The organism is Bacteroides sp. BFG-606 (assembly GCF_024788145.1).
Lineage (GTDB): Bacteria > Bacteroidota > Bacteroidia > Bacteroidales > Bacteroidaceae > Bacteroides > Bacteroides vicugnae.
The window spans coordinates 1,442,743-1,500,413 of record NZ_JANUIL010000001.1 but is presented as its reverse complement, the minus strand read 5'-3'; the positions used below and the strand labels follow the sequence as shown (position 1 = coordinate 1,500,413).

The 57,671-nt window shown below is 43.3% G+C and carries 36 protein-coding genes and 2 pseudogenes (1 of these 38 running past the window's edge); 22 read left to right on the top strand and 16 right to left on the bottom strand.

Translation table 11 applies throughout. The annotated features are described in order from the left end of the window. Nucleotides 1–867: 867 nt before the first annotated feature. The 11 genes and pseudogenes from NXV01_RS05380 to NXV01_RS05330 all read right to left on the bottom strand — a co-directional run. Nucleotides 868–1,452: pseudogene (locus NXV01_RS05380) on the bottom strand (Fic family protein); the annotation flags it as partial. 131 nt (nucleotides 1,453–1,583) lie between these two features. Next, a complete protein-coding gene (locus tag NXV01_RS05375; RefSeq protein WP_259021861.1) occupies nucleotides 1,584–3,836 on the bottom strand; it encodes a glycoside hydrolase family 3 C-terminal domain-containing protein in 2,253 nt (750 codons plus the stop codon). Between the two features lie 276 nt (nucleotides 3,837–4,112). After that, nucleotides 4,113–6,620, bottom strand: a complete 2,508-nt coding sequence (locus tag NXV01_RS05370) for a family 20 glycosylhydrolase (RefSeq protein WP_259021860.1) — start codon at nucleotides 6,618–6,620, stop codon at nucleotides 4,113–4,115. A gap of 17 nt (nucleotides 6,621–6,637) precedes the next feature. Further along, complete coding sequence (locus tag NXV01_RS05365; protein WP_167511791.1) at nucleotides 6,638–7,540, bottom strand: glycerophosphodiester phosphodiesterase family protein; 903 nt, start codon at nucleotides 7,538–7,540, stop codon at nucleotides 6,638–6,640. A 61-nt stretch (nucleotides 7,541–7,601) separates the two neighbouring features. Beyond that, nucleotides 7,602–9,752: a fimbrillin family protein gene (locus tag NXV01_RS05360; RefSeq protein ID WP_259021859.1), complete on the bottom strand. Its 2,151-nt coding sequence runs from the start codon at nucleotides 9,750–9,752 to the stop codon at nucleotides 7,602–7,604. 20 nt (nucleotides 9,753–9,772) lie between these two features. Then, complete coding sequence (locus tag NXV01_RS05355) at nucleotides 9,773–10,666, bottom strand: fimbrillin family protein (RefSeq protein WP_195649819.1); 894 nt, start codon at nucleotides 10,664–10,666, stop codon at nucleotides 9,773–9,775. A 19-nt stretch (nucleotides 10,667–10,685) separates the two neighbouring features. Then, on the bottom strand, nucleotides 10,686–12,137 hold the full coding sequence (locus NXV01_RS05350; protein WP_259021858.1) for a right-handed parallel beta-helix repeat-containing protein: 1,452 nt from the start codon (nucleotides 12,135–12,137) through the stop codon (nucleotides 10,686–10,688). A 55-nt stretch (nucleotides 12,138–12,192) separates the two neighbouring features. Continuing rightward, nucleotides 12,193–13,968, bottom strand: coding sequence for a RagB/SusD family nutrient uptake outer membrane protein (locus tag NXV01_RS05345; RefSeq protein WP_259021857.1), 1,776 nt, complete (start codon nucleotides 13,966–13,968; stop codon nucleotides 12,193–12,195). 13 nt (nucleotides 13,969–13,981) lie between these two features. Then, nucleotides 13,982–16,978 carry a SusC/RagA family TonB-linked outer membrane protein gene (locus NXV01_RS05340; protein WP_195649822.1) on the bottom strand — a complete coding sequence of 999 codons (2,997 nt, stop codon included), beginning with the start codon at nucleotides 16,976–16,978 and terminating at the stop codon, nucleotides 13,982–13,984. 31 nt (nucleotides 16,979–17,009) lie between these two features. Next, nucleotides 17,010–18,179, bottom strand: coding sequence for a glycerophosphodiester phosphodiesterase family protein (locus NXV01_RS05335; protein ID WP_258978958.1), 1,170 nt, complete (start codon nucleotides 18,177–18,179; stop codon nucleotides 17,010–17,012). Nucleotides 18,180–18,397: 218 nt separating this feature from the next. Further along, nucleotides 18,398–20,048: pseudogene (locus NXV01_RS05330) on the bottom strand (DUF6377 domain-containing protein). 255 nt (nucleotides 20,049–20,303) lie between these two features. Between NXV01_RS05330 and NXV01_RS05325 the strand changes: the two are divergent. The 6 genes from NXV01_RS05325 (at nucleotide 20,304) to NXV01_RS05300 (ending at nucleotide 24,311) form a co-directional block, all read left to right on the top strand. After that, entirely contained in the window at nucleotides 20,304–20,918 is a 615-nt protein-coding gene (locus NXV01_RS05325) for a TetR/AcrR family transcriptional regulator (RefSeq protein ID WP_217721734.1), read from the top strand. Between the two features lie 158 nt (nucleotides 20,919–21,076). Next, entirely contained in the window at nucleotides 21,077–21,568 is a 492-nt protein-coding gene (locus NXV01_RS05320) for a hypothetical protein (protein WP_148365434.1), read from the top strand. Between the two features lie 88 nt (nucleotides 21,569–21,656). Next, nucleotides 21,657–22,127, top strand: coding sequence for a hypothetical protein (locus tag NXV01_RS05315; RefSeq protein WP_217721735.1), 471 nt, complete (start codon nucleotides 21,657–21,659; stop codon nucleotides 22,125–22,127). A gap of 24 nt (nucleotides 22,128–22,151) precedes the next feature. After that, nucleotides 22,152–22,856, top strand: a complete 705-nt coding sequence (locus NXV01_RS05310) for a hypothetical protein (RefSeq protein ID WP_148365433.1) — start codon at nucleotides 22,152–22,154, stop codon at nucleotides 22,854–22,856. Between the two features lie 66 nt (nucleotides 22,857–22,922). Then, entirely contained in the window at nucleotides 22,923–23,489 is a 567-nt protein-coding gene (locus NXV01_RS05305) for a hypothetical protein (protein WP_217721736.1), read from the top strand. Nucleotides 23,490–23,522: 33 nt separating this feature from the next. Next, entirely contained in the window at nucleotides 23,523–24,311 is a 789-nt protein-coding gene (locus tag NXV01_RS05300) for an aspartate dehydrogenase domain-containing protein (RefSeq protein ID WP_217721737.1), read from the top strand. Here NXV01_RS05300 and NXV01_RS05295 read toward each other — a convergent pair. Continuing rightward, on the bottom strand, nucleotides 24,294–25,178 hold the full coding sequence (locus NXV01_RS05295; RefSeq protein WP_234131822.1) for a D-isomer specific 2-hydroxyacid dehydrogenase family protein: 885 nt from the start codon (nucleotides 25,176–25,178) through the stop codon (nucleotides 24,294–24,296). The genes NXV01_RS05300 and NXV01_RS05295 overlap by 18 nt on opposite strands. A 321-nt stretch (nucleotides 25,179–25,499) precedes the next feature. Further along, complete coding sequence (locus tag NXV01_RS05290) at nucleotides 25,500–29,435, bottom strand: hybrid sensor histidine kinase/response regulator transcription factor (protein ID WP_259021856.1); 3,936 nt, start codon at nucleotides 29,433–29,435, stop codon at nucleotides 25,500–25,502. A gap of 447 nt (nucleotides 29,436–29,882) precedes the next feature. Here NXV01_RS05290 and NXV01_RS05285 point away from each other — a divergent pair, with 447 nt between their 5' ends. From NXV01_RS05285 to NXV01_RS05245, 9 genes are all read left to right on the top strand, one after another. Beyond that, on the top strand, nucleotides 29,883–33,074 hold the full coding sequence (locus tag NXV01_RS05285) for a TonB-dependent receptor (RefSeq protein ID WP_259021855.1): 3,192 nt from the start codon (nucleotides 29,883–29,885) through the stop codon (nucleotides 33,072–33,074). A gap of 11 nt (nucleotides 33,075–33,085) precedes the next feature. Further along, the gene (locus tag NXV01_RS05280) at nucleotides 33,086–34,864 is read left to right on the top strand and encodes a RagB/SusD family nutrient uptake outer membrane protein (RefSeq protein ID WP_148365421.1); all 1,779 of its coding nucleotides are present in this window, start codon (nucleotides 33,086–33,088) and stop codon (nucleotides 34,862–34,864) included. Nucleotides 34,865–34,890: 26 nt separating this feature from the next. After that, a complete protein-coding gene (locus NXV01_RS05275) occupies nucleotides 34,891–37,695 on the top strand; it encodes a SusC/RagA family TonB-linked outer membrane protein (protein WP_259021854.1) in 2,805 nt (934 codons plus the stop codon). A gap of 21 nt (nucleotides 37,696–37,716) precedes the next feature. Further along, the gene (locus NXV01_RS05270; RefSeq protein ID WP_259021853.1) at nucleotides 37,717–39,399 is read left to right on the top strand and encodes a RagB/SusD family nutrient uptake outer membrane protein; all 1,683 of its coding nucleotides are present in this window, start codon (nucleotides 37,717–37,719) and stop codon (nucleotides 39,397–39,399) included. A 58-nt stretch (nucleotides 39,400–39,457) separates the two neighbouring features. Next, the gene (locus NXV01_RS05265) at nucleotides 39,458–40,939 is read left to right on the top strand and encodes a BACON domain-containing protein (RefSeq protein ID WP_259021852.1); all 1,482 of its coding nucleotides are present in this window, start codon (nucleotides 39,458–39,460) and stop codon (nucleotides 40,937–40,939) included. A 41-nt stretch (nucleotides 40,940–40,980) separates the two neighbouring features. Next, entirely contained in the window at nucleotides 40,981–42,444 is a 1,464-nt protein-coding gene (locus NXV01_RS05260) for a BACON domain-containing protein (RefSeq protein WP_148365414.1), read from the top strand. A gap of 35 nt (nucleotides 42,445–42,479) precedes the next feature. Continuing rightward, on the top strand, nucleotides 42,480–43,832 hold the full coding sequence (locus tag NXV01_RS05255; RefSeq protein WP_167511789.1) for a glycosyl hydrolase family 18 protein: 1,353 nt from the start codon (nucleotides 42,480–42,482) through the stop codon (nucleotides 43,830–43,832). A 28-nt stretch (nucleotides 43,833–43,860) separates the two neighbouring features. Then, nucleotides 43,861–45,405 carry an arylsulfatase gene (locus tag NXV01_RS05250; RefSeq protein ID WP_259021850.1) on the top strand — a complete coding sequence of 515 codons (1,545 nt, stop codon included), beginning with the start codon at nucleotides 43,861–43,863 and terminating at the stop codon, nucleotides 45,403–45,405. An 85-nt stretch (nucleotides 45,406–45,490) separates the two neighbouring features. Continuing rightward, nucleotides 45,491–46,606, top strand: coding sequence for a glycoside hydrolase family 18 protein (locus NXV01_RS05245; RefSeq protein ID WP_148365408.1), 1,116 nt, complete (start codon nucleotides 45,491–45,493; stop codon nucleotides 46,604–46,606). 58 nt (nucleotides 46,607–46,664) lie between these two features. Here the strand turns inward: NXV01_RS05245 and NXV01_RS05240 are convergent, their stop codons facing one another. The 3 genes from NXV01_RS05240 to NXV01_RS05230 form a co-directional block, all read right to left on the bottom strand. Further along, nucleotides 46,665–47,276 (bottom strand): HU family DNA-binding protein, encoded by a 612-nt coding sequence (locus tag NXV01_RS05240; protein WP_148365407.1) that lies wholly within the window; start codon nucleotides 47,274–47,276, stop codon nucleotides 46,665–46,667. Between the two features lie 275 nt (nucleotides 47,277–47,551). Beyond that, nucleotides 47,552–48,646 carry an SGNH/GDSL hydrolase family protein gene (locus NXV01_RS05235; RefSeq protein WP_217721745.1) on the bottom strand — a complete coding sequence of 365 codons (1,095 nt, stop codon included), beginning with the start codon at nucleotides 48,644–48,646 and terminating at the stop codon, nucleotides 47,552–47,554. 58 nt (nucleotides 48,647–48,704) lie between these two features. Beyond that, nucleotides 48,705–49,925, bottom strand: a complete 1,221-nt coding sequence (locus NXV01_RS05230; RefSeq protein ID WP_148367867.1) for a pitrilysin family protein — start codon at nucleotides 49,923–49,925, stop codon at nucleotides 48,705–48,707. 105 nt (nucleotides 49,926–50,030) lie between these two features. On the opposite strand from NXV01_RS05230, the gene NXV01_RS05225 reads away from it, so the two are divergent. The 7 genes from NXV01_RS05225 to NXV01_RS05195 all read left to right on the top strand — a co-directional run. Beyond that, nucleotides 50,031–50,564: a TIGR00730 family Rossman fold protein gene (locus NXV01_RS05225; RefSeq protein ID WP_148367866.1), complete on the top strand. Its 534-nt coding sequence runs from the start codon at nucleotides 50,031–50,033 to the stop codon at nucleotides 50,562–50,564. Between the two features lie 6 nt (nucleotides 50,565–50,570). Beyond that, on the top strand, nucleotides 50,571–51,176 hold the full coding sequence (locus NXV01_RS05220) for an SIS domain-containing protein (RefSeq protein ID WP_117610937.1): 606 nt from the start codon (nucleotides 50,571–50,573) through the stop codon (nucleotides 51,174–51,176). Then, on the top strand, nucleotides 51,164–52,084 hold the full coding sequence (locus NXV01_RS05215; protein ID WP_195649694.1) for a carbohydrate kinase: 921 nt from the start codon (nucleotides 51,164–51,166) through the stop codon (nucleotides 52,082–52,084). The genes NXV01_RS05220 and NXV01_RS05215 overlap by 13 nt, the downstream gene beginning before the upstream one ends. A gap of 152 nt (nucleotides 52,085–52,236) precedes the next feature. Beyond that, nucleotides 52,237–53,841 (top strand): DUF6377 domain-containing protein, encoded by a 1,605-nt coding sequence (locus tag NXV01_RS05210; protein WP_195649693.1) that lies wholly within the window; start codon nucleotides 52,237–52,239, stop codon nucleotides 53,839–53,841. Between the two features lie 268 nt (nucleotides 53,842–54,109). Continuing rightward, complete coding sequence (locus tag NXV01_RS05205; protein ID WP_148367863.1) at nucleotides 54,110–55,273, top strand: glycoside hydrolase family 76 protein; 1,164 nt, start codon at nucleotides 54,110–54,112, stop codon at nucleotides 55,271–55,273. A 34-nt stretch (nucleotides 55,274–55,307) separates the two neighbouring features. Continuing rightward, complete coding sequence (locus tag NXV01_RS05200) at nucleotides 55,308–56,777, top strand: glycoside hydrolase family 125 protein (RefSeq protein WP_148367862.1); 1,470 nt, start codon at nucleotides 55,308–55,310, stop codon at nucleotides 56,775–56,777. Nucleotides 56,778–56,940: 163 nt separating this feature from the next. Continuing rightward, on the top strand, nucleotides 56,941–57,671 hold the 5' portion of the coding sequence (locus NXV01_RS05195; protein ID WP_148367861.1) for a tyrosine-protein phosphatase. It continues 331 nt past the right edge of the window; the window shows 731 of its 1,062 coding nt (coding positions 1–731); the start codon lies at nucleotides 56,941–56,943; the stop codon falls past the right edge of the window.

Sequence of the window (57,671 nt, the reverse complement as noted above, 5' to 3'; positions counted from 1 at the left end):
ATTAATGGGACGGGCATAAAAAAGCCCGCCACACTGATACGGCAGGTTCTCCGCCGTGGTTTAAAATGGAATGCACTACAAAGATAGAATATAAAATCAGAAAAGAGAAAAGAAAATCAGTATAAATTGAAGTTTACAGCAATAAGCTTAAGGCAGAACTTCCTAAAGCCTACTTGTTACTATAAGATTCATATGGAAGGTTCACCGGTTTCACCTTTAGCTGAATAGTTCTAAATCAAATGTTTATGGTGAAAGAGGTACATAAAAAAATAAAGAACCATCCTTCACCTCCTTCACAAAGATAAAATGCAGAGAAATAAATAGCAATATAGCATCGTGGAAATGCTTATATCGTATAGATTAAGTGTCTATACATCCAATTTGTTGGGTATATATAGCCAATGTATTGGGCATATATAGCCAGCATGTTGGATATATATATCCTGCGTCTTGGGTATATATGTCCAACAACTCAAGTATTAATAGCCTAGATACAAAGTATTAATGGCCTATAACTCAAGTGTTAATACTTGATGGAGCGTTTGCTATGAGCTTATTAATTTTAGCTTATAGCATATTCGTTTTTGCTTATAGCATATTTACTTTAGCTTATAGCATATAAAAAGAACGGTGAAGAGTGTGAAGGATGAATATTTCTATATTTTGCGTTTCCTTTCACCATAAATATCTGGTCTATAACTATTCAGCTAACGGTGAAACTGGTGAAACTTTATTTAAAACTATTAGAGAATTACATAAGTTCGATATTAATAAATGCAACAGTCGTTACTGTAACGGTGATTTCGTTAATGAAAAACAACACAATATACAATGGGTGGAAGTCTTATCAAAAGAAGCCCTACAAGATTAAAACATAAAACTAAATCCTTTATTGTGAGAAGCTTTATATTTTTGTATTTCCAAAGACAGTGTTTTTTTCAACTGCACTGCCATGAAATCCCAAAAAGGCTGGTTGGTTTCATCATCTTGCGCCTGTTGTAAAGAAAGGATATAATCTGCCCTATCCTCCTTAAAAATCTTAGCGGGGAAAAGATGATAGCAGAATTGAATATAGTTCATCAATAAACGAGCTGCTCTCCTGTTACCATCCACCCAAGGATGAATAGTCACAAAATTGAGGTGAGCATTAAAACTTAATTCGTATTGTTCACGGAACGTTTCCACATTCTTTTGCCGTTCCTGCAACAAGAAACAAAGTTCTTCTACTTTAACAGGTACTTTTTGATAACCCATATAAGAACGCCCACCTACACCAGCCGTAACGTCACACAAACGGAACTCACCTCTGGAAGAATCGAAAGAGCCGCCTATTGTATTATGCCTTCCCCCTGTTGTCCGCATCAAAGTAGCGTTTAACTTCTGCAAGAAAGCAGGAGTTATAACAGTATTGCGTTCCGCTTCCTTTTTAGCAAGCTCGTATGCTTTCTTACTATTTTTTTGCAAGCGTAGGGAAAATGAGGCAATAAAAAAACGCTAAGTCGATTTGTTGCAATCACTTAGCGTTTTCCGAGTACCCAGACTCTCTGTCATCTCCTTAAAAAAATCTCTAACCAAACATCTACCTATTTCAACTCAAATGGTACAGTACCTTTAATATCCCTGGATGAACTACCGATCATTGCCTCAAACTTGCCCGATTCGGCCACCCATTCGTGTTTAGCATCATCGAAGAAGCTCAATGCTTTCTTATCAATCGTCAGCGTTACCGCTTTCTCTTCGCCCGGAGCCAGTTTCACTTTCCGGAAACCTTTCAACTCTTTGATCGGACGAGGAAGAGAGGATTTCTTATCACTGATATAAAGCTGAACAACTTCCTGACCTTCACGAGTGCCTGTATTCTTCACATTAACTGTGAAAGAGATGGTATCATCTGCTGTCATTGTTTTCTTGTCAGCCGAGGGTTTTCCATAAGCGAAAGTAGTGTAGCTCAATCCGTGTCCGAACGGGAACAACGGTTTGATCTTTTCTTTATCCGCCCAGCGATAACCTACAAAAATATCCTCCCGATAGATTTCATTAATCGTATCTCCTCTATGTTTAGACTGTGCCAGTTCTTCCTTATTACCCGGATATTCGCCCAATTTATGCGCCCCTACATCTTCCAGTTTTGCCGGGAAGGTGAAAGGAAGTTTTCCCGAAGGATTGGCGTCTCCTACCAACACGGAAGCGAGAGCTGTTCCGGCTTCCGAACCCAGGAACCAGCCTTGTACAATGGCCGGCACTTCATTTACCCAAGGCATGGCCACAGCATTGCCGGAGATATTGACCACAATCAGGTTTTTATTCACCTTTGCCAGTTCACTTATCACTCTATCTTGTGCGTATGGTAAACCTAAAGAAGCACGGTCCGAATCTTCACAATCCTGATGATTACTCTTGTTCAAGCCACCGAAGAAGATAACATAATCAGCATCTTTAGCCACTTGCAAAGCCTCTGCAAGCAGCTCATCTTCCGAACGGTTGTCTTTCAAGTCCTGGCCGGTTTTCACACCGTTATACTCTCCTGTCGGATCGCCTACATACCCACGGGCATATACCACTTCCGCTTGTGAGCCCACACGACTTTTCAGTCCATCCAACGGAGAAATCTCATATTTCACTTTCAAAGAAGAACTACCACCGCCCACAGTCATCATCTTAATGGCATTTTCACCGATAACGGCTATTTTCTTAGCTTTATTCAAATCGATAGGCAGTACGTTACCATTATTTTGCAACAATACAATACCTTCTTCACCAATCTTGCGTCCGGCTTGCCCGTGCTCAGGAGAGCCTAAAGAGCCAAATGGTTTGTGCGGGTCCATTGAAGTACGGAAAATCAGACGAAGGACATTACTAACCTTTTCGTCCAGTTCCTTTGTCCCTACTTTACCCTCTTTTATCAATTTCAGGTAAGGGAAAGCAAGGAAATAATTATCATAGGCATTTCTCGTTCCGGCAGACAGTCCGTTCGTCCATGAACCAAACTCGAGGTCCATGCCATTGTGAATCGCCTGCTCGGTATTGTGCACACCTCCCCAGTCGGACACTACAACACCGTCAAAGCCCCATTCATCGCGAAGAATATCTTTAAGCAGACGCTTGTTGTGACAGGCGTGCTCTCCCTGATAGAGATTATAGGAGCCCATAATCGACCATGTGCCACCTTCCTGAACAGCTGCTTTAAAAGCAGGCAGGTATATCTCATAAAGGGCACGATCACTTAACTGTACATCGGTGGTATGACGGTTGAATTCCTGATTGTTCAATGCATAATGCTTCACGCAAGCAGCCACTCCATTCTCTTGCACACCTTTGATGTAAGGAACCACCATTGTGGCAGAGAGGTACGGATCTTCTCCCATATATTCGAAGTTACGTCCGTTCAAGGGTGTACGGTAGATATTCACACCGGGGCCCAACAGAATGTCTTTTTTGCGATAACGCGCCTCTTCACCGATACTTTTCCCGTAAAGATGAGACATTTCGGGATTCCATGTAGCAGCAAGGCACGTCAGTGCCGGATAAGCAATACAGGAATCGTTTGTCCATCCTGCCTGATCCCATTCATCCCATAAGACTTCCGGACGGATACCGTGAGGACCATCAGTAGCCCATACTTCGGGAATTCCGAGGCGGGGAACGCCTGCCGAACTAAATTTAGACTGTGCATGAATCATCTTCACCTTTTCTTCAAGGGTCATCCGGTTCAATGCATCTTTCACTCGCTCTTCGATAGGCTTACCTGTGTCCAAGTACACCGGCTTCTGCGCAAAAGCAGGCAGTGCAGCCATCACAGACAGGCCAAGTAACATTGCTTTGAATTTCATGTTCATTTATGATATAAGAAATAAGTTCATTCTTTTATTTATATAGACTCTCAAATGGGGGATATTTCCTAGTTGCGGATGAGTTTATTAATATTTATTATATTTATATCACCAATCATAAGCCGACCAACACTCAGTTATCCATTCACATTGTTCATTTCATTCTTTTATTTCGAACTTCTCTTTCTTGATGAGCCAAGCCTTTCTGAATAAAATCCATAGCAGCCTTAGATACACAAACAAAAAACTTGTGTATCTAAGGCTGCTATACTATTCCACTAATTACTGTAAATAACAGCTGGTCACACTTTGCTTATCCCTATAAAACAGTTTTGCTTTTACAACAGCAGACTGGCACGTTACAGGAGTCTCCCATAGTGTCGAATCAATCGTCGGTTCAGTTCCATCCGTCGTATAACATATCTGTGCTCCTTCGATAGGAGTATTCGCATACAGAAGTCCATCTCTCACGAAGAGTCCGGGATGCGGTAAACGGAAGTTTACCCCCATCCGGCTCCAATAAGGCATTTCCTTTACACTGATTTTCTCATAAAATAGTGCCAGATCCCGGTCAAAAGCCTGTTGCTCTGCTGCTCCGGAAAGAGTTTCCCAGTCCGGATGTGCATTCCAACCACGCTCTACCAGTCCCATCACTTTAGGGAACATATAATATTCTACCCATTGAAATCCTCGAATTGTTTCGGCAAACAGTTGGGCTTGTACGCCTTTTATCTGTTTCCTGCCGGATGCGGTCAAAGCCGTTTTTCCTTTTCCTGCGGAACTGATCTCAACCGGATTTCCCGCCATATCCGTACGGGAAGAACGATAGACATCGAATGGAAGCATGGAAAAGGCTTTGGATTCATCCACATATCCGCCCCAGAAATGTCCCGGTTCATCGGGATGAGCATCATAAGCCAAATCCAGATAGAAATTATTCACATTGCAGAGAATAACCGGATAACCGTTGTTGGCTATCTGATAAGGAATTTCATCCTCTTTCCATTCGGGAACAGTCTTCCATGAATTGATACCGGATGCGTGTTGAGCCAAATAAGTATGAGTATCTTTCTTATGCCCTAAAGCTACTTCTTGCCAGCCATTAAAGGATAAATTATGCTGTTGCAAACAATCAACCACCCGGGTAATGAAATATTCGGCCAAATCATGTGCCTTTTCCATTCCCTGTTCTTCCATGAGCGTTCTGCATAAGGGTGATCCCATCCATGCCCCTTTAGCCACCTCATCACCGCCTAAATGAATGGTAGTCAGTGGCGCATCCGCTTCCTTATACATGCTCACAATTTCCTGAATCACCTTCTCCATAAAACGGAAAATGGAAGGTAAGGCTACATTCATAACATTATCCGTATAGGCCTGTGCGGAAACATATCGGGAAGTATCCTGCAAGTCACTCAAAAGATATTCCTTCGCTTTCTCCGGGTCTGTATCGATGTATTTCCGATAACGCGCATTCATTGCTACAATTGCCGCACGCGCATGGCCGGGAGATTCTATTTCCGGAATGACCTGCACATGTCTTTCGGTTGCATATCGCAATAAATCAATGAATTCCTCCCGGGTATAATAACCATTTCCCGATGTAGCGGCACACGGATCATATCCACCATCATAAGCCGGATACAACCAATCTTTTTCATCGGTAGTATGTCCCCGTCGTGATCCGATGGCAGTCAGTTCTTCCAACCCCGGAATTTCCAGCCGCCAACCTTCATCATCCGAGAAATGGAACTGAAGCACATTCAGTTTGTAAGAAGATAGAATATCAATCAGTTTCTTCAAGTGATCCACCGTTGTATAATTCCGGGCAATATCCAACATCTGTCCCCGATATAATAAATCCGGATAATCCTTTATAGACATTGCTTCCAACCGAAACGGACTCTCCTGTCCTTTCAGCAACCCCAACAGGGTCTGCGTTCCGTTAAAAATACCATGCGGAGTAGTAGCGCTAATCCTGATCTGCTGACCGTCGATACTCAATTCATAATATTCCTCATTAACTGCTTTCTTCTTGTCAGAAAGGTAATCCAGAGTAATGGTTACCGGAGCTTCCGGCACTACTTCCAAACCATACCATCCGGAAAGTTTCTCTTTTAGCAGTTTTCCCTCATTGGCAAAATCCTCATGGAAAGTCAAAGCTAGTTGTTTTTCTAACAAGATATTACCTCCGGTAGTAATCACCTTTTTTATGGAAGGTATTATATCCGTCAAGCGAAACTCCGGAGTAATAGCATTGTTCAAACGAAGGTTTGTTTCGTACGTTTTCCGGGCAATCGTTCTTTGCCATTCCGTCATAGGTAATGGTATGTTATTCAATGTTACAGGAAGTGGCTTACCTTTCGATGCTCCCGACTGGCTCACCCAGTAGCTTCCTTCGGGCGCATGCGAATTCTTTGGCACTTCCCCATCACACTGGAAAATCACTTTCAATGAATCTCCCGGAGCTAATGAGATAAAGCCCTCTCCCGGATACATTTTAAAAAGGGTTGCATTCACCTGCTCCACTCTAACCGGTGACGAAGCATCTTGGCGGATAGTACGGGGAAACTGCGAATAATAAATCTCCCATTCTTTCCCTACAGGAGTATCTGATATATTCTTCAGCAGAAATGAATTTTCATAATATTTGCCATTCTCATCGCAGTTTCCCATTTCCCAAGTTAAAGAAACCGGAGCTATCGAATCATTCGTTGATTTACAACCGCCTGCAAAGAATAGGATGTACAGCCACCCTACTGTCCATAAAGAAAATTTTATATCATTCATAAATGTAGTCTTAGTGATTAGTCATGCCACCCTTTACTTCTCAAATAATTGAGCATAAAAGCCGGACTGTCTGTTTGAAGGATTCGTGCTCCCAACTTGTTTATCAGATACCCATAACTAGCATCCGGGTCTTTCTTTGCAGCCTCATCATCATGCCCGCCTGCCAGAGAAGCCCACAAAGTATTATACCAGATCAGACTTTTCCCTGCCAGCCTGCGCTCCATTTTGGCAGGTACCGGACTAGAAGCATTTCTGTAACAAAGCTCAAACGCAACCGGATGCAACTGTTCCATATAATCTTCAACAACCTTCATTGATTTTTCCTCATCAATCGTTACGACAGGCATATAAATCACCTTATCCAGATAAGAACCGAACTCCCGCTTCACCGTCTCCACCGGTTGAGCACCTTTCATTATAACTAAATCAGCAGTATCGGTTTTCTTCAATATAATATATACATCATCAAAAATGCTGTAGGCCTTATCCAGATTAACCATAATCTTACCTTTGGCTGCCAACAATGCTTCTTCCAAAGTAGGAACAGTATGTTCCGTTAACTGGCCATCCTTATCCTTCAATCGGAGTTGCTTTATTTCAGCCAACGTTTTATCTTTTACTTTTCCTGTACCATTGGTAGTGCGATCTACCGTATCGTCATGCATGAGAACCAGCTCGCCGTCTTTCGTCTTACGGATATCTATCTCTACAATATCCACCTTCATCTGAATAGCACTATCGATAGCCGCCAAAGAGTTTTCGGGAGCAATACTCCAATTTCCGCGATGCGCCACCACTAAAACCTTATCCAAGTGCGGATTCAATACATCTTTGCGAATGAGCTCCGCCCGTTGTGCAGCCAGGAAACCTGACTGCAAACAGAACAGCAACAAAAGCACTATAAACTTGCTTTTCTTCATATCTTTCATTTGTTATTTAATCTTCTTACTTAATTCAATATCTACTATATTTTGGTCACAGTTACAATCCTGCATCATAAGCACCAGCCTGCATCTTGTTGACATTACGGGTTGCTCCACGCTGGTCCACTCCAAAGCCGGCTTCACCAACCCAGTCTACAAATTGCTGCCCCACAGTTGCATCAAAGGATTTCACTGCATTTATCACAGCCTGCCTGGTTGCAAATTCATCAATAACACTGGTCACAGTCCATTGATAAACGCCATCCGTTAAAGTAGCAATAGGAAGAGTTTGAGATGAATAATCCGTATCCGTAGCAACTGCTCCCCAACCGGCATCTGCCGCCTGATATACATTGTATCCACCGGAAGTGATATTACCTACATAAATAGTTCTATTTCCGGCTCCTTTGGCAAATAAAGAGTTGACCACAAGAGAAGCATTTTTCCCTGCACGGAAAACACCATTCGGATTTCCTGAATTGCCGACAATCGTAGTATTAGCAAGCATAAAGTAAGCATCTCCATTGACAGTAACACTATTATTACTTGTGCCTGTCGTACCAAGTACAGTCGTATTATTCATACAAACATACCCGTTTCCGGCATGTATAGCGGTTCCCCAAGCTGCTGGTGCATAATTCTCATGCAACAAACAATTATTCATGAATAATGAAGGAGCATTATTATTACCTACCAAAATGGCTCCTCCTCGATTAGCACCTCTATTATTCACAAGTTCTACATGCTCCAAGAAAACATTTCCTTTGGCTATTTTAATAGCTGGACCAGCATCTGAAGCACTTTCACGATTAAAGTTTTTCACGACACAATTTTTCAGTTGCAGAATAGCATTGCCCGATTGACCTGCCGCTACATAGAATCCATTCACATTTCCTTTATCACCTTGCTTATATTGTCCATCAAAAACACAATCTTTGAAAGTTATATTTATTTGATTTCCAAGGCAAAACATTCCGTCATTTGTAGCAGATGCATTACTACCCGTATTTCTGACGAAAGCAGTCGTATATTTAGCAACGTCACGTTTCGTTAAATCCGTTCCCGTACTTAAAGGATTATATCCGCCTTCAATCGTTATTTCCACTTGCTTACTATAACCGCTATATTCTATCTTCACTCCGGAGTTTTCTTTCGCAATCTCATAAGAGCCCGCAGCTACATAAATCTTTTTACCATCCAGTTTGGCTGCATTAGCATTGGAAATTTCACTGTTACTATTCGTTTGCAACAAGTTGCGTAACGCATCTACTCCCATTGCATTATCCCAATCCATACCGGTTGCATTTCCGGCAGGTTGCTCTTTCACATAGTAAGCCGCCAGTTGCAGTTCTTCCGCATCTCCGCCCGGCAAAGTACCGCTATCCCACGGAGAAACAATCGGTTCACTGATAGTTATGATCGAGCCTTCCACTTTTAATGTGAATTCATAACACTTTCCGGGTTTCAGTTCCGGTATACCGGGCAACACCATATCTTCGCCCAAATAGTTTAAGGAGACAAAGGTAGCAGTTGTCCCGGCTTTTCCGGGAGCCACAATGGCAGTATACATACAACCATCCTGTCCTGCCTTACCACCTTCGGGAACTGTAATGAAAGGGGATATTAAAGAAGTACCCGATACCACTTCCCCGTTTGTATATCCCTGATAGGAACCAATCTTTACTCCCTGAACCTTAGCTTGTCCGCCTACATCTGCAAGCGTCATAATCACTTTTGCCATTTTCCGGTTCATACCCAGACGGAGAATACGGGAACCATCGTCCGTTGCATTCTCTACGGTACACGTCATATAATCAGCCATAGCCAGGTTTTCCAAACGTTGCTGGTTTGTGGGAAGCGTAAAATTAGCCGTACTGGCTCCGTTCACTACCGGATAAAAAGCCGAATAAGTTACCGGTTCCTCCCCCCATCTTAAATAATAATTATCGGTCGGCACCCATTTTCCTTCCGAAAGTACATAATTCAGATATCCATCCTCACAACTTAACTGAATTTCATCACCCTCATTAAATTGTTTCTGCAGATCTCCCGTTGCATCGGGATTACTACGTGTAAAGACGGTATTAATTACAGCTTCAATCTGAATAGCACCGGAATCTTCACTGTACACAGCTATATCCTTATCTGTATCACAAGCCGCCATACCCATCAACAAATAGGCAGCCAATATCAGTTTTGTAATCTTCATAGTTTATATCTCCTCCTTCTTTAGTTCCGGTCGATAAGTTGTCCGGTTGCCCAATTTCTGGCCATCTTACTAGCCAATCGGACAGTTGTGTTTACATTCAGAGTCAAAGTATGTTCCACTCCTTTTTCCAATTCAATGGCTTCCTTTGCAGTCCAGATATACAGTTTCCCGTCATAGCTGAAGTTCACAGAGAAGCCCTCTGCTATTTTTTGTGGAGGCAGAATACATTCGCAAGATTCCGTCCCTTTATAGGGAGCCACAGTAGCCACCACGGCATCTGGCGCAGGAACAACCATCGGAACCGTTGCCGACAAATCACAAATGCCATTAACAACAGCCCCATTGATAGACATATCCCCTAACTTATTCATCGCAGCATCTGTCGTTCCATTGACTGTGATTTTTATAATCAGCTTGCTCATGGCATGACTCAAAGAGATTTTCAGCTTTCCATCCGCAGTTAAATCCTGCTCCGGATCGACTGTTGCTTTCATCAACAAAAAATCGGAGGACTTCACATTCTCCTCAGTAGCCTGATTGGTAAGAGCATTGACTGCCAAAGAGGCATCTGGAGCGGCTTCACTCATATAAGGCGCATACGCTATCATCGTCACCGGCGTTCTTTCCGCATCCCAAAGCATCTGCTGACCGTCGGACGTACTCCAGGCACTTCCGGAACCAACCATTTGCTTATGATAGTTATAAGCAGCATTCTCGCTATTCCGGATCATCAATCCGAAACGTTCCAGATTCGTTGCGTCATACCCTGCACGCGACAAAGGTTCATTTACTTCTGTAATGATACGGATTACATGGTCTTCGGGGAAACTACCCGTTGACAGTAATTCATCCTCATTATTTGAGCATCCGGCTAGTCCGACGCCCAAAGCTATTATATAAAATATCTTCTTCATGTTACAGTCGTTTTAGAGTTTAATTGGCCAGAACAGCATCATAAGCACCGGCCTGCATCTTATTGGCATTACGAGTCACTCCCCGCTGGTCTATTCCGAAAGCATCTTCACCGATCCATTCCACAAACACTTCTCCCAAATTAGTAATAGGCGAAGCCACCGGGTTAAAGCTTTTCGCAACTTCTATCACCGCCTGCCTGGTAGCATATCCTTTTACCGAACCAATCTGATTAAGATCCCACACATACACTCCCTCCTCATTCAGCGCACCGTTCACCTGATTAGGATAAGCCGTATCGGACGCACTCATCGTTATCCCCGTCACACGCTGATACACATTATATCCTTTCGAGAAAGCCTCAAAATTACTACCATTCAGATTAAAACTCGGAGCCGAAGGATTTTCAGAAATCAACAGATTATTAATAAACTTCGTATCACCGCCAACTCCCGTCTCACAGCGCACAGCCCCATGACTGTCATTCGCATTTCCAATGATTGTGTTATTAGTCAGCAATATACTACCTCCTCCGTTCAAAGCGGCACCCGTCCCCATATTCTCTATCAGCGTGGTATTGTTTATACAAATATGTCCTTCCGACATCTGAATACCATTTCCCCACGAACCGTTATGAGAATTACCTTTCAGCAGACAGCCATTCATAAATACCACTGCCGTCTTGCTACTACAACGAACAGCTCCTCCACGACCTGCAGCCGTATTGTCCAACAAGCTTACCTTATTCAATCGTACCTGTCCCGACAATACAAAAACAGCCGGGCCACCCTGCTTGGCAGAAGTCGTTACTCCCGACTTACAATCTCTAATCACGCAATCGGTCAACTCAATAGAAGTATCGCCGGCACCGCCGCTCACGTAAATGCCACTACCACATTCGGTAGTACTCGCATCCGCTTCAGACACATACCCATATTGAAAAGTAACCCCTTCAATAGCTATATGCCCTTTCTTGACAAGCAACAAACCACAATCACCGGCATCCGCCTGCTTATTTCCGTTCACATCACCACTGATGACTGTCACATACGCATCTATATCACGTGCCGAAACATCCGTTCCTTCACTAAACTGGCTATACCCGCCCTTAATCGCTTTGACATCCTTGCGGACGATTACACCAAGCCCACTCTCTTCGGACATTATATATTTTCCCTGACTCATATAAATCGTACTCTTGGAGAGATCGATTGAACCGCTCAACAACTTACGGAAGCCAGCCGCATCCAGTGCCTGTTCCCAAGAACTGCCATCCATCTCACCTTCACCGAATTGAGTCACAAAGTAACTCTCCAATCCTTTCTGCATAATCACTTCTTCGTCCAGATCGTCATCGTAATCCGTCATCATAGGCGGGTCTATCATCTCATAATCTTCCTGGCATCCCTGTGCCAACAGAATCATGAAAGCCAGCATACATAGCTTCGATATTATGAATAATCTATTTTTCATTTTCTTTCTTTTTTAACTTGTACATTAGATAAGAATAATCGCAAATTCACCGATTTCACCGGGAAATATCCGGATAACCGGGATTCTGTTTCAGATATTCATTCTGTTCCAGTTGCGTCTGCGACAAGGGGAACAACTCATAATGATCGTCTGCATCTCGTGGTTTATCCCACCATGCTTCCTGATACCTGTCAAAGCGGATCAGATCTGTACGCCGACGACTTTCCGCCAGAAATTCCCGTCCCCACTCATCCAACATTTCTTTCAGATCGAGCACAACGTTACCTTCCGGCTGATAAGCGATATTCGCTGTAAAGTTTTCATAGTTGCGTTTACGTACGCTGTTCAGCAACTTGCCAGCCTCACCCGCCTGTCCGAGACGGAGAAGACATTCAGCCTGCGAATAAATAATCTCGGCCAAACGAATCTCCGTGTAGTCAGACTCGATATAATAACCTCCGGTAAACGGATAGAAAGGATACTTCACACAGTAAAGCCCGGAGTTGAAGTCACCATTGCCCAACTTGGATTCCTTATAAGCCGGATTGGAGATATAGCCTGATTCTGCATTTCCCTCAAATCGTCCGACCTGGTCACGCAAATAAATCACATATTGATTATCCGGGTTCTTGGCATATCCTCCACTGACAGCGGAGTTGGCAATCTTACCTTCAAGAAAGAACATACCTTCACGTGTGTTATTACCCGTGTTTATATATTGCTTATATCGTATATCTCCCTGATATTTAACAAATTTGCGGGTAACCATTCCCAAGCTATAGTCAAACAATTCGCGTGGTTGCTGGTTGTCATAGCTCGGTGAAAGTGCATATTTCGGATTCCGTTCACCATTTCCTTCTATCTTCAGGTAATACGCACTGCCATAAGGCAAACCACGGCCGTAAACCGTTCTTCTGTCATTTTGCAGATGCCAGCTGGTCAGTCCATAAGAACCGGGGAAACCAAAGATTACCTCATTACACATTTCATTATTCCAATCGAAAGGTGCATACCAATTATCAGCAATTGCATAATATCCGAACTCTCCCCCAGTGATACGTTTACACATATCGATACATTCCTGCCATTTGGCCTGGCCGATCCATACTTCTGCATTCAGATAGAGACGTACCAATAAAGATGCCGCAGCAGCTTTGGTAAACTGTCCCTGCTGGCTGCCATTGCCGGATTGTCCACTCTTGGAGGGTAAAGCTGTCAGACAGTAGTCTTTCAATTCACTTTCGATGAAATCGAACATCACCTGCGGAGAAACTTGTTTCCGGTTTTCCGGTAGTTCGTTCACTGCCTGATCCGACGTGGTCGTTAAAATGCAGTTGCGATGTGTATTCAACAGACGGAGATAACCCCAGGCACGCATACAACGCAGCTGTGCTTTAAAACTTTCAAATTCACTGTCGCTTAAACCAAAATTAGACGGGTTCAACTGTGCCAAGTCATCCAATACCATATTGCATTGACCAATGCCTACATAAAAGTTGTCCCATTCACTCAACCAGTCCCCCTGATTGATATCATCATATTGATGACGATGATACATTTCCCACAGTCCTCCATCGTACCACCAAGTACCACGAGTAGGAGTAATCAGTTGGTCTGCCGGTAGTTCTTCATTCTCATGACGTATCCAGATGCAGCAGTACATGTGTTCAAAAGGACGGAAGACAGCGTTGATAACATCCTGTTTCGTGTTATAATAGTTCTTGGACATCACCTGGTCATACACCGTTTCCGACAGATCAGTACAAGACGGTAGGCCTAACACTGTACCTGCCATCATACTCAATCCTATAATATATTTTGTTATTCTCATAATTGTTTTTCTTTTAAAAACTTACTTGTAAACCTAAAATAAACTGGAAAGCAGATGGATAATAGTTGTATCCTCCTCCGAAAGTACCCGGTGTCAGTCCATTCACTTCGTATGTAGAAGGATCTACACCCGTAAATTTCGTAAACGTATAAAGATTGTTAGCTGTACCGAACAGGCGTATCTTTTCGATGTACTTCTTATTCAGGTTCATCGTATATCCTAAAGTAATGTTGTCTATCTTCAGGTAATCACCCGGTTCGATGAAATAGTCGGTAATCACATTCTTACCTGTTGTGATATGGGCATTCTTCGAATAAGCGGTGGTCAACTGATTGGTACTCATACTCTGTAATCCGAAATAGAAATCGTGCACGTTAAAGATGTCAAATCCGGCAGCACCACGGAGAGCAACAGTCAAATCAAAGTTCTTGTAAGTGAAGTTGTGCGTCATAGAACCGGTGAATTTCGGCAAACCGTTTCCGGTTACTGCTTTGTCTTCTTCCGTACCTTGGGATACAGGGATTACATTTCCCTTCTTGTCATAAATCAACCAGTCACCCTTTTTATCCACTCCCGCATAACGGTATGTGAAGTAGTTACCGATACGCTCTCCCTCTTCAATCCGCTGCAAATATCCCGGATTATTGGGGTTTGCCATGCTACAGGTGGAGTAATATTTCTGTCCCTTGTACACATCATTGGAGAAGCTGACAAACTTGTTATTATTAGTAGCGCCCACTAATGTGAAACTATAAGTGAAGTCTTTTGTCCGGACAGCATTGACTGTTATATCAAGCTCGAAACCGGTATTGCGCAATGTACCTACATTGGCATAGATTGTAGAGAACAAATTAGGTGGAACCGATACGGAATAGCTACCGAGTAAGTCGCTTTGCTTACGGTGAAAATAGTTAAATGAACCGGTCACCTTGTGTTTGAGGAGCGAGAAGTCCAAACCGATGTTCTGGTTGTGTCCCTTCTCCCAACGAAGTTCCGAATTGACATTCTTACTCGGCCCCCATACATGGAAGTTGTTACCGCCATACTGATACCAGCCATAAGCCTTATAAGTAGCCAAAGACTGGTAGTTACCAATTTCCTGATTACCGGTTACACCATAGTCATAACGCACTTTCAAGTCATCAATCCATGAAAATCCTTTCATAAATTTTTCATCCGAGATACGCCAACCGACAGATACAGCCGGGAAATTACCCCATTTATGATTCTCACCGAAGCGGGAAGAGCCCTCGTGACGTAAAGAGAAAGTAAACAGATAGCGCTCTTTCCAGTCATAATTAACACGTCCGAAGAAACTGATTAGTTTATGGTCATTCTTATAAGAACTCATCATGGTCTTTCCCTCTTTGGCTGCTTCCAGACCGGAGCCCAGATTATTATACGTCAAGCCGTCGGAAGAGAAATCCCAGTTTTCGGCTCCCATACCCGAACTTACACCGTAATTATAACTATAACCCACCATTGCACGGATTTGGTGATCCTTCATACGTGTAGAGAAGTTGGTCACCCATTCCAGATTGTTATTGGTGTTTTTATCAAAGTCTCGGCTCGCTTTTCCGGCAACGCCCGAATTCACATTAGGACCGTAAGTAGATGGTATGAACCATCCGTTGAACTTATCCACCTGATACTGTGAAACAGTAACCTGCGATTTCAAGACCATATTCGGGTTTGCAGGATTAAACAATGGCAGCAAATTAACGGCAGCAGTAGCATTCCATTCCAACAATTTAATCTCCGTACCATTTTCTTCCTCATTCAATTGCTCAACAATATTCGAACTATCTCCTCCGGACGGAAAACGATAGTACCCATTAGCTGATTCGGGATCATAAACCGGCATCGTCGGATTATTCTTAATAACGCTGCCATACACACTGGCTGACTTGTTCCGGTCGATGACACGGGGAGTCATATTGGCTGCGAACGTAAACAAGCCATCTTTCGTTGTATGGCTGATGGTGGCACGTGCACCATATTCCCGACGGTCGGAACGCAGGTCGATTCCCTGCGCTTTACGATAATCGGCTGTTACGCGATAATTGGTCCTCGCATTACCTCCGGAGAAGGTTAACGTGTGCATGTGTGTCACTCCCAAACGGGTAACGGCATCAAACCAGTCTGTACTGGCTCCCATATCAGAAAGTGGATTAGACACCGTACGATAAGCACGATATTCCTCCGCATTCATAATGTCCAGCTCTTTCTTTGCTTTATTGAAAGTGACGGCAGCACTGTAAGTAGTATGCACTTCCCCGTCACGGGTTCCCTTTTTCAGATTAACAAGAATAACACCGTTGCTACCCCGTGTACCATAAATAGCAGAAGCGGCACCATCTTTCAATACATCGATAGATTCAATATCCGCAGGATTAATATTCGTCATATCACCTCCCGGCACTCCATCTACAACAATCAACGGACCCAGCCCGGCATTACGTGATGATATACCACGAATCTGAATACTTCCCGTACTATTCGGATCGGCCAAAGCCGTATTGGAAACAGAGACACTGGATACCTTTCCCTGCAACAACATGGAAGCATCGAGACTGGATATTTGATTCAGGTCTTTCGCACCGACATGCGAAATAGCCGAAGTCATTTCTTTCCGTTTCATCGTACCATAACCCACCACTACCACTTCATTCAAAGCAGTGGATTCTTCTTTCAACACAATTTTTAGTAATTGCCGGTCCTTGATAGCCACTTCTTGTGTTTCATAACCGATATAAGAGATTTTTAAATGTCCGTTCTGCGGAGCACTCACCTGGAATTTACCGTCCATATTGGTGATGCTACCTTGCTTTGTCTCTACAACCACCACCGAAGCTCCGATGACAGGTTCCCCCTTTTCATCGATCACCGTACCGGATATTTTACGTTCCTGCTGCACTTCCCAAGAAGCTCCTCTTGCCTGGATGCCGGAAAACAGCATCAGCACTATACCTAACAGACAGGTACACGTTCTACAATAAATATTTCTCATAAATAGATGATTTTTATATTAGATGATAAAGTTAACGAAGCCCTCTTGCCTGTAATGCCGGAATCAACAAGTCCGGTAAATCCGTCTGTATCATACATACCATCGGATAGATTTGCAAGAGTTCATCCAGATAAGTCTCGTTCAACGTCCATTCGGACACACTACTGCCACTGGCAGGAAGCATATTCACCGTAGCAAGCATTCCATCATTGATTGAACTTCCCAAAGGAGTGCTTTTCCCATTCGTCAGGTAGCTGTATTGCACGAAGTAGTTGCCCGGTAATCCTATCATCGGTTTATGACTTCCTGTCCATGTATACACATGTGCCTTGGGAGTAATACCCAATACTTCTTCCGCCTTCTGCGCACTGTTACAATAGAAAAATACAGATTCCATCATATCCAGTTTCATCACGATATCCACCACTTGTTGCGAAGTTGCTGTACGCGGAGAGTAGTCGAGATTGTAATAGATTCTACCGCGTCCTGCTTTCAGAAACTCTTCCAGAGTAGGCATCTTTTCATCAGTCACCCGACCGTTCCGGTCTTTCAAGTTGTACTTCTGTATTTCCGCATAGGTCATTTTCGTGATGTCCCCCGTGCCATTCGTTGTAGCATTGATCGTCTGGTCATGGCAAACCACTACTACTCCGTCACTTGTCACATGAGTATCACACTCGATCACTTCAGCTCCAGAATCAATGGCATCCTCTACGGAAGAGACTGAATTTTCGGGAACTGTCCTGTCGGACGTATGTGCCCGGTGTGTCATGACCCATACTTTTTTGTTATCCGGCTCTCTGAATTGCTTCATCGCCTCCGTCAACGCCAATAGATTATAGATGCGGATTCTCTTCTGCACCTCATACTGACCTGCCGTAACGTGTAGCGTGTAGTCACCACTCTGAGTATAGGCATAAGTGATAGGGGTGGCAGCTTTCCCCTCCTTGACCGTCCCGTCACCAAAATCGACAGTAATATCGGTATTTCCATCAATGTTGTTGAATTTGACCTCTACCACCTCTTTCAGCATGGCACGAGTACTTACTTGCAGGTAAGGATTCTTTTTCACAGGATCATCGTCAGAGCAAGCGTTGCAAACTATCCCCAATAGAATAGCCCAACAGCAGATCCAGCTTATAGGCCGGCGTTTTGTTCTTCCTTTTTCCGGAACAAAAAAATGCAGTAATTCATTTTTCATTTGTATTTCTATAAAGGTTAATAAAAAAAGAACTCCCGAAAGCGGAATCAGTTCGTTCCGTTCGGTTATGACAAAAATAGAGGGAAATGCCCCGATAAAAAATAGCAAAGGGAATATAAGTGGAAATGCATAATCCACTCAAAGAAATAACTATCTGATAATAAACATATTAATACTTAACAAGCTCACATTAAAAGGTAGATTCGGCACAGATTTTATTAACGGATTTTTGCCACCAAATCTTCAAAATCATCTCGTGAAACACGTGCTTTGGTCTTCACTCTTGAACGATAATTATAGATCGTATTTACCGAGTAATGCAGAAGCTCTGCAATCTGCGAACTGTCTTTTATTCCCAAACGTATCAAAGCAAAAATACGCAATTCGGTATTCAGTAATTCATCCGGCTTCAAGACAATCTGTTCTTCGGGCAACAATAATTCGTTGAGCGATTCCACAAAGTTAGGGAAGAGATGCAGGAAAGCAGAATCAAAGTTCGCATACAATTCTTGCACTTCAACGGTTACAATATCATTGCTAAGATGTGTCATTTTCAACAATTCTGCCACTTGCCCACGTTGCAGTTTCTTGTTTACCAGCTTTCTGTATGCTTGCAAACGGTCTACATATACAGAACACAATTTAAAGAAACGGGCGATATAGGCTTCTTTAATGAGATTGGACTCTGAAAGTTCCAGATTGGTGGAACGAAGATGGCGGTTCACTTCTTCGAGTTCTTCATTCAAAGAGAATAACCGTTCGTTTACTTCCTGCAATCCTTTTTTGGCGATGGAAAGGGCTTTCATCTGACGGTAAATATAGATTAACGCTACCACCAACAGTAGTGCCAACAAGGCTACACACGTAATATAAATCAGCAGTTCCCGATTCTGTTGCTTGATAATATCCTGATAATTCCCATTAATCATGGAAAGCGGAGTGATATTCATCCAACTCCGCAACCTCGTTTTATAAAATTGTGATATCTCCCATGAGAAATTGATATAGTCATAGGCACGTTTCAAATCTCCTTTGCCATGCAGTTCTTGTGCCAGTACCATCAAAGAAGATTGTTCTTTAATGGCGGAACGTACATCTGATATAGCTGAAAGTACTAAATAATATAAGTGTTCGTCTTTCTTGCCCATGCTCTCAAAAAGACGGAAACGTTGATAAGCCACCAATGCATATTGGGGAGTGCCAAAAGAAGCTTCTGCGAGTCGGCGGTCACTGAATTCCATAGCCTCATCATATTTTCCGGCCTCTCTTAGCTGTGTCTCACGCAGCCACAGGTAAGTAGCCGAAGACGAATCTAAAGTAACCTCCATAGAGTCCCGATATACATGACTCAACTTTACATAGCGGGAAGCAAACATTTTATATCGTGGTTGTGCGGCTCCCGCTTTCAGAATATACATGTTCATAACATGTATAATAATGGCCCAAAAGAGATGTTGGAAGGGTCTGGCGATCAATGGAATTTAATATATCTGCCGCTTCCATATACATTCCGATGGAAGATAACAAATAAGATAACTCCAATTGAATTTTAAGTTCTCTCTCTTTATCATTCAACTGTCTTGCAAGCAGCAAGTTTTCATTCAGATAATGGAGTGCAGAATCAGAACTGTATGCTTTATATTCAAGATAGATATCGTTATTCAAATGATAGCGTTCAATAGAAAGAGGAGCTGTCTTTCGGGCTTCTCTTTTCAACTCATGGAGTTTGTTTTCTTTAATCTGCACATAAGTATCGGCTTCCTTAATCGTTTTATCAAGTACGTTTAACAGTGAGTCCAAGCGTTCATCAGCAAAAGCTGAATGACAAGAAAAGAAGAGCAAAAGGCAAAATAGACAGTTCTTTTTCATGGGGCGGATAGACTTTAATGAGTATGAGATAACAGAGATTAACCAGACAAATGTAGAGAAATTCTTCGTATTTCAGCTATAAACAGCACATAAATTAGGAAAAGGAATGAAAGGTGATTTACTAAAAAATAACTTTTCGCTCATTCATTAACGGCATTTCCTGATTTATTTTTGTTAATCTATTGCCCGCTTTTATGCAAGCTATCCGATAAAATAGTATTTTCGGGGGTAAAAAATATAAAAGACTGCCGTGATATGAAAATTACCCGCGATGATTTATTGACAGCTGCGTTCAAACTGTTTATGTCCGTGAACTATGAAAAAGCTAGTTTTGCGGAACTTGGAAAGATGCTCGGAATGTCGAAAGCCGGCATATTCAAATACTACAAGAACAAACAGGAACTATTCATTGCCGTAGTGGACAGGTTTTGGTTCAGCACGCAAAATCCACGAAACAAATTCACCGAAACAAATGGTACGTTTGCCGAATTTATAGACGAATACGTGAAAGGTGTACAACGGACGATGGATATGCTGGGCAAGCTGATAGGTGCAGATAAGGTGGCACCAGAAAAGTTTTCATATCACGCCCAATATTTTCATTTTCTGTTCCAAGTAATCCAATATGATCCTGACGCCAAAGAAAAGCTCCATAATCTCGTAGCCAGCGATTATGCTTACTGGCGTGCCGCCATCCAAAGCGCCGTACAAACAGGAGAACTGAAAAAAGATGTAGACGTTGAAGAAGCGGTAGTCATGTTCCGGCAGGTTTACATGGGACTGTCCTTTGAGATGGCATTCCTGGGCGGATTGGATACCCAGCTACTCTCCAAACATTTACATGCTATTTACTCCTTATTAAAAAGCTAGACTGTATTATTCAATACATACCATATCCCTTCCACGTAGACTATCTATGCAAAAAAAGATAAAAAAGAAACGACCGTTTACTTTTTTCGGAATTGTTTTATAACTTTGGCACTATCATTCAAAGAATGGTAGTTATAATGTAATAAAACAAGCACTATATGGAAGTAGACAAACTGCGGAAAAGAAAGGGATTTTTCAAAACACTGGTAACGATTTTACTGGGAACGAGAAAAGAATACAAGGTGGAAGATTTAGGCATCTTTTCCGGCAAAGTTTGTGATTGGTGGCAGAATGACCATTACAACTGGTTTACCACCCTTCAACTGCCATCTTATTCAGCGGAAACGGTCATTGCAATGGCTGGCAATGCTTCAGCGCCGTCACCACAACAATTATTAGAATTACGGGCATTACTGAAAAATTGGGCATCCATAACTGCCCGATTAGACAGTATATTGCCTAATGAAAGCCGCCTGGTACATAAAGAAGAAATATATGCTTCCTGGCAAGATCATTTTTATCCGGAAGCGATAAATCCATCCGACAAGGACAATGAAGGTTGGGAAATTACATTCGTCAGAGAAGATATGGATGATTGTTTCAGCTTTATCTGGAAAAATAACACCGTGCGGAATCTAACTTTCAATTAAATCAAAAAAGCATATAAAGTAAATTATTACAAACAAAGAAAACAGTCAAACGCTGTTCCTCTATCAGTTATTAACACGTTAAATTACAATGATTATGAAAAAGATTTTATTTATTCTGACCGTCATAGCCGGTCTTTTGATGAGCAGTAATGCCGAAGCACGCAGAATCAGGATTCCTGTAAGTAACGACATCCCGAAAGTAGCTACCCTCCCCGACAGTTCTTATTATAAGACGGACGAAGGCACTCATCTGGATTTAGGATATATCGAGAAAGACGGCAAACGTACGCTCGTACTCTTTTCCGAATCAAAACCCGATACGTACTATGACATCTCCGACGAATATGCCGAAGCAATCCGGCAGGACCTGAATGTAAAGGAACTTAGCAGCCTCATCCCCGAACCTACATTCTGGGACAAATGGGGTGGCAGCCTTCTTTTCTACGGTTTTGCTGCATTGATAGTCATAGGCCTGCTATCCTACCTGAAAGACTTTATCCTGGGACTTCTGGGCATAGTGAAAAAAGAGAAGGATAACAACGAGGAAGAAGAAAAATAGTACGGACACCTAAAAATAAAACTCATGAACATTTATTCGCTTATTCCGATTGTCTGCATTATCCTGTCTTTGGGATATTGGTTTTATACAAAAAGCAAAATCTCCCAGCAGGTTCAGACAGTAGACAGCACCGATTTCAAAGCAGAATTTGCAAATGCGACACTATACAAGAACCAATTTCTGACATCCGAACTCCCCTTTCTGAAAAAAGCGATGGAGCAAAACCCTATCGACGCTTTCAACTATGCCAACACCGAGCACAATATGGTAGATGCCCTCAAAGACGGGGTGAAAGATAAACTGAAAGGAATGGCCACTTTGGGAACCGTACGTTTCACCACCGTGGCAACTCCCAAATATCTGGTATTAAGCGGTGATAAGCTGCACCTGTTCGACACGGACACCGATGGTGAAATAGACAAGCATCTGATATTCGAACCCACGCAACTCAAAAACTCAAGACTCGCCGTATATCCTTTGGAGGGACAGATAAAAGCACAAGCCCAGGCACGCGGCAAAAATGTAAAAGCCTATAAGCTCTCTTTGCAGACAGACGGAAAAGCGATTGAACTCATCCTTTATTCCTGCCTGATTTTCACAGACATTCCCGAAACTCCGGTAGACGCGAAAGAAACGGTAAAGGCCATTGTCATTGCCAATGATTTTCTAAAACGCTTGGGCGACTGTTATCCGAATCTGAAAGTGGCATTACCCATCGAAGAGTCCTGATGTAAAGAGCCTTGATATAAATATAAAGCAGCACTTATACATGAATCATCCTGTTCCGGAATAACGATGAAAGCAAAATTAAAATACCCGATATTTTGGTCCAGTCCGAACGACAACAGGGTCTATGTCTTTTGGAAAGAGAAAGAGAACAAGACAACGAAACTCGATATGCTAAAAGAAGCCAACGGGTGGAAAGGTGATATGATTATTGATGCCACCGGAACAAAATACATCGTCAAATGCTCCTACATGACCAAATGGAAAGGTATACATGGATTCACAGGCGGATTCACAGGCATGATATACTACGAACAGGAATACGAAGACAATCCCGAATCTCTCTCCTTGCAGCAGCTGCAAGACCGGATAGCGGAAAGATACCCCAAAACCCGATGGTTCAGAGAGGAAGGTTGGGGCAGCAGAGATGATTTCAGGCGGACAGTCTACGCCTGCAAGACCTTTGAGGAACTTGCAGGATTATTCAGACATCCGCCCGAAACCCTGCGCACACGGATTATAAAATGGTTGCATCCTACCCGGAAAGAGCTGAAAATGAGAATCGGAACTGTTTTGTTCCTTATCCTGTACCTGCTAGTATGTTATCTGATATTCGAATACAATATTAGCAACTAAAGCTCTTACCAATAAAAGTATTATCTTTGTTGCATGAAAAGATTAGTCATTGTAGGATGTGGACGACTTGCAGAAATCGTTGCGGATGCAGTTGTCAAAGGTTTATTACCAGATTATTATCTGGTAGGTGTCTATTCGCGTACGGCATCAAAAGCAGCGCACATCGCAAATAAAATGCAGCAACATGGAAAGCCTTGCATTGCTTGCGCCACATTGGAAGAGTTATTGGCATTAAAGCCTGATTATCTGGTAGAATCGGCCTCTCCTGCCGCCATGCGGGAATTGGCTTTGCCGGCATTGAGAAACGGAACGTCTGTCGTTACTTTGTCTATCGGTGCTTTGGCAGATGAGGCATTCTATCGGGAAGTGACAGAAACCGCCAGGGCAAATGGTACACGGGTCTATATCGCATCCGGAGCTACCGGTGGATTCGATGTTTTAAGAACTGCCTCCCTGATGGGAAATACGACGGCTCGCTTCTTCAATGAAAAAGGTCCGAATGGACTCAAAGGAACTCCCGTTTATGATGATTCTTTGCAAACGGAGCAGCGTACCGTCTTCTCCGGAAGTGCTGCGGAAGCTATTCGCCTCTTTCCAACGAAAGTGAATGTTACAGTTGCCGCCTCACGGGCTTCTGTCGGTCCGGAGAATATGCAGGTATCTATACAGTCTACTCCCGGATTTGTAGGAGATACGCAAAGAGTAGAAATCAAAAATGACCAGGTGCATGCCGTGGTAGACATTTATAGTGCTACATCGGATATTGCAGGGTGGTCAGTAGTGAGCACCCTGATTAATATCGCTTCACCCATTGTATTCTGACAGATTGGCCAGTACTTTTGCGCTCAGGCGGTCAAACGCCTGACGCGTGCGGCCAGTAGACACCTGCATACAACGTACATGCGGATGATTGAGAAGTTGCTCATCCCCCAATGCGCCTATCGTGTCACAAAAGCAAAGGTTGTCACCTTCCAGCCATTCAGTAAAAGCAGTCTCATCCCATGCCGGTGATAAACCGGTATTGAATAAAATCTTCCGGTTACCCATCTGCTTAAATTCCTCTTCATGCAGTAAAACCGTATTTTTATTAAGACAGCAGCAAATGACTTCACTCTCTGAAAGGAGTTCCCTCAATGGCAGAAAACGATATCCTTTGGCAGTAGCCGCTTCTTTCTCACTGCGGGCATAATATGAAATATCAGCACCAAAAAACTTCAAGGCGTCCGCTATCATGCCGCCAGACTTACCCAATCCGATTATTCCGACTTTCAATCCGGTGATCTCACGAGGCAATTCTTCCCACGGTTCCTGTCCAAAGCCGTGCAAACAGCGCACCAACTCACTGACTACATATTCCACCACTCCCTCGTCACCATAATCCCGGATACCTGTTACCGTGATACCTCGTTCATTGGCATAACGAATATCGACATTGGCACTTTCGGGAGAATAGAGTGAACAACACATTCCAATGTATTTCACATTCGGACAACATTCGAGTACATATCGGTTGATACGGGAGGTATAACTCAAAAGCACCGCATCAGCACCTCCGATACGGACAATTATTTCATCATCATTCGCAGGTATATCAGGATACATCACCACCTGATCTGCAAATGAATACAACGCTTTTTCGGCCGCCGGAACCAAGCTGACCGGTTCTATAGCTACAAGTTTCTGAAACATCATTTTTTATTTTAGAAGTATTATACAAACATATATGGTTCGGATTAGCAACCCAACATGGCGCTAAGATACAAATTTCCGGTCACAATATCATTTAAAGATGAATGATTACAGTGCGTTTTAGACACGCGAGCGCAAGTTAAACAGATCCATTCATAAACTGTTCACCGTCTGACTCCTTTGAGGCGTCACAATGATGCCATTAACGATATAATCCTTTTTTACTTTTCAAACACAAAGAAAAAAATTATATTTGCTGAGATTTAAAACAAAATAGAAACCAGACAGAGTTTGAATTACACTTCCACTGAGGCAAACGAACTACTGTCCCTTTCTTTCCCGGATAATCTTTTGCTTATATTCTGTTGGAGTTTCTTGGGTATATTGTTTAAACACAGTACTAAAATAACGTGAGTTACTAAATCCCACCTTCTCCGCAACTTCTGTGATACTCATATCATTGTTAATAAGGAACGATATCGCTTTTTCCATTCGGAGCTTATTGATATAATCATTACTTCCCATACCGGTAAGAGTCTTCAATTTATTATAAAGTGAGGTTCTTCCCATACCGATTGTCTGGCACAAGAATGGAGTATTCAAGTCCGGATTATCCAGATTCTCCATAACAATCTTGTTCAGCCGGAGTAAGAAAGTTTCGTCAGCCTGGCTGAAAGTCGTCTCTTCCGGTGTCGGGACAGGCCCCAGACTCATATATTTTTTCTTGGAATACTCCCTGCTTTTCAATCGGTTACGGACAAGTGCCATAAGCATATCTATCTCAAAAGGTTTCGTTATATAGCCATCCGCCCCATTCTTATAACCGTTCAGCAAACTTTGTTTGTCATCTCTCGCAGTAAGTAAAATAATCGCAATATGGCTCACCGTTATATCCTCTTTAATGGATTTACATAATTCATAACCATTCATACGAGGCATCATTACGTCACTGATAATAATATCCGGATTATGATTCCCGGCCAGTTGAAGAGCCTCTTTACCATCCGAAGCAACGTAAATATGTTTAAAATAGCTCTTCAATGATTTAGCCAGGAAATGAACCATATCCTGATTATCATCTACCACCAGTGCAACATAGGGCGTAGTATCAAAGTTTTCAGCATCAGAAGAAATAAAGCTGCTATCATTAAGCATCAATTCATTCAGATAATTCTGAGGCAGACGGACTATTTCTTTCTCATTCTGCTTCAAAGGCAGTTCGAAGAAGAAGGTAGCTCCGTGTTCGAGGTTATTTCGTGCACCAATTGAGCCCCCATGCAGTTCTACCAGGATTTTGGAATAAGAAAGCCCGATACCGGTTCCGGTTTGTTCCCCCGTCCCTTGGTAGAAGCGGGTAAAGAGCTTGCCCATATCTACATTCTGCAATCCGCAACCTTGATCAACTATCGAGATTCGCACTCTTTCAGTATCCGGAAGCAACTCTGTGACAATCGTAACCTTACTATCCGACGGACTATGCTTCAATGCATTAATCATCAGATTATTGAAAACAATCTCACACTTACTTTTATCATAATATACCTTTTCAATACGGGCATCTAACTCATAACAGATAGATACGCCCTTCCCGTTTGCCTCACTGTCGAAATCTTGCGAAATATCTTTTATCCACTCGTTAAGGAGATAAGGCTGTATCTGCAATTTGCTTTCACTGACCTCCATCTTACGTACTTCAAGTACCATATTGATAAGGTCTTTCATACGCTGCGACTGACGATAGATTGCTTTTAAAGGCAGATAATAAGTATTTGAAGACGAAAGCGATTTCAATATCTGGTTTAGCGGAGCATGAATCAGCGTCAGCGGTGTACGCAGCTCATGACTAATATTAATCAGGAAATGCACTTTCTCTTCATACATCTGTTTTTCATGTTCCTTCATTGCCCATTTCAGCTTTTCCTTCTTCCGTTTTAATATGATCCAGAATACCATGAAGGTTCCTCCTAGCACAAGAAGTATACAGCACCAGATGAACCACCACGTCCGATACCACGGCGACAGGACAGTTAATGCCAACACCTGATAGCCAAAAGTCCAGCTACCGTCTTTGTTTGTGCACGATGCAAGAATATCATAATTCCCCGAAGGAAGCGAATGCAATGTCAGTTCAGGATTATATGATTCGATATACTCCTCCTTCAGTCCCAGTATCTGGTAACGATAGAGCTTTTTCCGGAAAATATCTTTCTCCCTCGACATTATACCGATTTTTATATTGCTATTCCAAGGCACGGAAATACCTGCCGGATTACCGCTTAACTTATCATTAGCGGATTCTCCATTCACAGCAATATCAGATAATTGCAGTTGGGGCAGTTCGGATGTAGTAAAAGGCAATTCGCAGTTGATACGCAACAATCCTTTTACCCCTCCCATATAGATGTCCCCTTGTTCACTGGACAAACGGGAAGTAGAAAGATACTCGTTAGACAACGCTCCATCCGATTCTCCCCAAAGAATGAACTTCTTTTCTTTTGTAAGCCAGACAAAAAGCATATTATTAGCTCCTATCCACAATCTGCCCTGACTATCATAAGCTAACAGGGAAACAGTTGTAAACAAGACGGTAGAGATGCGTTTCTGTGTCTTGGAAACAACATCATAATAGCTTAATCCATAGTTATTCCCTATCCAGAAATTGCCATGTTCATCTTGAGCGACAGAATGAATAACGGTATCTCCCCTGCTTTTAAACAGTTTACTCAACTTATTGGTTGAATGATCCAATTCATAAATATACCTGAGATCATTCAGATAAGTCTTATCGCTCTTTTGGGCTACCGGTACCATAGCACCGATAGAGCCATCCTCTCTTTCCCTATCGATGATATCAAACCGCTTTTCCTTCAGATGATATTGATAAATCTGGTCTCTGAGCAGCAACACTGTGTTAGGAGAATTCTGGTAGAGATTGATTATCTTCGCCCGGTTGTTAAGCCTCTCTGTCGTTTCTCTGTCAACAATCGTAAAAGGGCTTTTCTCGCCGGTTTCCGGATCAAAGACAAACACTCCCTGAGCCCACACAGATATTAATAGTTTTCCCGAAGAAAAGCCGCAAATGGAAGTTATTTTGTTCTTCCATGTAGAAGAGTAATAAGTGAATTTCTCCGTATAAGGATTGAAAGAGTTGATACCTCCGCCATCTGTCCCAATCCATATCCGGTCGGGATTCTGCTGATAAAGAGAAAGTATTGACTTATTGCTCAATCCATTAGCATTGCCGGGAATCACATTGGTATATGTTTTCATATATACTTCCCGGATACTAATCAGACCATTCCGGACACTGCCGGCCCAGATATTATTATCTTTATCCTTATAAAGGCTAAGGATAGAGTTGGCAGGAAGTGAATAGTTTTCTTCGCCCGGAATATACTCCAATATTGTAAATTCACCGGTTTCCAAATCCAGCACATTAATACCACCGCCATCTGTTCCAATCCACAGTTTCCCTTCCCGTTCAACCATGCTTAAAATAATATCATTGTTTAATGAAGAATTACGGGTGGTGTAAGAAGCCAGTAATTCACCACTATGGCTGAAGCAATTCAAGCCTTTATTAAACGAAGCGACCCATAGCCGGTTCCGTGAATCGATAATCATACTGACAATTTCGGATTCGCTCTTAAACGGAGCACGTTTACATTCTCCCGTGGTTAAGTCCAACAGGCGTAAGCCCTGCCAACGGTTACAGCAAAGCAAAGTGTGCGAATCCCAAAATTCCAGCCCCATAATACTGTAACTGGGGGTTGTGCTGAATTGCTGTACCAATCGGAGTGAAGAGTCTTTATAATTATAATGATACACCTTATTATAAGAACCAAAAAACATACCTTCAGCGGAACGGCAGAAAGAAAAAGCAATGATCCTTTTCCCTTTTTCGTCTGTGGGGACTATAAAATTATCACTTTGACGTTGATAACAGGCAATCCCCCTTTCTGTCAACACCCAGATATTATGCTGTTTATCTTCTACAATATTATAAATCAGGTTATCAGGAAGAGAATAAGGATTGTCAGGATCGTGCACATAACTTTTCAACTCATATCCGTCAAACCTTCCTAAACCCGCCTGTGTTCCTATCCAAACGAAACCTTGCTTATCTACCAATGTACAATAAACCGTAGAAGATAAGCCGTCTCCCAAAGCTATTTGCTTATAATAATAATGCACCGCGTGAACAGGAAGTATAAAACCGCTTAACATGAATAGCAAAGTTAGAAGGATCTTTTTCATAAGTAGGACTTATTACGGTTTGAATTGAAATGCTTTCAGCAACAAAAGTAACATTTTTATATATATCTTGTATGTAAATAGTTCAAAAATCAGTTCAGAGCCAGCAAACCGACCTGCCACTCAAATATTTATACATCAGTAAAAGTCTGCATGGAGCTTACCCTGGCAATATTCAGAAAATAACCTATACTGCCATTCTTTCCGGCAGAAAGAATATTGTTTTAACCAACATACATTTTAAGACTGTAATAATCCTGGTTACAGTCCCCGGAAATAGTGATAAAATCGCTTTTTGAACAAAACAAGATATAATACGATGATTTTGAAACATCCCGCAATCATCAGAGTGATACATTTGCAGAGAAGTTTCTTTGAAAAGTTTCTCAACCCGGTCGAGGATAGAGTTTTTCAAAGATCATCGTTGTTAATCTAATTAAATTTTATTACATGAAAAGAAAATGTAGAAAACAATGGCGGAGATGGATTCGTCTCTTTATTCTTCCTTTACTCTTCTTTGTCGGTGGCATCACCAACACTTTCGCGCAAAGCGGGATTAAAATAACCGGTAAAGTTATTGATGCGAGTAAAATGGAAGTGATCGGTGTAAACGTTATGGTGAAAGGCACCTCGGTTGGCGTCATTACGGATTTAAATGGTGAATATACCATTACTGTCCCGGATGAAAAATCGGTATTAGTCTTTTCGTTTGTCGGTTATCGTTCACAGGAACAGATAGTAGGGAAAAAAAGAAAGATTGATATCCTGCTTGAAGATGACTCGAAAGCATTGGATGAAGTGGTGGTCATCGCATACGGAACACAATCCAAAGCAACGTTGACCGGTGCCCTGTCTTCGATTGACTCCAAAGAACTGATAAAATCTCCTGTTGCCAGCATTACCAATGTACTGGCAGGTTCACTGCCGGGAGTTTCTACCGTGCAGACTTCCGGGCAACCGGGTAGTGACGCCGCTTCCATATATGTACGCGGTGTCGGTTCTTTATCCAGCGCATCCTCTTCCCCATTGATATTAGTAGATGGCGTGGAACGGGATTTCTCACAAATCGACCCGAATGAAATCGAGAATCTTTCTATCTTGAAAGATGCATCTTCTACGGCTGTATTTGGAGTACGCGGTGCGAACGGGGTAGTATTGGTAACTACCAAACGTGGAAAAAACGGGAAACCGACGATTAATGTCAGCTCCCTCACGGGTGTGCAGCAACCGCTATCCTTTGTCAAGCAGACAGGCAGTTATGAATTTGCCCGTTTCTGGAATATGAAACAGCAGAATGACGGTGCCGCCAAGTCTACGTTCTTCACCCGTGAAGCTATCGAAGCCTATCGTACAGGCGGAGACCCGCTGCATCCCAGTATAGACTGGTCTGATTACCTATACAACGATTTCTTCCTGCAAACCAAAAACAATATCAATATTTCAGGCGGAACGGATGCGGTGAAGTACTTTGTATCTATCGGTTATCTTTATCAGAACGGTATCCTCAAACAGTTCAACGAACTCCCTTACAATAACAACTATAAGTACAACCGGTATAATTATCGCGCCAATCTGGACTTCCAGCTAACCCGTACTACTACCATGAAATTAAATATCGGTGGCAATGTCGGTCAGCAACAGGAGCCTAACACAACGGAAGATATACAGAACCCGTTTGTTTATACCCAAATCTGGGCACTTCCTTTTTCCGGACTTGGCATTGTAAACGGAACACGCACGATTGTACCTGTCAGCTATACGCCGGTGGGGGGCGCAAATGTAGACGGTCTGCGTACTTACTGGGGAACCGGTTACAAGCAGAAGTATGTGACAACCTTAAATATGGATGTGGATATTACCCAAAAGCTCGATATGCTTACCAAAGGGCTGTCCGTTTCAATCAAAGGTTCCTATGACAATCAGTTCCAACTGAACAAGAATCGCACAGGGGGGAATGTCGAATCACAATTCATCTATTACAAATCGACCCTGGAAAACAGTAACCTGTCCCAGACTGACCCGGACTTTGATAAAACCATTGTTTATGTAGGTCGTGGCGACGGTGATGCTTCCACCCCATTGTCGTATGCTGAATCATATAAACGCGACCGCAACTGGTATATTGAAGGACGCCTCAACTACGACCGCACATTCGGAGATCATAAAGTGAGCGCTCTATTCCTGTACAACCAGTCCCGCAACTATTATCCATTATATGCAGACGGCACGGTAGCCAGTTTCCAGTATCTGCCCCGTGGCTATGTAGGTTTCGTAGGACGCGCTACATACGGTTACAAATCCCGCTACCTGGCAGATGTGAATATGGGATATAACGGTTCAGAGAACTTTGCTCCCGGAAAAACCCGCTACGGACTTTTCCCCGCCGCCTCCATAGGTTGGGTGCTGTCGGAAGAGCCTTTCATGAAGAGCTTGCGATGGCTTGATTATTTTAAACTGCGGGCATCGTATGGCCGGGTAGGTAGTGACACCGGAACAAATACCCGCTTCATGTATATGCCCAGCACATGGACACAAAGCGGAGAATACAGTTTCGGCGTATCCAATCCTGTAAGTGCTCCGGGATATGCAATGGGAGTGCCGGGAAACTCGGAAGTCTCTTGGGAAACAGCCGACAAGCAGAATTACGGGCTTGAGCTGAAAATGTTGAGAAACCGCCTGTCATTAACCGCAGACCTGTTCTACGAGAAACGTACAGGTATTCTGATATCTCCTAAATCGACTCCAAGCATTATAGCAACCGGACTACCCAACCTGAATCTGGGTAAAGTGGACAATCATGGTTATGAGCTGTCATTGGGATGGAACGAGACTCTTAAAAACAATTTCCGTTATTATATCAACGCAAATATGTCATTTGCCCGTAACAAGATTCTCTACATGGATGAAGTCCCCAACGAATTTGATTACATGAATCAAACCGGCGGTTCGGTAGGACGTTCCACCAACGTTTACAAGTATATCCGTCTTTATCAGTATAGTGACTTCACGCAGGACGAGAATGGCAATCTGAAACTGAATCCGGCGTTGCCGCAACCTGCTGTCAGTGTCGCTCCCGGCGACTGTATGTACGCCGACCTGAATGGTGACAAGGTGGTGGATGGCAATGACAGAATGACCACAGGTTACGCCGAACGTCCCGAATATGTATTCGGATTAAATGCCGGTTTCAACTACAAAGGTTTCAATTTCTCCATGCAATGGTCCGGAGCCACGAATGTGAACAAGATGCTTCAGATAGAATACCGTATTCCATTCACCAATACAGGCAAACGCGGTTTATTGGAGTACTTCTATAAGGATTGCTGGACTCCCGAAAATCAGTTGGGCGCCAAATATCCGCGTGCCGCAGAAACTTCCGAGACATGGAATTCCGAGAACTCGACTCTCTGGCTGCGCGATGCCTCTTATATCCGCCTGAAAACAATCTCCATAGGATATACCTTCTCCAAGAAACGTTTCCTGAAAGCCATTGGTGCCAATACGCTCGGTTTGTCTATAAGCGGATATAATTTATTGACTTTCTCCCCACTGGATATCATGGATCCGGAAAGTTTAGGTAACAATAACGGTTCTTACCCGCTAGTGAAGATTTATAGTTTAGGGATTAACATAAACTTCTAATAATGAACAAGATGAAAAATATGATTAAAATACTATCCGTCTGGTCAATCGGAGTAAGCCTGTTTGCCTGTTCGGACCTTACTTTCGGCGATAAGTTTTTAGGAGATCAACCGGAAAGTTCCGGTGCTACGCTTGACTCTATGTTCAACTCCAAAGCCAATGCGGACAAAGTGCTCACACAAGCCTATTGCTATTTGCCTTACGGACTTCCAACCAAGTCCGGAGCCGGATACAACAAACTGGGAGTAAACATTCTTGAAGCACTGACAGATTTGTATAGCAGCTATCGGAATATGAGTAGTGACGGGCCTGTCAATCTATATTATAATGGTATGCTAAGTCCCAATATCGCCTCAAATTTGCAGGGATGTGAAGCCTACCGTTTCGGTTCCCAATTAGAATACCATGCCATCCGTTATGCATACCTCTATATCGAAAATCTGCCCAAAGTCCCCAACATGACCGAAGCGGAACGGAATGAACGGATTGCCGAAGCAAAGACGCTGATAGCCTTAAGCTATGCCGAGATGTTACGTTATGTAGGCGGAGTGCCCATTCTGACAACATATGTCGACCCCAACGATGATATGAATTTTCCCCGTGCCACATTTGACGCCACTGTCAAACATATCATCGGGCTTTTGGACGAAGCGATTCCTTACCTGAACTGGAAACAAAAGGATATAGACGACGGACGCATGACGAAAGCCGGCGCGATGGGTTTGAAAATCCGTGTCCTGCTTTTTGCCGCCAGTCCCACCTTCAACGGTCCGAAGTGGAGGGAAGATGCCAATGAATACACGTGCTACGGCAATTATGATTTACAGCGTTGGAAAGATGTCGTGACGGCCTGCGATGATTTTATGAAAGCACTAGACCTGAATGGCGAATACGGGTTGACTATGCCGACGGAAGCTACTCCCGAAGCGCGCCGTCTCGCCTACCGTTCGGGATATTATGACAGAGGCGGCACTGAAGTCCTGATTTCCGTCCGACGCGGATATGCCCCTTCTATCCACCAGAATATTTATGACCAACGTTATTATTCGGGGCCCACATTGAACTACGTGAATATGTTCCCCTGGGCGGATGGCAAGGATTTTGATGAAAACTTCAACTGGAGTAACCCGTCCAAACAACCGTTCTTCGATGCTGACGGAACACCTCTTCGCGACCCCCGACTTTATGAGACGGTAGCCGTTCCCGGAGATAAATATTTCAACGGAACTCCCCCGCCGATATATACCAATCATCCCAATTACAGAAATGACGGTACAGGATTCCTTATGATGAAGTTTATTTTGACGGACAAAGGAGTACGCGACAATCGTCCGGTACAATGGCCTTATCTGCGCCTCCCCGAAGTATTGCTAAGTTATGCAGAAGCTCTGAATGAAGTGAACAACGGTCCTACGGCAACAGCCTATAGCTGCATTAACCAAGTCCGCGCCCGGGTAGGATTATCAGCCATCCCCACTTCCGGCATGGACAAGAAAAAGTTCCTGACTGCTATCCTGAAAGAACGTGCATTGGAGTTTGGCTTCGAGGAAGTCCGCTGGTTCGACATGGTACGCCGCGGGATGGCAGAGGACTTCAAAAAGACACTCTACGGACTTGTTACCACAGGAAACGATGCCAATAATCCGACTGCATTTACTTTCAAAGAGGTATTCAAGTTGCCGACAACCAGATACTGGTCTTCCAACTGGGACACGAAGTGGTATTTGCAACCCATACCACAAAACGAGATTAATAAAGCCTACGGTATGACACAAAACCCCGGCTGGTAAACACGCATAATCTTAAATACATGAAAATGAAAAAATATATATTGACAGTATTATTCGGAGGAGCTTTGATGACGGTGTCTGCACAGGATATGAATGAAGACCACTCCGCTCTTCCGGCTGACAGCATACATCTGGGATATCAGATAATGCTCCCGAAAGCTGTAAGCCCCTATTCAGTAATAGGCTTGGGCGCTGATGTGTTCCTGAAGTCGCCCGAGATAGATGTGTCGAAAGCCCTCTACGGACACATCGCCGGACTCAATGTCTACCAGGGAACAGGCTCCAGCGCAACCAACGTCTCTTCATTAAGCATCCACGGACATAATCCATTGGTGCTGGTAGACGGATTCCCGCGAAACATAGAAGACATCACGGCAGCCGAAATAGAATCGTGCGAAGTGCTGAAAGACGCAGCGGCCTCTGCGCTCTACGGTGTACGTGGAGCCAACGGCGTAATTCTTATAACAACCAAACGGGGTTCGGAAGGGAAACTGACCGTAGGAGCAAGCTACCAGTTCGGAATCAACACACAGTTCCGCTCGCCCGAGTTCGCCGATTCACACACCTATGCCACGGCCATGAATACCGCCTTGCGTTTGGACGGACTGAATGAGAAATATAACAACTGGGAACTTGCCGCTTTTCGCGATGGAACTTACCCTGAAGAATATCCGAATGTAGACTGGTGGAAGGAAAGCATGAACAATACCGCGTTGAATCATCGTCTTACACTGACTTTCAACGGCGGCAGCAACCGTTTCCGCTATTATTCGGTGGTAGATTATATGCATGACACTTCCTTCCTGAAATCTGACGGAAGTGACAAACGCTTCAACGCATCCCCCACAGATGTACGCCTGAATTTACGTGCCAATGTGGATGTAGACATTACCTCTACTACTCTTTTCAGATTAGGTATCGCAGGCAAGCTTATGGAGACGAACGGTTCGTATGCCGTAGAAAACAATCAGGAATCCGGCAATCCGATGAATATCTATAATGTATTGTACCAGCTCCCTTCCGCAGTTTTCCCGATCCGCTATTCGGACGGCATTTATGGCGGCAACGCCATTTATACCACCGGCAATCCGGTGGCTATGCTGACCGATACCGGCAATATGCGGACTACATACGGCAAGTTGCTGGCTGATATGTCATTGAAACAGAATCTCGACATAGTGTTGAAAGGCCTTTCAGCCGAGGTGTCGCTCGCATTCGACAATATAGGATCTATGTTCGACGCTTCCAGCAAGGAATATCGTTACAAAGACCTGCAACCTGCCATTGCCGGTGACGGAACATTAAAAACAACCCCGCTCATCTCCGGAAAAGACAGCGAGACACTGGGACACGGGCAAGATTTCAAGTCGTTGTTTATGCGTTCCACTCTTCAGGGAAAAATAAGCTATGTACATCATCAAGGAGTACACTCCCTGAACAGTGCGTTAATCTACGACCAGCAATCATACACCAGCAGTGGACGCAACAAGAGCAGCAAACGCCAGTCGGCACTTGTGACAGCTACATATACATACGACAACCGCTATACGTTGAGCGGCGTGATGAACTATTCCGGCACGGCTTATCTGCCCAAGGGAGAACGTTTTCAACTTTACCCCGCCGTATCGGGAGCGTGGATTGTCTCCAATGAAAAGTTTTTCGGGAAAGTCAGAAGTTACGTTGACCATCTGAAACTGTTCGGTTCATTCGGAATCTCCGGGAATGACGGCAATATGTCCCATGAGTTGTACCTGCAATCTTTCAGCAACGCGAATGCCGGAAACTATTATTTCACGAACAATGCCAGCATTTACTACGGCCTTGCCGAAGGTGACCTGCCTGTCATCGGCTTGACCATTGAGAAATCGAAGAAAGCGACTTACGGTTTTGAGCTAAATGCTCTCCGGAACCGCCTGTCACTCTACTGTGAAGGATTCTTTGAACGCAGAAGCAACATTCTCGTATCCGGTTCCAATACAGTTTCAGGAATTATCGGTATCAATGTAGCCCAAGTGAATGAAGGGATACAAGAATACCGCGGATTCGACGCTTCGTTGACGTGGAAAGATAAAATAAGGGATTTCAGCTACTCCATAGGTGCCAATGTTTCTTATGTCGACAGCAAAATCATTAACGATAACCAAGCTTTTCAACAGTATGACTATCTCTATACGAAAGGAAACCGTGTAGGCCAGAAATACGGACTGGAAGTAACCGGCATTTTCCAGAATCAGATGGAAATCAACAACAGTCCGGTCCAGACATTCTCCACCTGCCGTCCGGGGGATCTTAAATATAAAGACCAGAACGGCGATAACCAAATTGACGAACAGGATGTAGTGAAAATGTACGGAACCAATATACCGCGTTTCTACTTCGGCTTCAACCTGAACGCGGCTTACAAAGGATTTGAGCTTTTCGCCGATTTCCAGGGGCTCACCGGATATACAGTCAACTTACTCGACTCGCCGCTTTACAAGCCTTTGGTGAATAATGGGAACATCTCCAAAACATTCCTTGACAACGAAACTCCCTGGACGCCCGAAAATGCAGCACAGGCCACAATGCCCCGTCTGACTACGCAGTCGAACGCCAATAACTACCGTGCCAACTCAATGTGGTTCAAGGACGGCTCGTTTATCAAATTGAGGAACTTGCAGATAGCATACAACATCCCCAAGCGGTTTACCCATTTTGCCGATATAAAAGTGTATTTGCAAGGAACGAACTTATTCTCACTGGACAACATCGGATTTGCCGACCCGGAGCAGTTAAGTGCAGCCTACCCATCCACCCGCTCATATTGGGCCGGACTTAAATTTAATTTCTAATCTGTGTAATACGATAAGAATATGAAACTAAAACATACCCTTCTTTCATTAGTTGTGACACTGGTTTGCTCGTCTTGCAATTACCTAGAGTTCGACGAGACGAACGGATTGAATACGAAAGAGTATATCTACAACTATTTCAATAAAACCAAGCAGATGCTGACGAACGTATATTCGTATATGCCGCAGGATTTCGGCGCCATCAGCGGTGCGATGCGCGACTGTGGTTCGGATGATGCCGAATATGCAGCTACGGGTGCCTCCATACAATATTTCAATGACGGAAACTGGTCTCAACTGAAAACAGTTGATGCCTGCTGGTCTTTGTACAATGGCATACGGGCTGCCAACGAGTTTATTGTTTCCGTTGCCGAACTGGACTTATCCCGCTATCAGTATGATACAAGCTTCCAGAATAACAGCAAGCAGTTAAAACTGTTTCCTTATGAAGCACGTGTATTAAGAGCCTTCTACTTTTTTGAACTGGCACGCCGCTATGGTGACATTGCCATGCCCCAAAGTGTATTGACTCCGGAAGAGGCCAACGCTATGGGCAAGACCCCGTTTGACGAAGTGATTGACTTTATTGTGTCGGAATGTAACGACGCGGCTGCCAATCTTCCCGATACCTACGTAGGGCAGCCTAATAATGAAACGGGACGCATCACAAAAGGATTTGCCATGGCACTCAAATCAAAGGCCCTGCTTTATAAAGCAAGTCTGTTGCACAATCCCTCTATGGACCCGGAAAGATGGAAGGCTTCCGCCAAAGCAGCTCTGGACATCATTGATTTGAACTTATACGAGTTGGACCCTGCAGAAAAAGCGAATAACCTGAATTCTAAAGAAGTGGTGCTCTTCCACATGAACGACGCCAATTACAACTTTGAATTAAACAACTTCCCCATCCGTTTTGTCGAAGGAAAACGCAGCACACCCGCGCTAGGAGTCTTCCCTTCACAAAATCTGGTAGATGCTTTTGAAACGGTGAAAGGATATAAAGTGACACTCACCGAAAACGGATGGATATGTGACGACCCGGAGTTTGACCCGCAAAAGCCATACGAAAGACGCGACCCCCGTTTCTATTGGACTGTGTTAGCCAACGGAATGAGCTTCAAGGGAGACAAGATTGAAACATTCGTAGGCGGTAAGGATGATGCGCCGGTCAATGCAGGTGGTTCGGCCACCGGCTATTTCCTGCGCAAATATATTCAGGAAACAACCAGCTTTGTTCCCGACCAGGAAGTAAAGAACAAGCATCATTGGTGTATCTACCGCTATGCAGAAACATTGCTGACGTATGCAGAGTCGATGGTAGAAGCATTCAACTCTGTTACTTACAAGGATGCCACCTATCATACAACGGCCTTGGAAGCCTTGAATGAAGTGCGTATCAACGCTGGAATGCCCGTTATCACAACCACCGACAAGGATGAGTTCATCCGGGCACTCCGCAATGAATGGCGTGTAGAGTTCGCCTTCGAAGACCACCGCTTCTGGGATGTCCGCCGTTGGAAAATAGGAGATTCCACCCAAAAAGAGTTGAACGGAGTAACCATTACAAAAACGGCAAACACCTTGTCCTTCCAGAAAACGCTCTATGAGAACCGTACGTGGACAGACCGGATGTATTTGTATCCGATACCACAGGAAGAACTTTTCAAGAATGAACACCTGTATCCGCAAAACAACGGCTGGTAATGAAAGAAAGACCTTATTATTATAAACTATTACAATGAATAATTTAATACGATTCCATATGAAAAGAATTTTGACAAGTAGCATCCTACAACTGATATTTGTTGTGTGTGCATTAAACTTGAACTCATGTCAGGAAATGAATATTGACTCCCAGGCTGAATTTCCCGTAAAACTGGAAACAGACGCCCAACCACAGTATAGTGTATTAGCTACATCTCCGCGTACAATTATCTTCAACATCAGTTCCAACACCCCGTGGAAGATAACAAGCAGCGAAGAATGGTGTACTCCCACCCCCGCCATGAGTTCTGCCAGTTCACTGGTTGCCGAGGTGTCGCTGAACATCCTTGACAACCCGGAAGAAAAGCCACGCACGGCCACGCTGACCATTGCAGGCGAGAATTATGAACCGGAAACTGTGATAACCGTTACCCAGGATGCAAAAAGCAAACTGGTGGTGCAATGGATTGATGACAAAATGGGTTCGGAAACAAGCACTGCCGAATTCAAGATTATATCCAACAAGGCATGGACCGCAACGTCTTCCAGCATGTGGTTAACTCTCGACAAAGAAGCCGGCACAGGCTCCGCAGAACCGGTGACCATCACAGCTACAGCTGCCGCCAACGCCGGAAAAGAGCGTACTGCTACCGTAACCATATCCAACGGATTGGAAGAGCAGACTTATGAAGTGATACAGAAAGGCTTTATCCTCGAATTTGCAGGTCTTGACGAAATGGAAAACCCATACGAGTTTACCGGTAACGGCACTGGTACTACAACGGCAGAACAAAACACAAAAACATATAGTGTAAATGCAAATATCGACTGGAAGGTTTCCACAGAAGCTTCCTGGATTGAATTAGAAAAAGCTGAAGATAATAAGACATTCACTGCTACGGTGAAGAATGAATACTATTTCGACACACGCACGGCAACTATTGCATTGGAAGCTGCAGATAAGACACTGGGACTTGAACCTGTGGAGATTACCGTCAGCCAGATGGGAGGAGATGTCGTGTATGACGGAAAGGACCATACAGTCGATACAGACGGACATCTGACTTTAACTACAACAGCAAGAGTAACATCCCGCTTCAACCTGAAAGGAAACAAACGAAAGTTCGCTATCTACGAATGGAAATTCTCCGATACAGATTTTACGGATGACCATGCGATTGACCTGAACCTAGACGGCAAACCCGCAGCCCATATGTGGATGGGCCCCAATGTAAACTTCACCACTAACTCTTACAAATTCCAAATAGCGGGTAGCCTCTATTCTCTGATAGAAAACAAAGTGAATAAGGATAGCAGGAATAAAATGCATACATTAAGAGTAGAAATCAAGCCTCTGGAGAATAATGCGAACAAAGCGTCCTATAATGTATTCCTGAATGATGAAAAAGTGATGGACACAGTTGAAATAGACATCTCTGCTATAGAAGTCGGCTACACACTCTATTTCGGCTTCCATGCAAGCTCTACGGGTACAGCTTCGATGACTATCAGTTCTTTTGAAGTCATTCCGGTTGAATAAGTTTGTTTACCCATCTTTGATAACATAAAAAGAGAAGAACCATGAAAGATATCTTGAATAAATATAAAACCGGTTGGTATGCCGTTTGGTGCATACTGGCTATTGGAACTTCATTGCTGATGCATTCGTGCACGGATGACGAAGCAACGAAAATCGTAGATTTGCGGTATCGGGCCAAAGATACCTATAATCTGCCTGCTTCTAATCCGCAAGCGATTAAGATTCAGGTCAAGTCTTCGGAACAGTGGATGGTATACAGTGACCATCCCGACTGGTGTTCCATATCTCCCGAACAAGGAGAAGCCGGCGAAACGTTCGACGTCAGCATCCAATATAAAGCAAACACGGAGCTGGACGACCGTACAGACACCATTACCGTCAAAAGTGACTATTGGGTGGGCAAATGGATTACTGTCATCCAGAAAGGTATTGCCTATCTGAATACGGAAAATGCAGATGATATATTATTGAGTAAAGAAGAAGCCGATGCAGAAGCCACATTCAAGGTACTTGCCAATCAGAACTGGACAGCCAAAGTGACCGAAGGAGAAGCCTGGCTCTCCATTAAAGGTACGGCAAGCGGTACGAACGATGGTACTTTAACGGTAACCGCCATATCAAATCCAAGTGAGAAACGTTATGGAACGGTGACATTATATGACCGTCATAACGTGGCACAGCAGACCGTCAAGATAACTCAGGACGGCATTCAGATTGACCCGGATAAGACGTCATTCCGTGAAAGTTATGAAGCTCATAGCATTGAAATCCAAGTGATTTCCAACGGAACATGGACAGTCGCCAAAGAGGATGCCCTGCAAGACTGGTATTCATTCTCTTCCACGTCATTCAACGGTGACGGAACATTAACGGTTACATTGAATGAAAACACAGGAACAGCCATTCGCAAAGCTACCTTCACTCTTTCCAGCGAAGCAATTCCAGGCGTCGAACCTGTTGTACGGACAATAACGATTCAACAAGCATACAACGGAACCGAACGTCACATCTTTGATGCCGCCGAAGGCAAGAACTGGAATGTGAACAATGGAACATGTTCCTTCTCGGATGCAGGATTTTACAGTAAGGTGGGACGCGTCACCCAAGCGGGTATGCAACCGGGCTACTACTCATTCCACATCAAAGAAATGGCGGCTGACGCACAAGCGGTAATTTTCTTCACTTATAGCGGTGGAAGTGAGATACGCTGGCACTTGAACATGGCTACCGGAAAGACAAATTACAGCACCTTGCCTTATTCGGAACTGGCTCAGAAATCCTTTGATAAATCGAAAGGTTCCTATACCCTCGGCTTGTCACTGACGAAGGCCGAAGATGGCAATATGAACGTTGCCTGGTATCTGGACGGTGAACTTTGCACAACTTATCGGGGTACGTTCGGAGTTGAATATGGCACCACTTCACTGGTATATATAGGAACCAACATTTCGGAAGCTACTTATGACTGGTGGGAATATACTCCGAACTATGAATGGGGAGATTAAGAATAGATCAGTTTAGTAACAATAGAAGAAACAATATGAAAAAAAGTATATATCAAATGATGGGGATGGTGATAGGGATTATACTAATCGCCACCTCGTGTAGCAGTTCGTCATCGGAGGAAACTCCGGTGACAAATGCAGGACCTCTGCAAAGCTTTATCATCCAATGCGGAGGGTCTTACTACCGGCGCACCATTGACCAAAGCAGCCGTGTCATCAGCCTGAGCGGTATCCATTTCTCAGCAGATATTACAGGGGTAAGCTACCAATTGGCAGAAGGGGCTACCATTGCCCCCGACCCCCAAAGCATCGCTTTGTGGAATAATACCCAAGAGTTTACAGTGACCACCGCCGACGGAAGCCAAGTGGTGTACACAGTCAACCTTCCGGACTTGCAGGAGCCCGAACCGGAACTGTACAAACCGGTAGTATTGGGGTATTTGCCACTTAATGACTTCCAGTATGACACTCAGCTCTCCCATATTCATTGGGAATACCTGACTCATGTAGCCATTTGCTTTCTCAAAGTGAAGAGCGACGGAACGCTCAATCCGGAACAGGTGGCCGGCCATATCGTAGAAGCAAGGAATACGGCAAGGAAGAACGGCGTGAAAGTGCTGATTTCTCTCTGCAAGAACACTCCCAAAGAATTTACCAATGCCATCAAAGAACCTTCCACACGCACTAAATTAGTCGAAGGTATTATCAACTTCGTGGAGCAATATGAATTGGACGGATTTGACATTGACTATGAAGAATACTCGGGCGACCAGGGAGCTCCGTGGTGGAACCAGTACAGACCGGTGTTGATGGAATTCTTTAAGGAATTATATGAAGCCAAAGAAGCGGCTCACCCGGAATGGCTCATGACATCGGCAACAGCCGACCCTACATGGCTGAATTATGGAGTGGACTGGCAACAGTATTTTGACTTCCTCAATCTGATGTCCTACGACCGTTATGTGCCTAAAGGCGGCTCGAAAGGCAGTTTCACAAACGCCCCCGGACCGGATGCCACTATGGCTAACTTCACCGGTGACCTGACGTATTGGAATACTACCCTCAAGACCCCCAAAGAGAAGTTATTGGGTGGACTTCCTTTCTATGGGTTCACGTGGGAAAATCTGGCTACCGCCGATGATACAGGCGCCATCCGTTACTTTAATATTCTCTCGGAATATAGTACAGTATCCGGCATCGAATCAATGAACCATTACGGGAAAACTTATTGGAACGGCCCGGAGATGATTCGCGAGAAATGCCAATATGTGAAAGATAACCAGTTTGGCGGCGTCATTATCTGGCAGCTTTTCATGGATGCCAAAGACGACAGTCCGCACAAATTGCTGGATGTTATAGGAAAAACCTTCCAGATGGACAAGAATTAACCGCATACTCACTTAAATAAAAAGAATCATGAAAAAAGAACTCTATATGCTGCCGTTAGCACTGACCTCCTGCTTTGCAACCAAAGTCTGTGCACAAGCCAAACTCCCCAGTACGCCTAACGTCGTCTTCATCTATGCGGATGATATAGGCTACGGTGACTTGAGTTGCAACGGAGCCAAAACCATCCATACTCCCAACGTAGAACGCCTGGCAAAAATGGGTGTGCGTTTCACCAATGCACATAGCGCGGCTGCCACCAGCACGCCCGCCCGTTATGCCATGCTGACAGGAGAATATGCCTGGCGCAAAGCCGGAACAGGAATAGCCGACGGAGATGCCGCTTCTATCATCCGCACGGAACGCTACACGATGGCGGATATGTTTAAAGAAGCCGGATACAGTACCGGAGTGGTAGGCAAATGGCATCTCGGACTGGGCGACAAGAACGGGCAACAGGACTGGAACCAACCGTTGAAACCGGGAACCGGTGATATCGGCTTTGATTATTCGTTTATCATGGCAGCCACAGGCGACCGTGTGCCTTGCGTTTTTGTAGAAAATGACCGGGTAGTCAATCTCGACCCTAACGACCCGGTTCAGGTCTCTTATCAGAAGAACTTCCCCGGTGAGCCTACCGGGAAAGATAATCCTGAACTGCTCAAAATGCACCCTTCCCACGGACACAACCAGAGTATCATAAATGGTATCTCGCGTATCGGATATATGAAAGGCGGAAAATCGGCTCTCTGGAAGGATGAAGAAATAGCCGGAACATTGACAGGCAAAGCCGTTTCCTACATCGAGAACCATAAAGATGTACCTTTCTTCCTGTATTTTGCCACACAAGATGCGCATGTTCCCCGCGTACCGGCTCCCCAGTTTGTAGGAAAAAGCGGAATGGGGCCTCGCGGCGATTGCCTGCTGCAATTCGACTGGTCAGTAGGAGAAATATTGAACACACTGGAGCGCTTGGGACTGGACAAGAATACATTAATCATCCTCTCCAGCGACAATGGCCCGGTAGTAGATGACGGTTATAAAGACCAAGCCGTCGAATTGCTGGGTAACCACAAGCCCGGCGGCATTTACCGTGGCGGAAAGTACAGCGCTTACGAAGCAGGCACACGCGTGCCCTGCATCTGGAGCTGGAAAGGCGTCATCCGTCCGGGAACCGTTTCGGACGCGTTGGTTTGCCAGATAGACTGGTTTGCCACCTTTGCCGAAATGATGAACTTCCGTCTGCCCGAAGGAGCTGCACCGGACAGTCAGCCGATGCTGAAAGCCTGGACAGGCAAGGAGAAGAAAGGGCGCGAATGGCTGGTACTGCAAAATGCCCACAATAATCTGTCGATTACCGACGGGCAATGGAAATATATTCGTCCCGGAAAAGGCCCCGCTGTCAATAAGTTTGTAAACATTGAACTGGGAAACAGCATGGAACCGCAGCTTTACAATATCACCAAGGACCCTTCGGAAAAAAATAACGTGGCAGATAAAAACCCGGATTTAGTAAAAAAGATGGCCGCGAAACTGGAATATCTCGTAGACAACCGCTACGGGCAACCTTTATAACCTCTAACACACTCAACACGGCTTTCTTCCCCCCTACAAAAGGAAAGCCGTGTTCTTTTACAATTATAAACAGAAAAACAAGACGATGAAAAAAGTATTATTCTTCGCATTACTATCACTCGTGTGTTGCCAATCGTATGCACAAGATTTTACTCACTCAACCTACTTGACCGGACGTTCGTTAAAAAGCGCTGAAAAGGTAAAGCAGATTGATTACCGCCAGTTCCAGTATATTTACCTGATGGCAGCCCCTCAATGGAATCAGGAGGATTTCACCTGCCCGCAAGAAGAAATTACAAGGAAACTGGTAACAGAACATCAATATATAAAAGACAGGAATGTCGAAATAATACCTCTGCTAATACAACAGGCTCATGAGAACGGGACCAAGGTTCTGCTATCATTTGCCGGAGAGGGATTCAATGAAAAGGTATCTTCCATTGACCGGCAAAACAAGTTTATCCATATGATGATGCAGTTTATTGACAAGTACAACTATGACGGAATTGAGATAGACTGGGAGAAGCAGCTCCAGCTTCCTCTGCACGCCGATTTCCTGTCCAATATAAGACTCAAGCTGGACAGCCTGGAGAAGAAACGCAATGACGACAGGCATCTATACCTCACAACGGCTCTTCATTCCTGGCAAATCTATGACAAAGAACTAGCCGATAAACTGGTCGCAAACGTAGACTGGATCAATATCATGACTTATGACATGGGAGGTGGCATTTGGGGAAATATACCGAAACATAACACGCCTCTCGACAAGATAAAGAAAGAACTGGCGCATTGGGAAGTATTCGACCGCGATAAACTTTGCATCGGTCTGGCCAATTACGGATTTATCTATAAAAATTTAACACCGGACACAAAGATAGAAGGCAAATTGAATGAATATGGGGAGTACTTCAGCTATAACGATATGCTCCCTCTCTTGCAGGAAGGGTGGACGGAAGAATATGATAACAAGGCTAACGTATCCTATTACTTTTCTCCTGACAAATCAGCATTTGTCACCATGGAGAACCCTGCAACTATCCTGACCAAAATACAATGGATAATGGAAGAGAAATACAAAGGAGTTTTCTGGTGGGAGTTTAACTACGACGCCATCCAGCCCGCATCCCAAACTGGTAAGATAAGACATCATCTGATCGATGTTGTCAGCCACTATTTGGATGGGATGACAGAGAAATAAAAATCACCGGGAAAGCTGCGCGACGGATTCTTTCCCGGTATCACCACCTTGTCCGTTTCTACTCCTCTTTCGGCAGTGCAACGAAATGCATCTGGTTTCCATGTCCTATCCGCTTGATAATTCCTTCGGATGCAAAAGATTTGAGGTCGGCAAGTGCGGTATTCTTCAACCGCCCTGTCAGTTCCGTATAGGTAGTTCTTGTGATGAAACCATGTTGCCGGATATATTGCAGGACAAGTCTCTTCAGGGCTTCCCTGTCCCATTTCCGCGAGGTGTTGAAGTCCACACACTTCTTACGTTCCAGATCTCCCCGAATCCCCTGCCGGAAACTCTTGGAAGCACGGAAGTTCACTCCATCAAAAGCAACAGATTCGGAACGGAGGTCATTTTTGTTTGCCACCAAACGGGAGGCTTTCACTTTGGCCGAGAAGAAACCGAATTCTCCCAGTTCGACATGGTATCCTTCGCCCAGATACTCCAACACATCGTCTTTCAATTCCGTAAGGATACCGTCTATCACGCCTTCCTTGAATCCTGTTCTCTTGGCAACTGTACGAATCAGCCGTTCTGCCGGAATCGTTCCGCTATAAACAATGTCGGCATACATCGTTTCAGTCTCGCCCTCTTTCGTGGTGAGGGACGGTTTCTTCTTTAAATTGTAATAAGCCATCTTTCTTTTCTAACTATGATTAAGAACTTTCAGTGCAGAGATTAAGGATTTTCAGTGCAGAGATTAATGTATTTTTGTGCAGTCGGGAAGTCGTCACCTTGCAAGGTGACGATTGTCACTTTATAAAAGGATAAATGGCATCTTATAAAGTGATAAATGTCACCCTATAACGTGACATCCCCTTAGTGAAAGGAAGAAAATCTGTAAAGGTACAAAATTAAGAGACGAAAAGCAAGAGGGAGAACCTTATTTCTATTATGATACGGTTCTTGCTATTAGTCCTGAAACTTAATCTTCAGTATCTTACTGATAGCGGGTTTATACTTCTTCAACATTCGGTCGAATCCCAAGTCGTTCGGATGGGTTCCGTCTACAGTCCCCTCATGGTCTGTTCCCAAGAATTGATCTTCTTTTATGAAATGCAGGTTCTTGACATTCTTCTTTCGCAATACTTCTACCTGTTCAGCGATGGCTTCGTTCTGCCGTTTCACATTCTCGCGGGCTTTCTGGTTGAAATTACCTGTTTCACGTATCAATGTCTGTATCACAATAATAGGAGTATCCGGATGCTTCTGGCGCAACGTCATTACAAAATCAACAGTTCGGTCGGTTATCTCTTTGGGAGAAGGATTAGGAATACAATCGAGAATGAAAGCATCTGCATCAATATCCGCCAACATCTCGGCAACTTCTTTCTCCATCTTGCCGTTTCCGCTCAATCCTAAATTGATGAAATTATACCCGCTGCTACGGGATAAACGAGCCGGATAAGCCATACCGGGACGACTGGCAGATGCTCCCTGCAAAATACTGGACCCGTATACCACTATCTTTTCTTTGAACGGATTTTCTCCTTTACGTATGTGTGCATCAGAAGAAACGCCTATTTCCAGACTTTTCAGTTCATCATATAAAGGCAAATACAGCAAGCATTCTTTCTCTTCCGTACCCATATTATCAACAAGCACCTTTTCCGTAGTCACACCACCCGGTATCCCTACTCCGGCAAATTGCCATTTTCCATCCCGTTTGATATATAAATCCAAACCTTTCTGTGCAACTCTGGTCAGATTGGGTAACTGGTAATTATCAGGAACCGTCCATTTGGCTTTTATAACAGGGCTATTCGTTGTAAAAGAGATAGCCAGACCAGCAGAATTTGTGAACAGTTTCTTCACAGTGGCAGGCATTGTACGATACTTGGCTGTATCTACCCGATGGAAATATTCGCCTTCGGTAGTTGCTTTGCCTACCAGTAAAAGCTCTTGAGCCGGCACATAGGTAAAATTGTTCTTTTGTTGTCCGAATGTTGTAAGGGGAAACATCATCAGACCCAAACAAATACAGACATTACGTGTTAAGTTCTTCATGGTCAATTTAATATTAACAGTTTATTAATCGTCAGTATACTATAGTAGCGTCAAAAGACTATTTATAAATCAATGTGGATAAATACTCCTCTGCAAACATCTCATTGGCAACTTCCAACAACATCTCTGCTGTTAGCTCTTCTATACGCTTAAAAACAAGCTCGGATGATTCATACTTATGATAATGCAGGAATGTTTTCGCCATCCCTAACGCATTATTCTCAAAGTTATCAGACGCTACTCCGATTTGTCCGATCAACTGCTTCTTCGCTGCCGCCAACTGGGAGGAAGTCATCTTTGTATCGCGCATCCGTTTCAGTTCCTTATAAGTCAATTTCAGGCAAGTATCCATGTCATCCACATCCGTCCCGAAATAAATACAGAAAGCTCCCGTATCCGTATAGGAAGTCAGATTGGATTCGACATTATAGACTAGTCCTCTGCGTTCGCGAAGGGACACATTCAGTTTACTATTCATTCCGGGACCTCCAAGGACATTATTCAGCAGATAGAGTGCAGTACGCTTGTCATCATACGCATTATAGCCACGGCTACCGATCATGACATGTGCTTGGTGCGTATCTCTGGCCACCGTCAAATGTTCCGGCACATACAGAGGCGGAGGTGTACGGAGATTCTCTACCTTCACATCAGGAATATCCGACAGGTATTTTTCTACCAGACGGATGATTCTCTTGAACTCGTATTGCCCCTGAACAAAAAACACCATATTTCCCGGTTGGTAAAAACGGCGGGTAAACGATAGGACATCTTCCGTGCGGAAACTCCGCAGAAGTTCCGGTTTACCAAGAATGTTTCTTCCCAATGGATGATTGCGGAAGATCATGTCTTCAAAATCGTCAAAGATCAGTTCCGACGGAGTATCTTCATACGACTGGATTTCATCGATAATGACCTCCGTTTCTTTTTCTATCTCATGCTGCGGAAAGGTGGAATGAAATACAATATCCCCCAACAACTCAAGCGCACGTTCCAGATGTTCTTTCAGGAAAGCGGCATAGACGACAGTTTCTTCCTTATTTGTGTATGCATTCAGGTCACCACCTACATTCTCCATTCGGTTGAGAATATGCCAAGCTTTCCGCTTCTCCGTTCCCTTAAAAATCAGATGTTCTACAAAATGGGCCATTCCTTGCTCATTCTCCGCCTCATCACGGGTTCCGGCATCAATCGCAAAACCACAATAAGCTACTTTTGAGAGGGTTGGTTCATGGATAATACGCAGGCCATTTGGCAATGTATATTCGTTACCTTGCATCGTTTTATACTTCCTTATTGAATTAATGCCACAAAAATACAATAAAACTTATTGCTGTTTATAGAAAATTGCAGATATTTGTGGACTATAACAGCAACAACGTATATGGAAAAGATAGGAATATTCTGTTCCGCCTCCGATAACATTGACAAAATGTACTTCGAAAGCGCCGGCCAAATAGGCAAATGGATGGGGCAGACAGGCAAAACCTTGATATATGGAGGAGCCAGCCTCGGATTAATGGAATGCATAGCCCGTGCCGTGAAAGAAAATGGCGGTAAGGTCATTGGAGTAGTTCCTGCCAAACTGGAAGAGAACGGCAAGGTAAGCACTCTGTTAGATGAAGAAATTCATACCCGTAACTTGAGTGACCGCAAAGATATCATAACGGAGAAGTCGGAAGTATTGGTTGCTCTTCCCGGAGGCGTCGGTACACTTGATGAGATTTTCCACGTAATAGCCGCTGCCTCCATCGGATATCACCGGAAGAAGGTCATTTTCTACAATGAATATGGTTTTTACGATGAGCTATTAAAAGCACTCCACACCCTGGAGGACAAAGGTTTTGCACGACAGCCTTTCTCAACCTATTACGAAGTAGCAAACACATTAAATGAATTAAAAGAAAAAATAAACTGATCCTATATGATAGACTCCATCAAACAACTTTTGCAACAGGAAGCACAAGCTGTGCTCAACATCCCTGTAACAGATGCTTATGAAAAAGCGGTGAAACTGATTGTAGAACAAATACATCAGAAGAAGGGAAAACTGGTAACTTCCGGTATGGGAAAAGCCGGACAGATTGCTATGAACATTGCTACGACTTTCTGTTCCACCGGTATTCCATCCGTCTTTCTACACCCCAGCGAGGCGCAACACGGGGATTTGGGTATCTTACAAGAAAACGATCTGCTCCTGCTGATCTCTAACTCTGGCAAGACACGTGAGATTGTGGAATTAACCCGTTTGGCTCATAATCTGGACCCGGATCTGAAGTTTATCGTTATCACCGGAAATCCGGATAGTCCGCTGGCAAAAGAATCGGATGTCTGCCTAAGTACCGGCAAGCCTGCAGAAGTCTGTGTGTTAGGGATGACTCCTACTACATCTACTACTGCCATGACAGTGATCGGAGATATATTGGTAGTACAAACCATGAAGGAAACAGGATTTACTATCGCTGAATATTCAAAACGTCACCACGGCGGTTATCTGGGAGAAAAATCAAGATCACTATGCGAAAAGTAATCGGTATCGGAGAGACCATCCTCGATATCATCTTTCGAGGTGACCAGCCTTCTGCCGCCGTACCGGGAGGTTCTGTATTCAACGGTATTGTCTCATTGGGACGAATGGGAATAAACGTCGGCTTCATCAGTGAAACCGGAAATGATCGTGTAGGCAATATTATCCTGCAGTTCATGCGTGAGAATCATATCCCGACCGATCATGTGAATGTATTCCCGGATGGAAAATCACCCGTATCTTTAGCTTTCCTGAACGAGCAGAGTGATGCCGAATATATCTTCTACAAAGACTACCCGAAGCAACGTCTGGATGTTCTGTTTCCGAAACTGGAGGAAGACGACATTGTCATGGTGGGTTCTTATTATGCACTGAATCCGGTTCTAAGGGAGAAGATTCTTGAACTACTAGATCAGGCACGTGAAAAGAAAGCCATTATCTATTATGACCCGAATTTCCGTTCTTCACACAAGAATGAAGCCATGAAGCTGGCTCCGACCATTATTGAGAATCTGGAATATGCGGATATCGTACGTGGTTCTTTAGAAGATTTTCTATATATGTATGGTATGCAGGATATAGACAAGATTTACAAAGATAAAATCAAATTCTACTGTCCCCGGTTCATCTGTACTGCAGGTGCGGAAAAGGTAGCGTTACGCACTAATCTGGTCAATAAAGATTATCCGATAGAGCCATTACAGGCAGTCAGCACCATCGGAGCCGGTGATAACTTCAATGCAGGGCTGATCTACGGATTAATTAAATACGATGTCCGATACCGCGATCTAAATAACTTGAATGAAGAGATCTGGGATAAAATAATCCAATGCGGAAAAGACTTTGCAGCTGAAGTTTGCCGAAGTTTCAGCAATTCGGTTTCGGTGGGGTTTGCACAAAAATACAAGTGATATTACAAATAAGGATTTGGATACAAGTCGTTCATCCAGCGAAATCCCTATTTCCATAAAATCCATATTAAGTTAATCTGTCAACCTTAACTTAATATGGATTTCCTTATCTTTGCAAACAACCATGTTCAATAAGCAATCTTACTTAATATATGAAAAGATTTATTTTACCTCTATTGATAGTCCTAATCTTCATCAGTTTGCCCGTAAAAGCGAATGATGAAGTGAAAACATTATTAAAAGTACTAGATAAATCTCTACAAAATAAAGCTAGCTATACCAAACAGAAGCAAAGACAGATAGACAGCCTGAAAATAGTATTAAGGCAATCCGGAAACATCCGGAAAAAAGTCGGGATAGCGCAATCCCTTTGTTTTGAGTATTCATCTTTCCAAAAAGATTCCGCTTTAGCCTATGCCATCCATATGAACAGGTTTGCTCAAGAAAGTAATGACAAAGAACTTTTAATTGAAGCAAAACTGGATTATTCAAGAATATTATCTTCGATGGGCTTTTTCAAAGAAGCTCTGGCGATTACCAATTTGATGCAACAAGAGCAGCTATCCCCTAGACTCAAAGCCGAATTCTTTCTCGGACAAGTCACAATCTACAATCACCAGAAAGCTTTTGCCTCCAACGAGCACGATTCACAAGAAAATGATCTGATAGCACAAATTTATCGCGATTCACTGCTTCAATGTAAAGAAGTACCATCGAACGTACGAGCTTTTATAGCCGCCCCGACTCTTCTTTTCCATAAAAAGTATGATGACGCTATTCACATACTGGACAGTGTTTACGAGAGTTATGCACCATATTCACGAAATGCCGGAATAATAGCATATTCTCTGGCATCTGCCTATCAAGGTAAAAATGACCGTGAAAATGCGATTAAATATTTCGCAATATCAGCCATCTCCGATGTATTAAATGGAGCCAGAGAAAATCTTTCCTTAAAAATATTAGCCAAGCTGATTTTTGAAAGTGGAGATATAGACCGGGCATATAAATACATGAAAAATGCAATGGAGGATGCTATCCTATGCAATGCGAGAATTAACACAATCGAAGCCTCCGACATGTATCTTTTCATAGATAAGGCATTTCAAGAGAAGGAAAAACATAAATTTATCATCATAACAATATTGCTTACTGCATTGTGCCTGGTTTGTATTCTGCTATTTATTTTGTTCATACAATTAAAAAAGCAAAAAGGAAAAGTAGAGCAAACTAATGAGAGTTTGTCGCACCATCTTTACGAAATACAACAAATGAACTCAATATTGGCAGATAACAATAAAATCAAAGAAGAATATGTAGGGTTGTATATGGAACAATATACCAGTTATATCACTAAAATAGCCAATTTTAAGAAAAGAGCACTCAAAATAGCCAAAAGTGAAGATATAAATAAAGTAACCTCTTTCCTCCACTCTTCACTCAATACAGAAGAAGATCTGGTAGAGTTTTACAATAATTTCGACAAAGCAATCTTGAATCTCTTCCCTAATTTCGTTGAAGATTTTAACGCATTGCTCTTACCGGAAAATGCAATTATTCCGGGACCCGGCAAACTCTTAACACCTGAATTGCGAATCTTCGCACTTATCCGGCTCGGAATTACAGACAGCGTGAAAATTGCGCATTTCCTACAATACTCCTTATCTACCATCTATAATTATCGCTCAAAAATGCGGATCAAAGCAAATGGAGACCGGAATGAATTTGAAGAAAAAGTAGCTCGAATCGGACAATAAATCCGGGAATAATAGTGTATTAATCATACAGCATCGTTTACATTTATTGGATGTAATTCAATCGTCATACTACTAATTATCAATAACATAACACTAACAGCTATTTACAATCTACTTACTTCCCATTTAAAAAGTTGCAGGAAAAAGGTATTTTTGTAGAGTCGCAGTGCTACATTTGGAAATTTAATCTCCAATGGCTACTGCCACAATAAAACCTGCGGATTAATTCAAACTACTATTTATATAAACACTACTTAAAGAAAAAATTATGAATAGCCTATTACTTAATGTTATTTGCGCTTTCACCATTGCAAATGCAAATCCCAACACAGAAAAAGCACAGCAAACTTTGGATGCCCTGTACCAAAACTATGCAGCACCCAACACTTGCCTTTTACGTGAAAATTATCCTTTTGACCAAAATAATGAAGCAACTTATCTGGCATCACAAGAGCAAGCAAAAAGACGAAACGAATACTCTTACCTCTGGCCATATTCAGGTACATTCTCTGCCGTGAACGCATTACTGGAAACAACTGAAAATAAGAAGTATAAAAAACTTCTGGAAAAAAGAGTACTGCCCGGACTGGAAGAATATTTCGACAAAAAAAGAGAGCCATTCGCCTACTCTTCTTATATAAGCAACCAACCAGTTTCCGACCGTTTCTATGATGATAACGTCTGGTTAGGCATCGATTTTACCGATTCTTATCGCATGACAAAGAAACAAGCATATCTGGAAAAAGCCAAACTCATATGGGAGTTCATCCTTAGTGGAAAAGACGATGTACTTGGCGGAGGAATCTACTGGTGTGAACAAAAGAAAGAATCCAAAAATACCTGTTCCAATGCACCGGGAGCTGTATTTGCTCTCAAGCTATTTCAGGCAACTCAAGACAATACCTATTTAAAGCAAGGGAAAGAATTATATGAATGGACTAAAAAGAACTTAGAAGATCCAGAAGATCATCTATATTTCGACAACATCGCACTCAATAAGAAAATCGGCCGTGCCAAATTTGCCTATAACAGTGGACAAATGATGCAGGCAGCCGCCCTGCTCTACCAAATTACCAAACAGAAAAATTATCTGGAAGATGCTCAAAACATAGCAGAAGCGTGTCATAGATACTTTTTCACTCATTTTACCTCTCCGGATGGACAAACATTTCAATTACTGAAAAAAGGGAATATTTGGTTCACGGCAGTTATGCTTAGAGGTTTCATTGAACTTTATCAGATAGACCATAACAAGACTTATCTAACCGATTTCCAAAAAAGCCTCGACTATGCATGGGATCATGCCAGGGATGAACGGGGACTATTTCAGACAGACTGGAGCGGAACAGATAAAAGCGAAAAGAAATGGCTTCTTACACAAGCTGCTTTCGTAGAAATGTATGGAAGACTAGGCGGAATCGATTTACAATAACCAATTTTAATAATCCTCTTAAAAACATGGAGATATGAAGAAAAAGAATATCGGAATATGTATTATTACAACCACCCTGTTAATGGGAAGTCATGCCAAAGCTACAGAACTCGTTTTAGCTAAAGATCATACAAATGTAGTGAATCAGGCAGCTGAAATTGCCGCTTATAAAAGCAACCGTCCACCTGTAAATAAGCGTCTTTTTACATCAAAGGCTGTGGAAGCAGAAATCATCCGAGTGAAAAAGCTGCTTACGAATCAAAAACTGGCATGGATGTTCGAGAATTGTTTTCCCAATACCCTCGAAACAACTGTCCACTACCGTACAACAGACGGTAAGCCAGATACTTTCGTTTACACAGGTGACATTCATGCCATGTGGCTACGGGATTCCGGAGCACAGGTCTGGCCTTATATACAACTGGCCGATAAAGATCCGGAATTGAAGAAAATGCTTGAAGGAGTGATCCGGAGACAATTCAAATGTATCAATATTGATCCGTATGCCAATGCTTTCAATGATGGTGCTGTCGGAGGAGAATGGATGTCTGACCTGACCGACATGAAACCGGAACTGCACGAACGTAAATGGGAAATAGATTCCCTATGTTATCCGCTGCGTCTGGCCTATCAATATTGGAAAGAAACTGGTGATGCCAGTATTTTTGATAATGAATGGATACAAGCTATAACCAACATACTGACAACTTTCAAGGAACAACAGCGCAAAGAGGGAGTAGGTCCTTATAAATTCCAGCGTAAAACAGAACGTGCACTCGACACATTAAACAACGATGGATTAGGTGCTCCCGTGAATCCTGTCGGACTCATTGTTTCAGCTTTCCGTCCGTCTGACGATGCTACAACTTTACAGTTCCTCGTACCGTCTAATTTCTTCGCAGTTTCTTCCCTGAAGAAGGCCGCGGAAATTTTGAATACCGTAAACAAGAATAGTGATTTGGCAAAGCAATGTACAGATCTGGCACAGGAAGTAGAAACTGCACTAAAAAAATATGCAACTTACAATCATCCTAAGTACGGCACTATCTATGCTTTTGAAGTAGACGGATTCGGAAATCATTTCCTAATGGATGACGCCAATGTTCCGAGTTTGCTGGCAATGCCCTATCTGGGCGATGTAGACATTAATGATCCTATTTATCAAAACACACGCCGTTTCGTATGGAGCAAGGACAACCCCTATTTCTTCAAGGGAAAGGCAGGAGAAGGTATCGGAGGGCCCCACATCGGCTATGACATGATATGGCCCATGAGTATCATGATGAAAGCATTTACCAGTCAGGATGACCAGGAAATCAAGGCTTGTATAAAAATGCTGATGGACACAGATGCAGGAACAGGATTCATGCACGAGTCTTTTCACAAGGATGATCCTAAAAACTTCACACGTGCCTGGTTCGCTTGGCAAAACACCTTATTCGGCGAACTCATATTAAAGTTAGTCAATGAAGGAAAAATAGACTTATTGAACAATATTCAATAAAGCAGACTTGGGTTATTTCCCCATTCAGGGCGCTCTTCTACAAGAAGTAGCGCCCTTTCTTAACACGTAAATTACTATTAACTTTGGCTAATTATCGCAAAGGAATTATCAGTTCTTGGGGTAATTCTTATCTTTGCAGTATACGATTCAAGACAAAGAAACTATGTACAAAAACCTGTTAAGCTGGCTTACTGTTTTATTAGTGCTCCCATCATGTTCCGGCACATCACCTGCCATATCCGTGGTATGTGAAGAAAATAATATAGGCAACTGCATCATCAAATGGGAGACAGCACCGGTATTGAAAGGACAGGTAAAAGTATACACCTCCACTTCTCCCGGACTTATTCCGGAAGATTCACCCATCGCGATGGCTAACATTTCGAGCGGAAAAATGACAATCGTAACCAACGATCCATCGCAACGTTATTACTACCTGATGGTATTTAATAATAAATACCGGATTAAGGTGGCCACCCGCAACATTAATATCCCCGGCATACAGAATTTCCGTGATTTAGGGGGATATGAATCTTATGATACAGGAAAATCACTTCGCTGGGGAATGATATACCGTTCTGCACAGATAGACAGTATTCCTCCCTGCTCCCGCAGGGAACTTAAAAACATGGGAATACGAACGATCATAGATTTACGCTCTGAAAATGAACGTCACAATTACCCGCAACTGCATGATGATGAATTTAACATCATACATATCCCTATCCTCACAGGAAATATGGAAGAAATTCTGCAAGGAATTCAAGAAGAGAAGATAAAGAGTGACACTATTTACCGTCTGGTCGAACAAATGAATCGGGAATTAGTTCTAAACTACCGAAAGGAATTCAAAGAACTGTTCACCGTCCTTCTCGACCGTACTCATTATCCGGT

What these genes read in the sequence shown, in the direction of transcription:
- NXV01_RS05310 (WP_148365433.1), top strand. Translation starts at nt 22,152, where the DNA reads ATGAACATTTATTCGCTTATTCCGATTGTCTGCATTATCCTGTCTTTG.
- NXV01_RS05280 (WP_148365421.1), top strand. Translation starts at nt 33,086, where the DNA reads ATGAAAAATATGATTAAAATACTATCCGTCTGGTCAATCGGAGTAAGC.
- NXV01_RS05200 (WP_148367862.1), top strand. Translation starts at nt 55,308, where the DNA reads ATGAAGAAAAAGAATATCGGAATATGTATTATTACAACCACCCTGTTA.
- NXV01_RS05360 (WP_259021859.1), bottom strand. Translation starts at nt 9,752, where the DNA reads ATGAAGATTACAAAACTGATATTGGCTGCCTATTTGTTGATGGGTATG.
- NXV01_RS05295 (WP_234131822.1), bottom strand. Translation starts at nt 25,178, where the DNA reads ATGTTTCAGAAACTTGTAGCTATAGAACCGGTCAGCTTGGTTCCGGCG.
- NXV01_RS05370 (WP_259021860.1), bottom strand. Translation starts at nt 6,620, where the DNA reads ATGAATGATATAAAATTTTCTTTATGGACAGTAGGGTGGCTGTACATC.
- NXV01_RS05210 (WP_195649693.1), top strand. Translation starts at nt 52,237, where the DNA reads ATGAAAAGATTTATTTTACCTCTATTGATAGTCCTAATCTTCATCAGT.
- NXV01_RS05260 (WP_148365414.1), top strand. Translation starts at nt 40,981, where the DNA reads ATGAAAGATATCTTGAATAAATATAAAACCGGTTGGTATGCCGTTTGG.
- NXV01_RS05250 (WP_259021850.1), top strand. Translation starts at nt 43,861, where the DNA reads ATGAAAAAAGAACTCTATATGCTGCCGTTAGCACTGACCTCCTGCTTT.
- NXV01_RS05205 (WP_148367863.1), top strand. Translation starts at nt 54,110, where the DNA reads ATGAATAGCCTATTACTTAATGTTATTTGCGCTTTCACCATTGCAAAT.
- NXV01_RS05315 (WP_217721735.1), top strand. Translation starts at nt 21,657, where the DNA reads ATGATTATGAAAAAGATTTTATTTATTCTGACCGTCATAGCCGGTCTT.
- NXV01_RS05245 (WP_148365408.1), top strand. Translation starts at nt 45,491, where the DNA reads ATGAAAAAAGTATTATTCTTCGCATTACTATCACTCGTGTGTTGCCAA.
- NXV01_RS05265 (WP_259021852.1), top strand. Translation starts at nt 39,458, where the DNA reads ATGAAAAGAATTTTGACAAGTAGCATCCTACAACTGATATTTGTTGTG.
- NXV01_RS05230 (WP_148367867.1), bottom strand. Translation starts at nt 49,925, where the DNA reads ATGCAAGGTAACGAATATACATTGCCAAATGGCCTGCGTATTATCCAT.
- NXV01_RS05345 (WP_259021857.1), bottom strand. Translation starts at nt 13,968, where the DNA reads ATGAGAATAACAAAATATATTATAGGATTGAGTATGATGGCAGGTACA.
- NXV01_RS05220 (WP_117610937.1), top strand. Translation starts at nt 50,571, where the DNA reads ATGATAGACTCCATCAAACAACTTTTGCAACAGGAAGCACAAGCTGTG.
- NXV01_RS05225 (WP_148367866.1), top strand. Translation starts at nt 50,031, where the DNA reads ATGGAAAAGATAGGAATATTCTGTTCCGCCTCCGATAACATTGACAAA.
- NXV01_RS05335 (WP_258978958.1), bottom strand. Translation starts at nt 18,179, where the DNA reads ATGAAAAATGAATTACTGCATTTTTTTGTTCCGGAAAAAGGAAGAACA.
- NXV01_RS05305 (WP_217721736.1), top strand. Translation starts at nt 22,923, where the DNA reads ATGAAAGCAAAATTAAAATACCCGATATTTTGGTCCAGTCCGAACGAC.
- NXV01_RS05235 (WP_217721745.1), bottom strand. Translation starts at nt 48,646, where the DNA reads ATGAAGAACTTAACACGTAATGTCTGTATTTGTTTGGGTCTGATGATG.
- NXV01_RS05240 (WP_148365407.1), bottom strand. Translation starts at nt 47,276, where the DNA reads ATGGCTTATTACAATTTAAAGAAGAAACCGTCCCTCACCACGAAAGAG.
- NXV01_RS05255 (WP_167511789.1), top strand. Translation starts at nt 42,480, where the DNA reads ATGAAAAAAAGTATATATCAAATGATGGGGATGGTGATAGGGATTATA.
- NXV01_RS05320 (WP_148365434.1), top strand. Translation starts at nt 21,077, where the DNA reads ATGGAAGTAGACAAACTGCGGAAAAGAAAGGGATTTTTCAAAACACTG.
- NXV01_RS05350 (WP_259021858.1), bottom strand. Translation starts at nt 12,137, where the DNA reads ATGAAAAATAGATTATTCATAATATCGAAGCTATGTATGCTGGCTTTC.
- NXV01_RS05275 (WP_259021854.1), top strand. Translation starts at nt 34,891, where the DNA reads ATGAAAAAATATATATTGACAGTATTATTCGGAGGAGCTTTGATGACG.
- NXV01_RS05270 (WP_259021853.1), top strand. Translation starts at nt 37,717, where the DNA reads ATGAAACTAAAACATACCCTTCTTTCATTAGTTGTGACACTGGTTTGC.
- NXV01_RS05365 (WP_167511791.1), bottom strand. Translation starts at nt 7,540, where the DNA reads ATGAAGAAAAGCAAGTTTATAGTGCTTTTGTTGCTGTTCTGTTTGCAG.
- NXV01_RS05215 (WP_195649694.1), top strand. Translation starts at nt 51,164, where the DNA reads ATGCGAAAAGTAATCGGTATCGGAGAGACCATCCTCGATATCATCTTT.
- NXV01_RS05375 (WP_259021861.1), bottom strand. Translation starts at nt 3,836, where the DNA reads ATGAACATGAAATTCAAAGCAATGTTACTTGGCCTGTCTGTGATGGCT.
- NXV01_RS05285 (WP_259021855.1), top strand. Translation starts at nt 29,883, where the DNA reads ATGAAAAGAAAATGTAGAAAACAATGGCGGAGATGGATTCGTCTCTTT.
- NXV01_RS05325 (WP_217721734.1), top strand. Translation starts at nt 20,304, where the DNA reads ATGAAAATTACCCGCGATGATTTATTGACAGCTGCGTTCAAACTGTTT.
- NXV01_RS05300 (WP_217721737.1), top strand. Translation starts at nt 23,523, where the DNA reads ATGAAAAGATTAGTCATTGTAGGATGTGGACGACTTGCAGAAATCGTT.
- NXV01_RS05290 (WP_259021856.1), bottom strand. Translation starts at nt 29,435, where the DNA reads ATGAAAAAGATCCTTCTAACTTTGCTATTCATGTTAAGCGGTTTTATA.
- NXV01_RS05340 (WP_195649822.1), bottom strand. Translation starts at nt 16,978, where the DNA reads ATGAGAAATATTTATTGTAGAACGTGTACCTGTCTGTTAGGTATAGTG.
- NXV01_RS05355 (WP_195649819.1), bottom strand. Translation starts at nt 10,666, where the DNA reads ATGAAGAAGATATTTTATATAATAGCTTTGGGCGTCGGACTAGCCGGA.